The 57357-nt window shown below is 44.7% G+C and carries 61 protein-coding genes and 1 other RNA gene (2 of these 62 running past the window's edge); 26 read left to right on the top strand and 36 right to left on the bottom strand.

Annotation, left to right across the window (positions count from 1 at the left end; genetic code table 11):
* The 13 genes from MHN02_RS05725 to MHN02_RS05785 all read right to left on the bottom strand — a co-directional run.
* A protein-coding gene (locus tag MHN02_RS05725; RefSeq protein ID WP_239245018.1) for an SDR family oxidoreductase crosses the window boundary here: on the bottom strand, positions 1 to 236 show its start. Its footprint begins 610 nt before the window's first position; only the first 236 of its 846 coding nucleotides appear in the window; the start codon lies at positions 234 to 236; its stop codon lies off the left edge, out of view.
* Positions 237 to 291: 55 nt separating this feature from the next.
* The gene (locus tag MHN02_RS05730; protein ID WP_239245020.1) at positions 292 to 963 is read right to left on the bottom strand and encodes an iron-containing redox enzyme family protein; all 672 of its coding nucleotides are present in this window, start codon (positions 961 to 963) and stop codon (positions 292 to 294) included.
* A gap of 3 nt (positions 964 to 966) precedes the next feature.
* Positions 967 to 2481, bottom strand: a complete 1515-nt coding sequence (locus MHN02_RS05735; protein WP_239245022.1) for an AMP-binding protein — start codon at positions 2479 to 2481, stop codon at positions 967 to 969.
* On the bottom strand, positions 2471 to 3214 hold the full coding sequence (locus tag MHN02_RS05740; protein WP_239245024.1) for a thermostable hemolysin: 744 nt from the start codon (positions 3212 to 3214) through the stop codon (positions 2471 to 2473). Before MHN02_RS05740 ends, MHN02_RS05735 begins: the two co-directional genes overlap by 11 nt.
* A gap of 116 nt (positions 3215 to 3330) precedes the next feature.
* A complete protein-coding gene (locus MHN02_RS05745; RefSeq protein WP_239245026.1) occupies positions 3331 to 5133 on the bottom strand; it encodes a glycosyltransferase family 39 protein in 1803 nt (600 codons plus the stop codon).
* Between the two features lie 5 nt (positions 5134 to 5138).
* On the bottom strand, positions 5139 to 5816 hold the full coding sequence (locus tag MHN02_RS05750; RefSeq protein WP_239245029.1) for a VTT domain-containing protein: 678 nt from the start codon (positions 5814 to 5816) through the stop codon (positions 5139 to 5141).
* Positions 5806 to 6543 (bottom strand): glycosyltransferase family 2 protein, encoded by a 738-nt coding sequence (locus tag MHN02_RS05755; RefSeq protein ID WP_061094252.1) that lies wholly within the window; start codon positions 6541 to 6543, stop codon positions 5806 to 5808. Before MHN02_RS05755 ends, MHN02_RS05750 begins: the two co-directional genes overlap by 11 nt.
* Positions 6544 to 6633: 90 nt before the next feature.
* Positions 6634 to 7335, bottom strand: a complete 702-nt coding sequence (locus MHN02_RS05760; protein ID WP_061094253.1) for a hypothetical protein — start codon at positions 7333 to 7335, stop codon at positions 6634 to 6636.
* A complete protein-coding gene (locus tag MHN02_RS05765; protein ID WP_239245032.1) occupies positions 7332 to 8096 on the bottom strand; it encodes an FTR1 family iron permease in 765 nt (254 codons plus the stop codon). Before MHN02_RS05765 ends, MHN02_RS05760 begins: the two co-directional genes overlap by 4 nt.
* A complete protein-coding gene (locus MHN02_RS05770) occupies positions 8086 to 8451 on the bottom strand; it encodes a cupredoxin domain-containing protein (RefSeq protein ID WP_239245034.1) in 366 nt (121 codons plus the stop codon). The genes MHN02_RS05765 and MHN02_RS05770 overlap by 11 nt, the downstream gene beginning before the upstream one ends.
* Complete coding sequence (locus MHN02_RS05775) at positions 8435 to 9724, bottom strand: ATP-binding protein (RefSeq protein ID WP_239245036.1); 1290 nt, start codon at positions 9722 to 9724, stop codon at positions 8435 to 8437. Before MHN02_RS05775 ends, MHN02_RS05770 begins: the two co-directional genes overlap by 17 nt.
* 1 nt (position 9725) lies before the next feature.
* The gene (locus MHN02_RS05780; RefSeq protein WP_239245038.1) at positions 9726 to 10391 is read right to left on the bottom strand and encodes a response regulator transcription factor; all 666 of its coding nucleotides are present in this window, start codon (positions 10389 to 10391) and stop codon (positions 9726 to 9728) included.
* A 75-nt stretch (positions 10392 to 10466) separates the two neighbouring features.
* A complete protein-coding gene (locus MHN02_RS05785) occupies positions 10467 to 11363 on the bottom strand; it encodes a hypothetical protein (protein WP_336246501.1) in 897 nt (298 codons plus the stop codon).
* 272 nt (positions 11364 to 11635) lie between these two features.
* Here MHN02_RS05785 and rplM point away from each other — a divergent pair, with 272 nt between their 5' ends.
* From rplM to MHN02_RS05820, 7 genes are all read left to right on the top strand, one after another.
* Positions 11636 to 12064 (top strand): 50S ribosomal protein L13, encoded by a 429-nt coding sequence (rplM, locus tag MHN02_RS05790; protein WP_014948329.1) that lies wholly within the window; start codon positions 11636 to 11638, stop codon positions 12062 to 12064.
* Between the two features lie 12 nt (positions 12065 to 12076).
* On the top strand, positions 12077 to 12469 hold the full coding sequence (gene rpsI, locus MHN02_RS05795) for a 30S ribosomal protein S9 (RefSeq protein ID WP_014948330.1): 393 nt from the start codon (positions 12077 to 12079) through the stop codon (positions 12467 to 12469).
* A 437-nt stretch (positions 12470 to 12906) separates the two neighbouring features.
* The gene (gene petA, locus MHN02_RS05800) at positions 12907 to 13539 is read left to right on the top strand and encodes a ubiquinol-cytochrome c reductase iron-sulfur subunit (RefSeq protein WP_014948331.1); all 633 of its coding nucleotides are present in this window, start codon (positions 12907 to 12909) and stop codon (positions 13537 to 13539) included.
* A 1-nt stretch (position 13540) separates the two neighbouring features.
* Positions 13541 to 14806: a cytochrome bc complex cytochrome b subunit gene (locus MHN02_RS05805; protein ID WP_014948332.1), complete on the top strand. Its 1266-nt coding sequence runs from the start codon at positions 13541 to 13543 to the stop codon at positions 14804 to 14806.
* Positions 14803 to 15537 carry a cytochrome c1 gene (locus tag MHN02_RS05810; protein WP_014948333.1) on the top strand — a complete coding sequence of 245 codons (735 nt, stop codon included), beginning with the start codon at positions 14803 to 14805 and terminating at the stop codon, positions 15535 to 15537. The genes MHN02_RS05805 and MHN02_RS05810 overlap by 4 nt, the downstream gene beginning before the upstream one ends.
* Before the next feature lie 167 nt (positions 15538 to 15704).
* Positions 15705 to 16337 carry a stringent starvation protein SspA gene (gene sspA / locus MHN02_RS05815; protein WP_012517332.1) on the top strand — a complete coding sequence of 211 codons (633 nt, stop codon included), beginning with the start codon at positions 15705 to 15707 and terminating at the stop codon, positions 16335 to 16337.
* Positions 16334 to 16807: a ClpXP protease specificity-enhancing factor gene (locus tag MHN02_RS05820; RefSeq protein ID WP_014948334.1), complete on the top strand. Its 474-nt coding sequence runs from the start codon at positions 16334 to 16336 to the stop codon at positions 16805 to 16807. Before sspA ends, MHN02_RS05820 begins: the two co-directional genes overlap by 4 nt.
* Before the next feature lie 196 nt (positions 16808 to 17003).
* On the opposite strand, the gene MHN02_RS05825 is transcribed toward MHN02_RS05820, so the two are convergent.
* Positions 17004 to 17852 carry a spondin domain-containing protein gene (locus MHN02_RS05825; RefSeq protein WP_239245042.1) on the bottom strand — a complete coding sequence of 283 codons (849 nt, stop codon included), beginning with the start codon at positions 17850 to 17852 and terminating at the stop codon, positions 17004 to 17006.
* Positions 17853 to 17864: 12 nt separating this feature from the next.
* Positions 17865 to 18680: a spondin domain-containing protein gene (locus tag MHN02_RS05830; protein ID WP_014948336.1), complete on the bottom strand. Its 816-nt coding sequence runs from the start codon at positions 18678 to 18680 to the stop codon at positions 17865 to 17867.
* A 220-nt stretch (positions 18681 to 18900) separates the two neighbouring features.
* Here MHN02_RS05830 and MHN02_RS05835 point away from each other — a divergent pair, with 220 nt between their 5' ends.
* Complete coding sequence (locus tag MHN02_RS05835) at positions 18901 to 19653, top strand: response regulator transcription factor (protein WP_239245044.1); 753 nt, start codon at positions 18901 to 18903, stop codon at positions 19651 to 19653.
* Between the two features lie 51 nt (positions 19654 to 19704).
* Here MHN02_RS05835 and mgtE read toward each other — a convergent pair whose 3' ends face one another.
* The 12 genes from mgtE to MHN02_RS05895 all read right to left on the bottom strand — a co-directional run bounded on the left by mgtE (position 19705) and on the right by MHN02_RS05895 (position 29084).
* Positions 19705 to 21063, bottom strand: a complete 1359-nt coding sequence (gene mgtE, locus MHN02_RS05840; RefSeq protein ID WP_014948338.1) for a magnesium transporter — start codon at positions 21061 to 21063, stop codon at positions 19705 to 19707.
* A 174-nt stretch (positions 21064 to 21237) separates the two neighbouring features.
* Positions 21238 to 21510 carry an HPr family phosphocarrier protein gene (locus MHN02_RS05845; RefSeq protein ID WP_014948339.1) on the bottom strand — a complete coding sequence of 91 codons (273 nt, stop codon included), beginning with the start codon at positions 21508 to 21510 and terminating at the stop codon, positions 21238 to 21240.
* Positions 21510 to 22355, bottom strand: a complete 846-nt coding sequence (gene rapZ / locus MHN02_RS05850; RefSeq protein ID WP_014948340.1) for an RNase adapter RapZ — start codon at positions 22353 to 22355, stop codon at positions 21510 to 21512. The genes MHN02_RS05845 and rapZ overlap by 1 nt, the downstream gene beginning before the upstream one ends.
* An 84-nt stretch (positions 22356 to 22439) precedes the next feature.
* Positions 22440 to 22883, bottom strand: coding sequence for a PTS IIA-like nitrogen regulatory protein PtsN (gene ptsN, locus MHN02_RS05855; RefSeq protein WP_014975727.1), 444 nt, complete (start codon positions 22881 to 22883; stop codon positions 22440 to 22442).
* Positions 22884 to 22896: 13 nt separating this feature from the next.
* The gene (hpf, locus tag MHN02_RS05860) at positions 22897 to 23184 is read right to left on the bottom strand and encodes a ribosome hibernation promoting factor (RefSeq protein ID WP_012517338.1); all 288 of its coding nucleotides are present in this window, start codon (positions 23182 to 23184) and stop codon (positions 22897 to 22899) included.
* A gap of 30 nt (positions 23185 to 23214) precedes the next feature.
* Positions 23215 to 24696, bottom strand: coding sequence for an RNA polymerase factor sigma-54 (locus tag MHN02_RS05865; protein WP_014948342.1), 1482 nt, complete (start codon positions 24694 to 24696; stop codon positions 23215 to 23217).
* A gap of 73 nt (positions 24697 to 24769) precedes the next feature.
* Entirely contained in the window at positions 24770 to 25495 is a 726-nt protein-coding gene (gene lptB, locus MHN02_RS05870; RefSeq protein WP_014948343.1) for an LPS export ABC transporter ATP-binding protein, read from the bottom strand.
* Positions 25496 to 25497: 2 nt separating this feature from the next.
* Positions 25498 to 26052 (bottom strand): lipopolysaccharide transport periplasmic protein LptA, encoded by a 555-nt coding sequence (gene lptA / locus MHN02_RS05875; RefSeq protein ID WP_014948344.1) that lies wholly within the window; start codon positions 26050 to 26052, stop codon positions 25498 to 25500.
* Positions 26021 to 26599, bottom strand: a complete 579-nt coding sequence (lptC, locus tag MHN02_RS05880) for an LPS export ABC transporter periplasmic protein LptC (protein WP_014948345.1) — start codon at positions 26597 to 26599, stop codon at positions 26021 to 26023. The genes lptA and lptC overlap by 32 nt, the downstream gene beginning before the upstream one ends.
* Complete coding sequence (gene kdsC, locus MHN02_RS05885) at positions 26596 to 27144, bottom strand: 3-deoxy-manno-octulosonate-8-phosphatase KdsC (RefSeq protein WP_156077933.1); 549 nt, start codon at positions 27142 to 27144, stop codon at positions 26596 to 26598. Before kdsC ends, lptC begins: the two co-directional genes overlap by 4 nt.
* Positions 27145 to 28125 carry a KpsF/GutQ family sugar-phosphate isomerase gene (locus MHN02_RS05890; RefSeq protein ID WP_061094262.1) on the bottom strand — a complete coding sequence of 327 codons (981 nt, stop codon included), beginning with the start codon at positions 28123 to 28125 and terminating at the stop codon, positions 27145 to 27147.
* Positions 28126 to 28127: 2 nt separating this feature from the next.
* A complete protein-coding gene (locus tag MHN02_RS05895; protein ID WP_014948348.1) occupies positions 28128 to 29084 on the bottom strand; it encodes a calcium/sodium antiporter in 957 nt (318 codons plus the stop codon).
* Between the two features lie 791 nt (positions 29085 to 29875).
* On the opposite strand from MHN02_RS05895, the gene mlaF reads away from it, so the two are divergent.
* The 7 genes from mlaF (at position 29876) to murA (ending at position 34583) form a co-directional block, all read left to right on the top strand.
* Positions 29876 to 30676 carry a phospholipid ABC transporter ATP-binding protein MlaF gene (gene mlaF / locus MHN02_RS05900; RefSeq protein WP_239245046.1) on the top strand — a complete coding sequence of 267 codons (801 nt, stop codon included), beginning with the start codon at positions 29876 to 29878 and terminating at the stop codon, positions 30674 to 30676.
* Positions 30673 to 31449: a lipid asymmetry maintenance ABC transporter permease subunit MlaE gene (mlaE, locus tag MHN02_RS05905; protein WP_014948350.1), complete on the top strand. Its 777-nt coding sequence runs from the start codon at positions 30673 to 30675 to the stop codon at positions 31447 to 31449. Before mlaF ends, mlaE begins: the two co-directional genes overlap by 4 nt.
* Before the next feature lie 9 nt (positions 31450 to 31458).
* A complete protein-coding gene (gene mlaD / locus MHN02_RS05910) occupies positions 31459 to 31932 on the top strand; it encodes an outer membrane lipid asymmetry maintenance protein MlaD (RefSeq protein WP_014948351.1) in 474 nt (157 codons plus the stop codon).
* Positions 31933 to 32050: 118 nt separating this feature from the next.
* Entirely contained in the window at positions 32051 to 32716 is a 666-nt protein-coding gene (locus MHN02_RS05915; protein WP_014948352.1) for an ABC transporter substrate-binding protein, read from the top strand.
* On the top strand, positions 32713 to 33021 hold the full coding sequence (locus MHN02_RS05920; protein ID WP_239245048.1) for an STAS domain-containing protein: 309 nt from the start codon (positions 32713 to 32715) through the stop codon (positions 33019 to 33021). Before MHN02_RS05915 ends, MHN02_RS05920 begins: the two co-directional genes overlap by 4 nt.
* Before the next feature lie 29 nt (positions 33022 to 33050).
* Complete coding sequence (locus MHN02_RS05925) at positions 33051 to 33308, top strand: BolA family protein (protein ID WP_012517351.1); 258 nt, start codon at positions 33051 to 33053, stop codon at positions 33306 to 33308.
* Positions 33309 to 33320: 12 nt separating this feature from the next.
* A complete protein-coding gene (murA, locus tag MHN02_RS05930) occupies positions 33321 to 34583 on the top strand; it encodes a UDP-N-acetylglucosamine 1-carboxyvinyltransferase (protein WP_014948355.1) in 1263 nt (420 codons plus the stop codon).
* Positions 34584 to 34728: 145 nt separating this feature from the next.
* Here the strand turns inward: murA and MHN02_RS05935 are convergent, their stop codons facing one another.
* The 3 genes from MHN02_RS05935 to MHN02_RS05945 form a co-directional block, all read right to left on the bottom strand.
* The gene (locus tag MHN02_RS05935; protein WP_239245051.1) at positions 34729 to 35799 is read right to left on the bottom strand and encodes a trypsin-like peptidase domain-containing protein; all 1071 of its coding nucleotides are present in this window, start codon (positions 35797 to 35799) and stop codon (positions 34729 to 34731) included.
* A gap of 419 nt (positions 35800 to 36218) precedes the next feature.
* A complete protein-coding gene (locus MHN02_RS05940) occupies positions 36219 to 37580 on the bottom strand; it encodes a DegQ family serine endoprotease (protein WP_239245125.1) in 1362 nt (453 codons plus the stop codon).
* A gap of 88 nt (positions 37581 to 37668) precedes the next feature.
* A complete protein-coding gene (locus tag MHN02_RS05945) occupies positions 37669 to 38103 on the bottom strand; it encodes a DUF1043 family protein (protein WP_014948358.1) in 435 nt (144 codons plus the stop codon).
* A gap of 255 nt (positions 38104 to 38358) precedes the next feature.
* Here MHN02_RS05945 and zapE point away from each other — a divergent pair, with 255 nt between their 5' ends.
* From zapE to MHN02_RS05960, 3 genes are all read left to right on the top strand, one after another.
* Entirely contained in the window at positions 38359 to 39456 is a 1098-nt protein-coding gene (gene zapE / locus MHN02_RS05950; RefSeq protein ID WP_014948359.1) for a cell division protein ZapE, read from the top strand.
* Between the two features lie 330 nt (positions 39457 to 39786).
* Entirely contained in the window at positions 39787 to 40509 is a 723-nt protein-coding gene (locus MHN02_RS05955) for a YebC/PmpR family DNA-binding transcriptional regulator (RefSeq protein WP_014948360.1), read from the top strand.
* A gap of 1030 nt (positions 40510 to 41539) precedes the next feature.
* Positions 41540 to 42481 (top strand): hypothetical protein, encoded by a 942-nt coding sequence (locus MHN02_RS05960; protein ID WP_171338358.1) that lies wholly within the window; start codon positions 41540 to 41542, stop codon positions 42479 to 42481.
* A gap of 148 nt (positions 42482 to 42629) precedes the next feature.
* On the opposite strand, the gene MHN02_RS05965 is transcribed toward MHN02_RS05960, so the two are convergent.
* Both MHN02_RS05965 and MHN02_RS05970 read right to left on the bottom strand, forming a co-directional pair.
* Complete coding sequence (locus MHN02_RS05965) at positions 42630 to 43061, bottom strand: group 1 truncated hemoglobin (RefSeq protein ID WP_171338359.1); 432 nt, start codon at positions 43059 to 43061, stop codon at positions 42630 to 42632.
* Positions 43062 to 43073: 12 nt separating this feature from the next.
* Positions 43074 to 44021, bottom strand: coding sequence for a DUF3034 family protein (locus MHN02_RS05970; protein ID WP_171338360.1), 948 nt, complete (start codon positions 44019 to 44021; stop codon positions 43074 to 43076).
* Between the two features lie 273 nt (positions 44022 to 44294).
* Here MHN02_RS05970 and MHN02_RS05975 point away from each other — a divergent pair, with 273 nt between their 5' ends.
* Entirely contained in the window at positions 44295 to 44951 is a 657-nt protein-coding gene (locus MHN02_RS05975; RefSeq protein ID WP_171338361.1) for an NAD(P)H-dependent oxidoreductase, read from the top strand.
* A gap of 42 nt (positions 44952 to 44993) precedes the next feature.
* On the opposite strand, the gene MHN02_RS05980 is transcribed toward MHN02_RS05975, so the two are convergent.
* Positions 44994 to 45269 (bottom strand): alpha-E domain-containing protein, encoded by a 276-nt coding sequence (locus tag MHN02_RS05980; RefSeq protein ID WP_014978406.1) that lies wholly within the window; start codon positions 45267 to 45269, stop codon positions 44994 to 44996.
* Between the two features lie 251 nt (positions 45270 to 45520).
* Here MHN02_RS05980 and MHN02_RS05985 point away from each other — a divergent pair, with 251 nt between their 5' ends.
* The 6 genes from MHN02_RS05985 to rsgA all read left to right on the top strand — a co-directional run bounded on the left by MHN02_RS05985 (position 45521) and on the right by rsgA (position 52575).
* Complete coding sequence (locus MHN02_RS05985) at positions 45521 to 45835, top strand: hypothetical protein (RefSeq protein WP_239245054.1); 315 nt, start codon at positions 45521 to 45523, stop codon at positions 45833 to 45835.
* 84 nt (positions 45836 to 45919) lie between these two features.
* On the top strand, positions 45920 to 48487 hold the full coding sequence (secD, locus tag MHN02_RS05990; protein ID WP_239245057.1) for a protein translocase subunit SecD: 2568 nt from the start codon (positions 45920 to 45922) through the stop codon (positions 48485 to 48487).
* A 161-nt stretch (positions 48488 to 48648) separates the two neighbouring features.
* Positions 48649 to 50112, top strand: a complete 1464-nt coding sequence (locus tag MHN02_RS05995; RefSeq protein WP_039230861.1) for a potassium/proton antiporter — start codon at positions 48649 to 48651, stop codon at positions 50110 to 50112.
* A 37-nt stretch (positions 50113 to 50149) separates the two neighbouring features.
* Positions 50150 to 50500, top strand: an RNA gene (rnpB, locus tag MHN02_RS06000) — RNase P RNA component class A.
* A gap of 444 nt (positions 50501 to 50944) precedes the next feature.
* Positions 50945 to 51331 carry a VOC family protein gene (locus tag MHN02_RS06005; RefSeq protein WP_239245059.1) on the top strand — a complete coding sequence of 129 codons (387 nt, stop codon included), beginning with the start codon at positions 50945 to 50947 and terminating at the stop codon, positions 51329 to 51331.
* A gap of 215 nt (positions 51332 to 51546) precedes the next feature.
* Positions 51547 to 52575: a ribosome small subunit-dependent GTPase A gene (rsgA, locus tag MHN02_RS06010; protein WP_239245061.1), complete on the top strand. Its 1029-nt coding sequence runs from the start codon at positions 51547 to 51549 to the stop codon at positions 52573 to 52575.
* A gap of 151 nt (positions 52576 to 52726) precedes the next feature.
* Here rsgA and MHN02_RS06015 read toward each other — a convergent pair whose 3' ends face one another.
* Positions 52727 to 55123: a TonB-dependent receptor gene (locus MHN02_RS06015; protein ID WP_239245063.1), complete on the bottom strand. Its 2397-nt coding sequence runs from the start codon at positions 55121 to 55123 to the stop codon at positions 52727 to 52729.
* Between the two features lie 400 nt (positions 55124 to 55523).
* Between MHN02_RS06015 and MHN02_RS06020 the strand changes: the two genes are divergently transcribed.
* The gene (locus MHN02_RS06020; RefSeq protein ID WP_239245065.1) at positions 55524 to 56468 is read left to right on the top strand and encodes an EamA family transporter; all 945 of its coding nucleotides are present in this window, start codon (positions 55524 to 55526) and stop codon (positions 56466 to 56468) included.
* A 19-nt stretch (positions 56469 to 56487) separates the two neighbouring features.
* Here MHN02_RS06020 and MHN02_RS06025 read toward each other — a convergent pair whose 3' ends face one another.
* Entirely contained in the window at positions 56488 to 57252 is a 765-nt protein-coding gene (locus MHN02_RS06025; protein ID WP_239245067.1) for a transporter substrate-binding domain-containing protein, read from the bottom strand.
* Positions 57253 to 57275: 23 nt separating this feature from the next.
* A protein-coding gene (locus tag MHN02_RS06030; RefSeq protein WP_239245069.1) for an ATP-binding protein crosses the window boundary here: on the bottom strand, positions 57276 to 57357 show its end. Its footprint extends 2798 nt past the window's final position; only the last 82 of its 2880 coding nucleotides appear in the window; the start codon falls outside the window, past its right edge; its stop codon occupies positions 57276 to 57278.

Here is a 57357-nt window from a genome sequence, read left to right on the forward strand (position 1 = left end):
GGAAGTCGTTGGCAGGCACTTACTACTCTATCTCTGCCTTCATCTGACGTAATGTCAGCCACAATGGCAGTATGATGAAGGGTTAAATTTTGTTGCAGCTGTTCTAGCTTCGCCTTACTTCTGCCAGTTAGGATAATGTGCGCGCCTTTTTCATCAAGCGCCTTGGCTATTGCTTGACCAATACCGCCAGTTGCACCTGTAAGAAGTACCACTTGATTACGCCACTGAATATTCATTGTATTTACCTTAACGTGTTATCAATTTACCTCGGGGGATAAGCACCACTTGAATTCAAGCAACCTGTTCCAAGCCGTGTTCAGGTGTTAATTCGCGAAAGATATCTCCGTATAAGCGATAAAACATGTTCGCGCTGTGAATGATCATTTGCTGCTCTTTGGGGTCAGTAATTTTGTTCATAAGCCCTTCAAAGAAAACAATGTGCTCTTGGTCTAGCGCACCGTGAGAGGTAAGGTATTTAAACGCTGATTTAGGCAGAGATAACTTGTCTTTGATTTGTTTTGCAGCCGCGTCGGCAAGCGCAATACTTGTGCCCTCTAAAACGAATACCATGCCGAAGAAATACAGTGGGCTTTTGCGTGCTATTGCATCAAAAGCATAGGCAACCATTAATTCGGTGGCGGGTGCAGGGTGACTTATCCTCGCCTGTTCTTTATCAACGCCACAGGCTGCAAGGTCGTTAAGGATCCACTCTTGGTGACCCATTTCTTCTTCAATGTATTCACCAATTGCTTCTCTTAGCCATTCCTTATCTTCGTTGAGTTTGGCACCTGTAGCCATAAGCAGGGGAACAGTAAACTTAACGTGATGATAAGCCTGTTGAAGAAAGGCAATATAGTCGTTTAGGTTAAAATCACCGTTAAAGCAGCGTTGTATAATCGGCGCCTGTAAGAATGACTGTCTGGCATGTTCGGTGTTGCTTTGAAGTTGCTGATAGAAATTCATAAATTATTCCTTGATAACAAATTGAGAAGAAAATGCTGTTGTACTTTGAACGCTATACTGGTGTTGGTCTTGGCCCTGGTAGAGCGAGTCTAAGTCAGTCGCGTAGCGGGCAATTATTGCGTCACGTTTCAGTTTTCCCGTTGGGGTAAGCAGTTGGTTTTCTGGCGTACAAAGATCGATGGTGGCGAAATTAACAACTTGCGCATAGTCAGGTAACTGCTTATTGATAAGCGCCACGGTGCTTTGAATCTGTGTATTAGAAATAGTATTGGAAGCGGGTACGAGGAGCGCGACACAGTGGGGTTTAGCTTCGCAATACACCAAAGCCTGCCTAAACAGTCCTGTTCCCAGCAGTAAAGATTCAATCCACTCTGGCGATACATTTCTGCCAAAGCTGTTCACCATTATGTTTTTTATACGCCCATTCAGCGTAAGTGTGTTGTCAGAAAAAAAGCCTAAATCGCCGGTTCTGACCTGGGTCGGATAAAATGAGGAAGGTTGATTCAGATAGCCAAGAAAGTGGTTGCCTGTAACTACAATTTCACCTTCTTCGATGTGCAGTTGATTATGACCAAGCGTTTTTCCGGCACTGCCCATCGTATTGCAATTGGGCGTGTTCAATGTTGATACTGATACCGCTTCAGATAAGCCATAACCTTCAAATACTGGTAATCCCTTCGCTTGGGCTTGCGCCAGCAAAGTGGGCGCTACATGTGCACCGCCAACAGCAATGAACATTAGTGATGAAGGTGGTGTCCAGCCCTGATTACATGCCTGTACTAGCACCATTAGCAAGTCGGGCACCAAAATCACAGACGATGGTTGAACGCGGTCTATCAGTGACAGCAGTGCGTTTGGATTGACGAGTTTGCTTCCTTGAAATCCGCGCTCAGATGCCGTGGCTAAATAAACCGTGCCGCCGTGGTACAGAGGGGCGTAAACACCTGCAATATTTTCAAGTAGGGTGGACAATGGCAGTAAACACAGGTGGTTAACTATTTCTGGTTGAACAGCACGCTCAATAGAATGGGCAACTTTCCATTGCGATTCAGTTGACAGGCACACGCCTTTCGGTGAGCCCGTAGAGCCAGAAGTAAAGGTTATTTTGTTGGTACCTACAGGTGTGTATACACGAGAGTCATGTTTGAGTGGATGAGCGACAATGTCATTTTCGCTATCAATAATAGTCGGTGACTCACTCCATTCACTTAGTTCACCACCGCGTTTGGTTAATAAAAAGTGACACTGGCTCTCATTCAATACATGTACTTGTTGGGAAGCGCTAAAAAATAGCGGAACGGGGACGCAGCAGACGTTAGCCTGTTGGCAGGCTAAATCAGCAATCACCCATGCAAAGCTATTGTCAAAGGCAATGCCCACCCTCTCGGCATTGTGGTTTGTTATCCAGCTTGCGAGGTTCTCGACGGCGCTCAAAAGGGCGCGGTAAGTCATTGAACCGTCTTTGCATTTAAGCGCAACGTCATCATCGTGCCCATTTATATACTGATTAAGCAACATACGCTGTTTCCTTTTTTGTACAGATATTTTGCGTTAACGCATCCACATTTGCGGAAATAAGCTCAATTGCACGTTGGTAATGAGCATTAAGTTTAGGGCAGCCAATAATGTGTTGGGTTACGTGATGTAGCGACAGGGCAGTAACCTGAGGCGCGGTGTCATAATAGGTGCCCCAATCATCGCTATTCCCTTTAAGTTTTGACACATCGGCTTTAACAAGAGGGAGGAGTTGAATACCCGCGCCCCTGAGTAAAGAGGTGAGCTGTGAGGTCGCACTGAAAACCAGATATTTGCTACCACATCGTTTTAAAACGAAGAACAGGGCAAATAACAAGGGGAGGGTATAGCGTGATGCACTGCTAAAAAGGTTACCAACTTCAGCAATATGCGCTCTGTTTACGGTTATCCCTTGTAGGGTGAGGGCAGTTTCTACCGAAGTGTTAAGGTATTGCTCTATAAAAAGAGAATTATACTGACCATCATAGACGGCAAACCTTGCGCCTGCGGCGGCTTTAACTCCCTTAGCGTCAAGAGCAAACAGCATAGGCATAAAGGAAGTCACTCGTGCGTTGTAGCGAGCTTTAAAACCACTCGCTATAAACGCTTCAATACGGCGGCGGGCATTATGTCCATGTTTTGCCGCGATAAAGGTTATAGCGGGCTTTTCCTTTGAGACAATCGCAGATTGCTGACTAGCAACCTGGGTTGGAACAGAAGCTAAAACGTGACTCATAAACATGCTCATTGGTTTTGCGATGTTATGAGTATTTACGCGAGACCTTAAGAGAACCTTAAGTGGGAAAAACTTTTATAAATGTCAGCCCAAAACGTTAAGAACGCTCAAGCTAATTAATCGCTTGAGCCGTCATAGCTATTAAAAACTGGGCCGTTAGCCGGTAAATCACAGGTAGCGTTCGCAGCAGTGGCAGGAAGCAACAACCATTCGTCACGGTGGGCTACACCCAGTGAAGTGGCTTGTGATAAGTCTACACATTGAAATTTGTAGTCACTTGGAACCAACAAAAAGCGTTGACGTATTGGCGGTCTAACCCGCCGGCCTGAAACCTTTGTCTGCTCGCGGTAAGGCTCGGAAGTATCGGTCAACCAAGCCCACGCTGTACCGTTTTCTACTTCTTTAGGGGTATGGTAACCAAAATGAGCCATTTCAAAGGGTGAATAAAGCAAATACTGTTCTTTAAAGCTGACTATCCCTACATCGAAGGCAGTTGAATCCTTCGTCAACATATTACTTATTTGGCTTTCTGCATTTTGAAGGACTATACGGGGAGTACGGTAGTCATTTAGCAGCCATGCACCGAATGTGGAAGGAATTACAGTTAAAATAAAAAGCCATGCCAGTAATTGGCGGGCGAGTAATTCTCCATCCCCTGCGTTGCGCTTTTTATTGCAAACATAGTAGACAATATGAGTACAAAGCCCAGCGAATCCGAGTACAAGTAATACTATGCTTAAACGAACAAGGGTTTCGCTGTCGCTGTCAAAGCGCGTCATCAGCTTAGCAGCGGTGGGCTCGTGAAAAAGCAGTGCTAAGCCAGCAATCAATAAAACGGCAGATATTAACGAAGTAACTGCGCGCGCAAAAAGCACCAACCCTCTTGATACAGTCGAATTCGCAAGTACCAGACCTGCAACCATACTCAACGCAGGCAGTGCCGGTAGCACATAAACACCACGTTTACCTGGGCTGATACTAAAGAAAATGACAACCAATATTACCCATATCAACAAGGATGAGTAAGCGGGATTGTGAATAAGTACATCTTTTAACGACTTAGCTTTTGATACAAGTATGGCAATTGGAGTTATCCAAAATACAGGAATAACTTCAACAATATAGTAATACCAGGGCTCTATGTGGTGCCAGGCATTGGCATATCGCTCAGCCGTTTGTTTAAACAAAATGTTCGACAAGTATTGTTGTATTTGAGGCTCTTGTTTTATCAAACCAAGATAAAGCAGAGGTGCAAGCCACATCGCCACAACTGATAGCATGATTAAGGGGCCAAACAACATGCGCAATGACCACTTGCCGCGATGTAAGCCGTTGGTAAATGCGAAAAATGCAATGGGGATAAATAACAGAACAGGTAAAAAGCCAACGCCTTTGGTTATGATCCCAAGCCCCATAAAGAGCCATGCTGCAAAGTACCACCGCCAATTAACATGCACATAAAAGTGCTGAATGAGTCCGTAGACGCCAATCCAGATAAAGCAGGCGACAAGGGCATCTATTTGAGCGAATTTGGCTTGAATAAGAAACTGAGGGCTCAGTAGTAGTACGAGCGTACTCAACATTGCCGCTTTTTCATTGGCAAGTCTTAGCGATAGCTTGTAGGTTAACCCCAAAGTGACAAGGCTTGCGATAGCGTTAGGTAGGAGCATAGCCACCTTCAGGCTACCCGTTATAAGGTAAAAGAAGGCAATACACCACATAAACACAGGGGGCTTGTCTGGATAAATTTCGCCACCGCGCATGGGCACAAGCCACTGTCCGCTGTTCACCATCTCTTTTGCGACCAATGCGAATCGAGGCTCATCGGGGGGCCAAGCATCTCTGAAACCCAGGCCAACAAATATCAGAGCACAGGCAAAAAAGAACAGGGTAGATGCATGGCTATTTGAATTAAGCATAAGCCTCACGACGGCTCACTCCTACGAGAAATGCCTGATAGGGATAGAAGTAGAAGAAAGCTAATGATTAAGCCACCAATTTGTAAAGGCTGTTCGAGGGAGCTGACAAATCGAGAACCGCTTCCAAGCAAGGTAAACAAAAAAGTTTGAGGCGCAAAACCGATTGCACTTGCAACAATAAACGGGACAAACGGAACGCTTAGCACACCTGCGACGGCGTTTGTGATTAAGTTAGAGCCAACAGGGAATAAACGAATAATTAGCACATTGCGAAAACTTCGCTTGGCCAGTTTGTTTTCAACAGGCTTTAATTTTGTACCTAAAAGACGGACGGCAAGTGAGCGCAGAGGGCCATTTGCTAATGCATAGGCGATACATGCAGACAATACCGTTAGCAACAAAGCAATTAACCCTCCCTGCAATGCGCCAAAGCCCACTCCGCAAAAAAAACTGACAGCCTGACGGGGAAAGCCCATGGTTAAAAGTACAACACAACCACTCAGTATCATGCACAGCGATTGCCAATTTAAATTTGAAATATAGGCATTCAACCAATCTGTATCATCACCGTGCTTCCATACTTCACCAGTGACTTCAAGCGACACATAGCAGATAAGCGCGATGCTTGCTGCCCCGATGAAAAACTGTATGAAGCTCTTGAGGCGGCGAAGATTAGTCTTCATGACCAATTCCGCTGGCAATGTGATTAAGCTTATTTCTGTACATTAGCCATCTGACGCCAAGCATATCGATGATCCCTGCCCAGCCACGATTCCACGCTGTGTAATTTGATTTACCTTCTAAGCGCGCGCGATGATTAACCGATACACATACCACTTCTCCCCCAAGCCTTTTAGTTAAAGCGGGAATATATCGGTGCATATGGTCGAAGTAGGGCAAAAGTAAAAAGGTACTTCTTGGGAGGAGTTTCAAGCCACAGCCCGTGTCTGGTGTGTCGTCTTGTAGGATCCACTGGCGAACACGATTGGCAACTTTAGACTGAAATCGCTTCCACGGGGTATCTTTTCGCTTTTTACGATGTCCTATAACGCAGAAGTGCGCTGCATTAGTCTCTTTAGCTGCGCGAATCAGTCGCGGTATATCAGCAGGATCGTTTTGCCCATCAGCATCAAGGGTGATGATCCACTTGCCTTTTGCCTGTAAAACGCCGTGAAAAACCGAAGTGCTTTGACCGCAGCTTATAGGGTGGACGATGACACGACAACTTACCGGCAAGGTACTTGAAAGGTTATGCAGCAAGGATAGGGAGTCGTCGCTGCTACCGTCATTAACAACAATAATTTCTGTTGTTGTACTTGGAACCACCTCTGCAATTTCTCGTAACAAAGCAGAAAGGTTTTTGGCTTCATTTTTAGCAGGTAAAACAACACTGACGTCAAACTGGTGCATAAGAATATTTGGTAAATCATCGAATGACGTGCACTTTAAATGTTGAACCTTAAGGAAAGCTTAAGTTAGGCGCTAAATTGCAAACTTGCATTAAAATTCGTATTCCAACGACATGCGAAGTGTGTGATCTTTACTGTCACCATTTAGTCCGGCAATAAAGCCCAGTTCCCATTTTAACTGCTGCTGTCGGTCAAAGCGTTTTATACCCATGAATGCTGGACCAACCCCGATAAAATCCTCTGCTACATACACTTCCAATCCAGGTTGTACTTCAGGGATCCAGCGATACCTAAACTTGGCTTTAAATTCGCTTTCCCATTCATTCTCAACAGTTTGACCCCACTCGTACACCAAGCTAATGTTAGTTGTTAAACTGAATTGGCCAAACTCTTTTTCTGTTAATATCCCCGCTTTAACTGCCCAGTCATCGGTATTGTGCTGCTTTTCCAGCTCAAACAGCGTTGCCCAGTCAGCCCAGTATCGCCCTTGTTCAGTCATCATCCAGCGTAACTCTACTTCGTAGCTTTCTAAGCCAAAATCTTGATTTTCATCCCGCGCACCGACAAGGTATGTCTCTAGGATCATAAACTCTGAAAGTGCATGGCCGAATGAGAAGCGTTGCATTAAAACATTGCCATCGTCATTTTGTCTTGAGGTAAGTCGCCACTCAAATTCACGTTCAAAGGGTAATACATAAGGGTGATAAACCTTATCCACGGTAAAATTATCTGCATAACCGTTACTTGAAAACACGGCGCATAATGCGATAGCAGTAAGGAGAAAACGTCTCACTGTGCGACCTCCTGAATTTCATCAGAGAATCTCTTTTTTGAAGAAAAGAAAGCGATTAAATTAGGCATGATAAGTGCGAAGAAAAACACCAATAAATAGCTCGTCGAGGGCGTAGCCTCATAGCCAACGAGAGAATTCAGAAGATGACCATATTCGCTATTGTCGCTAATTATTGTGCTGCTATCCCATAGCTGCCTTGGCGATGGGAAGGTATCAGTTTGTTCCAATAATAATGCGATATTAGCGGTTTGAGCTGCCACAAATGTGGTTGCAAAAAAGTATGTTGCTCGCTTGCTAACAAAGTGGGTGAGCAAAATATTAAGTAGAATCGCGATGCTAATACTTATACCCAGACCAATGATAGTGCCCAAGAGCAATAACGTACTATCACTATTACGTGATAACTCGGAAACAAAATAAACTAAAAAGTGCAGCGAATTGGGTAAACCAATACCTATTACTAGCAGGGTGAGGCCTAGACTGAACCTATTCGACATACGTGACGGCAAAAGTACAACAAGGCACATACCCAACCAGGCAATAAAAAACAGTATTGATTTGAGATACTCAAATCCGGCACCTTCTGATAGCTGCGATACCAGTCCTAGCTGGGGGGAGGTAAATACAGCGAGCAATACTAGCAGCAACACCCGCCACGCAACGGCAAGCGTAGACACACGCGGCAGCGCCAGCAATACACTAATGAGCAGGAATATAGGCAAGGTGTCACGCAAGAAGAGGACAACCGTATTAATTAGCATTTAATATGTCCTCTTTGCTTTTAACTATTACCTTTCCTACTGCGCTGTTGGGATGAAACTCGCCGAAAAACGGATATTCACCGGCTTTTAATGGACCAATAAAGATGGTCCCTCGGCTTTTCGCAAATATCACTTTTTCTCTGTTCAAGGAAAAGCTATCTATTTCTTCGGGAGTATCATCGAAATTAACAAAGGTTAGCTTTACCTTTTGCCCTGCGGGCACAATCACTTCCTGAGGAAAAAATAAGTGCTCTTTAATTTCCACCACCACTTCAGGTAAAGCGAATGCAAGGGGCGTATAAAAAGCACAAAGGGCTGAAAAAAAGAATACAGAAATTTTAGAGTATGTAGTCATTGGAAAATGCCACCCTAACTTCTAATCCCCCGAGCGAACTTTCATCTAAAGAGAGCTCAGCCCCGTGTAATACAACGATTTGTTCTACAATGGCTAGCCCCAAGCCGCTTCCCGAATGAGGGGAGCTGTTAGATGCTCTTTTGAATCGGTTTAGCACGACAGCGCGCTGGTCAGCAGGGATACCTGGCCCAGAATCACAGACGCTTAAAATAAGCTCGTCTTTCCGTCGTTCAATCTTAATTATTATTTGTGCACCGCAAGGCGAGTATTTACTCGCATTGCTCACTAAGTTCTGAAGCAAGGTGTAAAGGACAAATTGAGAACTTAGCAACCAGGCCTCTTTTCCTTCCAGTGCTATTTCTTGGTTTTTATTTTCAATAGCGCCGTATAGGTCACTAATTACCTCTTGCGCGACCACGTGCACATTTACAGGTTCTCGCTGTTCTGCAAACGTTTCTGGACTGGTGCGAGTAAGCAAAAGGAATTGATTTACCGCGTGGATCATTCTGTCAGTGTCTGCTTTAAGGGGAGCTAACACGTGGCCTTTTTCACCTAACTCGTTCGCTATATTGTGAATGTTTATTTTCATCACGCTGAGCGGAGTTCTAAGCTCATGCGCTGCGTTTGATGCGAATTGCTGCTCTCGTTCGAACGCTGAATTTAGTCGCGTGAACATAGTGTTTAACGTACTAACAACAGGGCTAAGTTCACTGGGCTCACGGGATAACGCAATGGTAGAAAAATCATTACCCTGTCGGCTGGCAAGGAGTTTTGATAGGTGTTTTAACGGCGATAGTCCCCAAGTAATGCCAAAAAAGAGAATGAATGCAAGAATAGGCACACTAATTATAAAAGGGGTGATGGCGGCTACAGTTAGCGAGTCAGTTAAAGTGAAGCGACTACTTACGGGTTGAGCCACCATATACCAGCTATCATTATTCGGGTTAAACCGAGTATGTACCCGCCAGCGTGTACCCAGTGCGTTTACTTCAGAAAAGCCCTCGGAGAAGCTGGTTAATGGCGTGCTTAACGCATTAGTAGATGAGCTGGCCAGTGTACCTTGTTTCCATACCTGGAAGAAAAGTGTCTGTTGCTGTGTGCGGGTGCCGCTATCTACATATGAGATTGCGCGGGATAGCTCAACTAACTCGTTATCTAACAAGGTATTCGATATACCCAGCGTTGCGCGGTAGCCTTTAAGTGCTGCACTAAATATCACTAAAACAAGCGCGCTGATCAGTGTAAGAATTAGAAAGCGGCGAATTGAAGACAATTCACTCCCCCGATTTTGAAATGCAATAACCGACGCCTCGAATAGTCTTAATAAACTCAGGAGGCATTTTCTTACGCAAATTACTCACGTGTACTTCTATTGTGTTGCTTGCCACTTCCTCTCCCCACTCATAAAGTTTATTTTCCAGCTGATCTTTACTCAGTATGCGCCCTGCGTTTTCAATAAGCGCTTTTAGTAGCATGAGTTCACGTCGAGGTAAGTGAACGTTTTGATTGTCGATAGTAAGCGTATGATGGGCAGTATCAAGGCTGACATTCTTAACACTAACAATGGTGTGAGATGCTGTGCTCAGACGACGCTCAAGTACTCTAATCCTAGCTAACAGTTCTTCTATTTCAAACGGTTTAGGTAAGTAGTCGTCGGCGCCTGCGTCTAAGCCAGAGATTTTGTCTAGTGTTTTATCCCGTGCAGTTAATATCAACACAGGAAGCGTTGCGTTTTTCTTTCGAATAGATTTTAGTACGTCGAGGCCATCAGTGTCGGGTAAACCCAAGTCAAGAATGATAATGTCACTTTGGCCCGCTCTAAGTGTTGCAAGAGCATCTGCGCCTGAATAAACACAGTCTATCGTGAAGTTGGCATTCTTTAGTGAAAGGGCGAGGGCGTCAGACAACGGCCTATCGTCCTCTACAAGCAGTACACGCATAAAAAACTCATTGATAAAAAAACAAATCAAAACACTAAACGAGAGACCTTAAGAAAACCTTAAGTGCTTAGTGTTTTACTCTGACATCTCTTTTTCGAGCGCGCGTATTGCTAAATCTTTGTATTTGTCCCACCGCGCGTAATCTAGTTTATAAGGTATTGTTGGGTTGCCGAGCTCGTGAATTTTTCTAATTTCAGCATCGGCAAGCATTTCTGCTTTTCTGTGCCCTTCGAAGCTATCGAAGATACATTCGAGTTCTCCATCATCTAGAATCCGGACAAGACCTAATCTCAATCTATTCGCGAGGGCAGGGTTATCTGGGCTAACAAAAAAGTACTCATAGTTGGGGTATTTTAATAGGTGGAACTGCTCTAAAGAGACATGCTTATCTTTGTGGCGTTCTAAATCGCGGTGTACTTCAATGATATTTCTCGGGAAAGCGTCAACTAGTCCCTTATCTACCATAGAGTACATAGAATGGAACCAAAGGCTCCAATCTTCACCGCTTACGTTATAGCCATTTGCTTTAAGTACATTTAAATCTGGCCAATCTGCGCCTTGAACCATGGTTGATTGCTTTAATGCTTCGCCGGTTTGTTGGGCAAAACTGGCCTGCTCAGAAGGGTTAATCACCAATACGCGATAACCTGAATAACCTTTCAGCAGTGGTAACTTAATGGGCAGAAGACGCTGCTCTCGGTTACTGTTGGTGACACTCCACATTACATCCGCATCGCCCTTTAGCAAAGTAACAAGCTGACGACTCTGACTCATAGGATGGGGGTGAGGGATTAAAGCAACATCACCGTATTCAGGTGTTGCTGCGAAAACTGCATTGAGTACAGCTACGTGATAACTTCCATAATCATCATCGGCAAACGCACGTGTATATACTAACTCCTCAGCATTTACACTGGCCATAAGTAGCGTGTGTAGCATCATCATTGAAGCTACGAAGCGAGACATTTTCATTTTGTTTTTATAACGGTTCCAAATACAACGTTTTGACGTTACCTCAAATCGGTTTCTATGTCATCGGCAGATGATGGAATTTTATCCATATTTTTTGTTCTTAGGGGTTCGCATTTCCTTCAATTCCTGTATAATTCGCGCCCTGCCCAGTTACGCCCACCTTTGGGAAGGTGGAAGAATCAGCCGGCTCGAAGGGGTCATTGTGTTGATTTTAAGGTGATTTCTGGTGTTCAGAAATCAGTAACGACGATATTATTCGGGTGAATTTGAAAATGAAAACTTTTGTTGCTAAGCCAGAAACGGTACAACGTGACTGGTATGTGGTAGACGCCACAGACAAAACTCTAGGCCGTTTGGCTTCTGAAATCGCACTACGCCTTCGTGGTAAGCACAAGCCAGAGTACACACCTCACGTGGACACTGGTGATTACATCGTAGTAATCAATGCTGAGAAAGTTGCGGTAACAGGCCGTAAAGCGCAAGACAAAATGTACTATGCGCACTCTGGTTACCCAGGTGGTCTTAAAGAGACAAACTTTGAAAAACTAATTGCTCACAAGCCAGAAATGGTTATTGAAAAAGCAGTTAAAGGCATGTTGCCAAAAGGCCCTCTAGGTCGCGCAATGTTCCGTAAAATGAAAGTTTACGCAGGTGCAGAGCACAAGCACACCGCACAGCAACCACAAGTTTTGGACATTTAAGGAGCTATTAACATGGCAGATACTCAATACTACGGCACAGGCCGCCGCAAAAGTTCTACTGCTCGTGTGTTCCTACGTCCAGGCACAGGTAGCATTAAAGTAAACCAACGCGCTCTTGACGAGTACTTTGGTCGTGAAACAGAGTGCATGGTTGTTCGTCAGCCACTTGAACTTGTTGAAATGACTGAAAAGTTTGACGTATACATCACTGTTAAAGGTGGTGGTTCTAACGGTCAAGCGGGTGCAATCCGTCACGGTCTTACTCGTGCTCTTATGGAGTATGATGAAGCACTACGTCCAGCACTTCGTAAAGCTGGCTTCGTTACTCGTGACGCACGTCGCGTTGAACGTAAGAAAGTTGGTCTACACAAAGCGCGTAAGCGTCCACAATTCTCAAAGCGTTAATTTTTACGTTTTTTGTATTTGCAAAAACCCGGCTTATGCCGGGTTTTTTATTGCCTGTGTTTTACTGAGAGCCTTTGTGCCTTGCTACAAAGCAAAGCTTGCGTGGTTCTATTTTTCATAACAAAGGTTTAATTTGTAGCCGCTATCTTACCTAATATTGTCCAAAACCTTGATTTTAGGCCTTTCCCTCACTAAACCTAAACACACCTTTTGAATTAAATTATCGCTTAAATATCAGTAAAACCTTGTGTTTATAAGGGCTTTTCTTTTATCATTTGCGGTCGAAAATTTTGAAAACTTTCGTGACTTCGTAAATCAGTAAATTTTTGCTGTTACGTCGCTGTCATGACAAGCCATATGATGCATGACGCAAGCGTGATAAAACCAGTATAAGCTTGGGTTACACATCATAATTATCCAAACCTGGAGAAATGTGGATGAGCAATGTATCTGTAGATGCAACAGAGTCTGCACACAATGAAAACCAGCCAGAAAACAACACTCGTCGTCGGTTCTTGACCGTTGCCACGTCGGTAGTTGGTGGTGTAGGTGTCGTTGGTGCTGCTGTGCCTTTTATTGCGTCCTGGAATCCAAGCGCCAAAGCGAAAGCCGCCGGTGCTGACGTTGAAGTAGATATCAGCGGGATTGAGCCTGGACAGTTAGTACGTGTGATGTGGCGAAGCAAGCCTGTGTGGATTGTACGTCGTACGCCTGAAATTCTTGAAGAACTAGGCGCGCACGAAGATAAGCTGAAAGATCCTAACTCTGAAGCTGAGCAGCAGCCTGCCTTTGCTCAAAACCGTTTCCGTTCAATGAAGGAAGAGTACCTTATCCTTGTTGGTATCTGTACTCACCTGGGTTGTTCTCCACAGCATCTTAAAGACGGTGCATTTGAAGAAGTGGTTGAAGGCGTTCCAGATGGATTCTTCTGCCCGTGCCACGGTTCGAAATTCGACATGGCTGGACGTGTATTCCAAAACGTTCCTGCACCGTTGAACCTGGTTGTACCGCCATATCAATTCGTTGATGACAATAACATCATCATCGGTTCAGAAGCGGAGGCCGTGTAATATGAATGCTTTCCTAGGTTGGATTGAAGAACGCATCCCAATGATGCGCGTTGCGAATATGCACGCTCTTCAATATCCTGCTCCAAAGAACATGAACTTCTGGTATGTGTTCGGTTTTCTAGCAACTATCGTTTTGGTCAACCAGATTGTTACTGGTATTTGGTTGACCATGAACTTCGTTCCATCTTCAGAAGGCGCATTTGCTTCTGTTGAATACATCATGCGTGAGATCGACTACGGTTGGATCATTCGTTACATGCACAGTACTGGCGCATCAGCGTTCTTTATTGTGGTATATCTACACATGTTCCGTGGCATGATTTACGGCTCTTACCAGAAGCCTCGTGAGCTTCTATGGGTGTTTGGTATGTTTATTTACCTAGCGCTTATGGCAGAAGCTTTCATGGGTTACGTTCTACCTTGGGGACAAATGTCTTACTGGGGTGCGCAGGTAATTGTATCACTATTTGGTGCTATTCCTGTTGTTGGTCCTGACCTTGTTATTTGGCTACAAGGTGACTACGTTATCTCTGGCGCAACACTAAACCGCTTCTTCGCATTACACGTTATTGCGTTGCCGTTGGTTATCGTTATTCTTGTGTTTCTTCACATTATTGCACTTCACGAAGTGGGTTCTAACAACCCTGATGGTATCGCTATCAAGCACAAGAAAGGTTCACTACCTGAGTCTGAAAAGACGAAGTATGAAATTCATGAATACTACACAAGCAAGTACGATATTGCTGACGATGTACTACCGTTCTTCCCACACATCGTACTTAAAGACCTTGTGGCGTTCTGTGTATTCTTAGCATTGTTCACTTACGTGCTGTTCTTTGCCCCTGAAATGGGCGGTAAATTCCTAGAGCACCCTAACTTTGAAATTGCTAACCCACTTAAAACACCTGAGCATATCTTCCCTGTTTGGTACTTCACACCGTTCTACGCAGTACTAAAAGCGGTTCCTGATAAGCTATTCGGTGTATTAGCGATGTTCGGTGCAATTGCTGCGCTATTTGCTCTACCTTGGTTAGACCGTGGTCGTGTTAAGTCATGGCGCTATCGTTGTGGCCTACACAAAGTGAACCTTATCGTGTTTGCAATTGTGTTTATCTTCCTAGGTTACCTAGGTGGTACGCCACAAGAAAACTGGAAAATCATTGCGTCGCAAGTTGCAACGGTAATGTACTTCGGTTTCTTCGTAGCACTGTTCTTGTACAGCAAAAACGAAAACACTAAACCTGTGCCAGAGAGGATTTCTAAATGAAAAAAATGATGTGCTTTTTAGCCTTCTTCCTACCTGGCGTAGCGCTTGCGGCAGGCGGGAACGTACACCTAGATAAAGCCCCTATCGATTTAACCGATAAGGCGTCTTTACAACGCGGTGCACAATTGTTCATGAACTACTGCTTAGGCTGTCACTCAATGAAGTATCAGCGCTATCAGCGTTCATTCCAAGACTTGGGTATTCCTGACGAACTAGGTCAAGAATACCTGCAGTTCACGGGTGAAAAAGTGTCTGACTACATCACTCGTGCAATGCCAGAAGAAGCCGCTGCTGGCTGGTTCGGTGCTGCTCCACCAGACCTAACGCTAGTGGCTCGTGTTCGTGGCGAAGACTGGATTTACACTTACCTGCGCTCTTTCTATGTTGACGAAAGCCGCCCATTTGGTGTGAACAACACAGTATTCCCAGAAGTAGGTATGCCACACGTACTTCAACCACTTCAAGGTACACCAACACGTACTTATGAAGAGCAAATGGTTGATGGAGAGATGGTTAAGCGTTATGTAGGCATTAAGTCAGATGGTACTGGTGCAATGTCTCCTGACGAGTACGACCAAGCTGTTGCCGATATCGTGAACTTCCTAGAGTACACAGGTGAGCCTTCTAAACTTGAATCTCACAAAATCGGTAAGTGGGTACTTATCTTTATCGCAGTATTGTTTGTATTTGTTTACTTACTGAAGAAAGAATACTGGCGAGAAGTGCACTAATCGCACAGATTTATGTATAATATGAAAAGGGGGCTTCTCGCCCCCTTTTTTGGTATTTACTCGTGCTATCTGAAAATCCTAGTAAATAGGGTCTTCAGGTAGCACGAGTTAACGTAATAAGCTTACCGTTTGTAAGCGTAAACTTGTTTCTCGACGGAGGAAATTGAATGGCCGTAGCCGCGAATAAACGTTCTATTATGACGTTGTTCTCTGACACAATTGATATTTATAGCCACCAGGTGCGTATTGTGTTGGCAGAAAAAGGTGTGGGTGTTGAAATCAGCTACACAGATCCTAGCAACTTGTCTGAAGATCTGTTGGAGCTTAACCCTTACGGTACTGTTCCAACTCTAGTTGATCGCGAGCTTGTACTTTACAAGTCGCACATCATCATGGAATACCTTGATGAGCGTTTCCCTCATCCACCACTTATGCCGGTTTACCCAGTATCACGTGGTCAGAGCCGCCTTATGATGCACCGCATCGAGCAAGACTGGTACTCGCTTGCTGCCCGTATTTTCCGTGGCGAAGGTGATGTAGAAGCAGCACGTAATGAGCTGCGTGAAGCTTTGCTATCTCTTGCGCCTGTATTTGGTGAAATGCCTTACTTTATGAGCGAAGAGTTCAGCTTAGTTGATTGCTACCTTGCTCCGCTATTATGGCGTTTACCTGCACTAGGTATTGAACTAAACGGTGCTGGCAGCAAAGAAATTAACGCTTACATGAACCGTATTTTCTCTCGTAGTTCATTTAAAGCGTCTTTGACTGACCAAGAGCGTGAGATCCACAACCCGCTATGACATCTATGACGTCAAACCAGCCCTATTTGCTTAGGGCTTTTTATGAGTGGATTGTTGATAACGACTTAACGCCGTACATTGTGGTAGATGCAACCAACGAGTTGGTTGAAGTGCCGCAGGAATTCGTTAAAGACGGTCAGATCGTTTTAAACGTATCACCTAGTGCGTGTGTTAACTTTTCTCTTGATTTAGATGGCTTATCGTTTCAAGCGCGCTTCTCTGGGCAACCTAGAAGATTAAGTATGCCTTGTGAAGCGGTAATGGCTATTTACGCAAGAGAAAATGGTGCAGGTACGGTATTCGCCACTGAAGAAGATGTGGCTCGTGCGCAGCAAGAGCGTCCAGAAACATCTGAAGATGTTTCTCAACCTAGCGGCCCGACGTCGCTGGAAGATGCTGATGCAAGCGACGTGAAAGACGCACCTGTTCCACCTAAAAAGGGTAAACCTACCCTTAAAGTTATTAAGTAGCTTATTAAGTAACTTATTAAATAGCTTATCAAATAATGTAATAGCCTGGTTTTGTGAAGTTTATCTACTCAGCAAAGCCAGCGCTTATCTTTCTTATTCCCGTTAAGTTTTATCTCCGTTTCCCCTTCGCACAAAAGTAAAAACACCCCATTACCTGAGTAATAGGGCGCTTTCAGGTGGTACTGCGTTTGACCATTTAACGGGTTCGGGTTATCACCACGCGGCTCGTTGGGAAATCAAAGCGATGGGCCTCGGTTAGTACCGATGTGGATAGACCCTCACGGCTTGGATCGTCAGCGTTTGCACTAGTGACTACACCTTGGTGAAGTCTTACTGCATCGGCAAGATCATCCCTCACCACATCATAGCCCGCAGCTTCTCCGCCGCCACCCGCTGCACTAGCGGCAGGGCCTGGCATAGTAGCTGCGGTTTCTGTGTTTGCTTCTGTACCCGCATCCCAAGTCACTGTCATGAACGTTTTTATATCACCAACCGCCATGTTGCTTACATTCGCAGCGTTTAAGCCGGTGAATGCGTCGTTGGTGTTGACCAGCATGGTCGTTACCGTAAGGCGCAGGTCGTCAGCATCGAGTTCTGGAACCACTAGAGTTAGTTCTGCGCCCATTGAGCGAGGACCCAATATGCCCCCAGAGTTTTGCGCATCCAAAAAGTCCGTGGAGTCCATGGCTTCAGTAATGACCATAGACGGGTCACCGCCTTCAGCCATTATTTCAATGCCCATGCTGGCTGGCTCGCCTTCATTAAATGAATGGAAGCCTAACTCATGCAATATGACGGCGGCAGGTGCAAAGGGCTGAGAGTAGGTTAAATTGGTAATTTGTACGGTATAAACCGCTGAATTACCATTAATACCGTCTTGTCCGTCCGAACCGTCCTGGCCATCCGTACCATCTTGTCCGTCAGTACCTGCTTCCCCCTGCGGACCCGCTGGTCCTTGAGGGCCTGTATCACCATCGTCGCCGCAGGCAGCAAGAAGCGCTGAAAGCATCAATAATGTACTGAGTTTAATTATTGGATTATTCATCGTATTGGCTCCTTAAGATGCAGGAACAGTAATAACTACACGTGCTACTGGGTTCAACCAACGGTGTACGGTAGAGTCCAGATCACTGGCACCAGCGGCGCTATCAGTATCACCAAGCGCATTGCGGTGGATGTGTACTGGGCCATCTTCACCATCTTCAATTTCGCCATTAACGATTTGTGCACCCACACCCGTGCCACCTGTACCCAAATCAACAATACGAGTGGGAGCGCCGCCACCGGCAACACCCGGTACGCCATATCCACCCAGCGCGTTTCCGGTCCCAGCTTCAACAACATCTGTACGGGCACTATTTAATTCATCATTAAGCTCAGTACCGGCGTCGTATGCATTAAGGTAATAAGTGTAGGTACCCGGCTCGGTTGGAATTTCAATACTGTCCATACCAACAAAAGCGTCGTTAGTAGGTATTAGCATGGAAAGTAGCGAAAGATATGGCTTGTCCATAGTATCGAAGGGATAGCTTAACGTAGCTTTCGGCGCGAGAAGTCCGCCAAAACGGTGCCACGTATTTGAACCATTGTCGGTATCAACAGGGCCGAGTAACGCTTCAAAGTTTGCGCCGCTTGAATCAGCATTTTGTTCGTCGTCAATAACACCAGCTTCAGCTAACCACGCTAAAGCTGACGACGCAGGTTGCCCAACTTCAAAGGCATCGACGGTGTCATCGTGAGCTATGACTAAGCGCGGCGTAAAACTCTGCGCCTGAGTCAGGTTGGTAATTTCAACGTCTAAAGTGACAGCTTGGCTTACTGATACTGCTGCTAGCGACAAAAGCGTTGCGCTAGCAAGTTTAGTGAATTTCATTTTATTGTCCTTATTTATGGCTTAAATCGCATAAAAATTTAGGGCAGTAAAATGTCCAATTCATCACAGAACTTTCACAAAACGCACACAGATTCGTCTCAATAAATAACAGTGCTGTTATAAATTCTGAATTTATATTTTTTAAAAAAATTGTAATCACTGTGAAAGAAAACCACGATCACACTGGTCTTGTTTTTTATTGGCGAATTAGGAGCGAGATATGATCCTTATCATCTACAGTGGAAATAAGTTTCAACAGAACATATCGCAATGCTTAAGTAAGCATAGCTTTCTTTACGACGCAGTCTCTAATTTTCAATCCGCAGAGTCGCTGCTTAAGGCGCAGCATTATTCGCTCGTTATTGTTGAGTCGCATGGAAATATTATCTGTCTTAATCGTATAAAAGGCCTTGTTGATACGAACCCCGAAAGTTGGGTGATGGCAGTGGAAAGTGACGCGATGACAGACGATGTGGCCGACGAAGAGGTAGATGAAGCAAACTACTATGAAGTAGGCGTAGATGATTATCTATCAGGGCCATTTGATGCACGCATGTTTACTGCCCGTATTCGCTCCCATATGCGTAGGAGTATGCCTAGCCAAGCACATTTAAGACCATCTCAAGGTAGTGAAGAGCGCATCGAAATAGGACCCCTTAAAATCGACCAGCGTTTTCATAGCGTAACCCTAAATGGCCAAGTGCTAACGTTAACGGCTAGGGAGTTTGCGCTACTGGATTATTTTTGTCGTCATCCAAACCAAGTTTTTTCTCGCAATCAATTGCTCAGTGAGGTGTGGGGCTATAACCACGAAGGCTACGAGCACACGGTGAATACCCATATAAATCGGTTACGCACTAAGCTTGATAAAATCAACAGTATTGAAAATGGCGGACAGCTAGTAGAAACCGTCTGGGGTGTGGGTTACAAGCTGAACGTCAATGGATATATAGAGAAAGCGCTTATTGCATGAGTGTTGTTTAGCTCACCCATGCCCTATCAGGCATGAGAGTTCAAAATTAACTTAAATTAGAAACAGCGTCGCAGTACCTAAGAAAGCAAAAATACCCACTACATCGGTTATCGTAGTTAAGATAACACTGCCAGCTAGGGCAGGGTCTATCTTAAGACGCTTCATGATCATAGGTAAGGTTGCGCCCGCTAAAGCAGCTGCAATCATGTTTACCATCATGGCAAAGGCAATAATTACGCCCAGCATGTAATCTTGTTTCCATAACGCGATGACAGAGGCAATAAGCACCGCCCAAATGGCACCGTTTAAAAAGCCGATGGATATTTCTTTACTGATAAGCCATCGTGAGTTACTCGCGTTAACATGGCCTAGTGCCATACCGCGAATAACTAGCGTTAGCGTCTGATTACCCGCTACACCGCCCATACTGGGGACAATGGTATTTAATATAGCTAACACAGCCAGTTGGCTGAGCGTTGCTTCAAATAGATCACTCACCATCGCAGCCATTAGCGCCGTCACTAAGTTTACCGCCAGCCACACCGAGCGTCGTTTGGTACTTTGCATAACGGGTGCAAAGGTATCTTCGTCGTCATCAAGACCCGCCATACTCATCATCGAGTGCTCGGCGTCCTCACGAATAATATCAACCACGTCATCAATGGTAATTCGGCCCACTAAGCGATGGTTTTCATCTACAACAGGTGCTGAAAGCCAATTGTATCGCTCGAACAGGCTTGCGACTTCATCGTCTGGCATATTCACAGGAATCGCTTCAGATTCCTCGTCCATAACGTCAGACACTTTATCGTCGGTATCTGCGGTGAGTAAACGGGTAACCGGAACAATACCAACAAGGTTGTCAGTTCGGTTTACCACGTAAAACGTATCCGTATTCTCAGGTAGCTCACCTTTTAAGCGGATATAGCGCAGAACCACGTCAATGGTCACATCTGGACGTAATGTGATGGTGTCGGTGTTCATGATGAAACCAGCGGTTTCCTCACCGTAAGACAGCGCTTGCTCTGCGCGCACGCGATCTTGTGCATCCATCGAATCTAGAATATCGGCCAATACTGGCTCGGGAAGGCTGCTTAGCGTCTCTGCTAAGTCATCGGTATCCATCTCTTCAAGTGCGTCAACCACATTAGCGGGAAGCATTTTTGTAATGATACCGTTTCGAACATCGTCAGACAGTTCTTCTAAAATGTCGCCGTGAAAGTCACCATCAATGAGCTCCCATAATTCGTCACGGGTTCTGCTTGGGCTAGATTCAAGAATGTGGGCGACGTCTGAAGGCGGTAATTCAAGCAGAAGCTTACGTACAGATACGAATTGACCGTTGGTCAACGCAGCGTTGAGTGCGCGTAACTGAGTTTGTACGTATTTAGAAACAAGCGCTTCTGCCATAAGGCGTTATTCCTACAAGCTAAAAGATGAACAATGCAGGCCATAGAGCCTAAGTGGGCGTAGAATATCGCAATTATGATGAGTCTGTCATGATAATTGCGTAGGTTTTGCGCAGGATTTTAAGATAACTGCGCTAAGTGTTGATTAATTGGTCAATGGATTGGGCAAGTAAGACTATTCGTCTTCGTTAAATCTGCCCTCAATAAGCTCTTCAATAGCAGCAAGTGCATCAACAGCATCACTGCCGTCCACAATCACATCTACCTGTTCACCTTGATGGCTTTCAAGCATCATTAATCCCAATACACTGCTTGCGTCTGCTTCTTTATCGCCTTTTTTTAAGATGATTTTAGCGTCGAATTGATTAGCCAGTTTAACCAGTTGGGTCGCCGCTCTTGCATGCAACCCTAACTTATTGACGATAGTTAGCGTTTTTTGAATAGTCATTACTGATTCAGCTCTCTATGGCGAATTTGTACATCAGGGTGTATTTCACTGAAGGTTTTCGACAGGGTCTGTGCGATATAAACCGAACGGTGTTGGCCACCAGTACAGCCAATGGCTACGGTTACGTAACTTCTGTTATTGCGCTCTAAATGAGGCAGCCATGTCGTTATTAAATTCTGAATTTGCCAAATGAACTTGGTCACTACAGGCTGCGACCCCAAAAATACTTCTACTGGTGCGTCTAATCCGGTCAGATGTTTAAGGTCGGGCTCCCAGTGGGGGTTAGGTAAAAAGCGGGCATCAAAAACGTAATCCGCATCTTTAGGAATACCGTGCTTAAAGCCAAACGACTCAAACACAAGCACAAGGCGTGAGCTTTTCTTACCCAGGATACGCTCTCGAATTAACTCAGCCAGTTGGTGAATGGTAAGCTTATCTGTGTCTAAATATAAATCTGCGCGTTCAGCAATAGGAGCAAGTAGGGCAGACTCGGCTTTAATGGCTTCTGAAAGCGATTTATTAAGCTTGGCGAGAGGGTGAAGACGACGTGTTTCGCTAAAACGCTTAACCAGTACATCATCGCTCGCGTCAATGTAAACAATGGTCATCGACCACGAAGAAGGCAGGTAGTCTAGAATTTCTACCAAATCGTCAGGATTTTTAGGTAAGTTTCTCACATCGATACTTACCGCAACCTGATCGTACTCGTCAACAACTGTATGGGTTAAGGTGGGAAGTAAGTTTACCGGGATATTATCAACACAGTAATAACCTAAATCTTCCAATGCGCGAAGTGCGACAGACTTACCAGACCCCGAACGACCACTGATTATTATCAGCTTCACCTACTTTCTCCCTAATACTCTGGTTTTATCACATACGCCTTGTTGAATTAGGCGCCCACTAAACGGTTAATAGGCGCTTAATGTTTAACTTAATGCAGATAGAATATCGTCGCTTGTCGTTGCGCGACGTATTGCTTTAATCGTTTCTTTGTCGCTTAGTTTACCAGCCACGGTGGCCAGCGTTTGAAGGTGTCCTTCGGTCTGTTCCTCGGGAACGAGTAGCGCAAAAAAGATGTCTACGGGTTTCTCGTCAAGGGCGTCGAAGTCAATTGCTGGCGTGCTGGTTACAACAATGGCAATCACTTTCTCGAGGCCCGGCAGGCGCCCGTGGGGCAGGGCGATACCATTGCCAATGCCTGTACTACCCATACGCTCTCGAGCCATCAAACTGTTGAGTACCGTTGCCTGATCAATGTTCTCGTTTTGCTTGGCAGCGATATCAGCGATGATCTCAAGAATTCGCTTTTTACTATTACACTGAACCGCACACTCGGTGCGGTCCAGACTTACGATGGCTTGTATATCCATGCTTAATTAACTACTAATGTTTTTTCAGTTTTTCCTTATGCTTGATTACCTGCCGGTCGAGTTTATCAACCATGCTGTCAATCGCCGCATACATGTCGGTATTTTCTGAGGATGCGAATACTTCAGCGCCACTTAAATGAACGGTCGCTTCGGCTTTTTGATTTAATTTTTCAACGTTCAGGATGACATGCACATTAGAAATGTGATCAAAGTGACGTTCAAGTTTGCTGAACTTCGTATCGACATAATTACGCAAAGAGTCGGTGATTTCGACATGATGACCAGTAAGGTTGATTTGCATATTTCGTCTTCCTTATATTATTAAGCCCGATTAAATAAGGCTTTTGCGTTGGTTCGACGGCGGGATCGACAACGATTCCCGGTACTTTGCTATTGTTCGCCGGGCAACTTTAATGCCTTGTTCGGCCAACAATGAAGCAATCTTGCTATCACTTAGCGGCTTGCTAGGCTTTTCAGCGGCCACTAATTTCTTGATCAATGCACGAATCGCTGTAGATGAACATTCACCACCAGACTCTGTTGCAACGTGGCTTGAGAAGAAATACTTCAATTCGAAGATTCCACGTGGCGTATGCATGTACTTTTGCGTTGTCACTCGCGAAATAGTGGATTCGTGCATATCTACCATTTCTGCGACATCATTTAGCACCATTGGTTTCATCATTTCCGGGCCGTGCTCAAAAAAGCCCATTTGCTGCTGCACAATGCAGTTTGCAACCTTCATTAAGGTTTCGTTACGAGATTCAAGGCTCTTTATGAACCACTTAGCCTCTTGCATGTGTGAGCGGATGAATTGTGAATCGCTACTATTCTTGGCACGGCGACTCATTGCAGCGTATTGTTGATTTACGCTTAATTTAGGCAGACTGTCGGGGTTCAGCTCAACCACCCAACGGCCATTTTTCTTGGTTACTGAGACATCAGGAATAACGTACTCAGGCTCTTTAGTAACTAAAGCACTACCTGGGCGAGGATTCAAGGTTTGCAGTAAACGCATTGCCTCGCGTAGCTGATCTTCTTTCAATCGGCTTTTACGCATAAGCGTACGATAGTCTTTGCTGCTCAGTAAGTCAGAGTACTCTTCAATTAGTTGCTTTGCTTCAGCAAGCCACGGTGTGTCTTCTGAAAATTGGCGCAATTGCACCATCAAACATTCTTGTGGAGAGCGTGAGCCAGAACCAATAGGGTCGAACATCTGAATGCGCTTTAGCACACATTCTATTTCGTCCATTTCAATCGGCTCTTCCATATCATCATCGTTAACCGCTTCTAAAATATCATCAAGGGTAACGGTTAAATAACCTGACTCGTCAATAGAGTCGATGATTGCTGTAGCGATTGCGCGATCGGTATCCGAGAAATGGGTAAGGCGCATTTGCCAAAGAAGGTGCTCTTGAATATCTTCAGTAGTCTCACCTTGGAAGATTTGCTCGTCGTCATTGGATGGACCCGGAGCAGGCGAAGATGAAGCAGAATAGTATTCGTCCCATGTGCTGTCGATTGGCAGCTCATCGGGAAGATCGTTTTTCTCAAGTGCATCGCCGGCTTCTAGTGTGTCACTAGATGCAGAAGCAGTGGCCTCAGAGCCGCTGTCATCGTTGTCGATATTGTTCTTTTCTAGTTGCGGCTCGTCGTTACCTTCTTCAACTTCTAATAGCGGATTAGAATCGAGCGCTTCTTGGATCTCTTGTTGAAGATCAAGTGTAGAAAGCTGCAGCAGTTTAATGGCCTGCTGAAGCTGTGGTGTCATGGTAAGTTGTTGGCTAAATTTTAGCTGTAAAGATGGTTTCATCTACGTCTTATTTAAATGCTCTAAATTGAATATACCAGAGCGAAACTGAAAAATGACAATTCGGTTACATTAACTATAGCCTGAATTGTTCGCCTAGGTATACATCCCTTACTTTTTGATTACTTAAAACCTGTTCCGCCGTTCCTTGCGCAATAAGCTCGCCATGACTCACAATGTACGCCTTTTCACAAACATCCAATGTCTCTCGTACGTTATGGTCTGTGATAAGGATTCCAATACCCCTATCGCGAAGATGTTGTATTATCTTCTTTATATCATTAACTGATATTGGATCAACACCAGCAAATGGTTCGTCTAACAAAATAAATTGCGGTTTTGCTGCCAGAGCGCGGGCAATCTCAACGCGTCGGCGTTCGCCCCCTGACAAACTCATCCCCGTACTATTACGTATATGGTTAATATTAAATTCATCAAGTAGCGCATCAGCTTCTTCTTCTTGCTGTTGTGAATTTAAATCTTTACGGGTTTGCAAAATGGCCATGATATTTTCATGCACTGTGAGCTTTCTGAAAATAGAGGCTTCCTGCGGTAGGTAGCCAATTCCGCGGCGTGCGCGCTCGTGCATGGGCTGATGAGTTAGCTCATTGTCGTCGATTTCAATCTTGCCTTTATCCAGATTCACTAAACCAACAATCATGTAGAATGTGGTGGTCTTACCAGCGCCATTTGGGCCAAGAAGACCAACAATTTGACCCGTTGAGACAGACAGACTTACATCTCGAACAACCTGTCTTGACTTGTAAGCCTTAGCAAGATTTTTAGCGCTCAAAGTTGCCATTGCTATTCATTGCCCTCGTTGTCTTTTTTGTCTTTCTTAGACGAAGTTTTGCGAATGGTCTCAGGTGTGAATACTGTGGTCACTCGACCCTCACCATCCTTACCTGCGCCGCCAGTCGCTAGCAATTGCTCGGTAATCATATCGAACGTGATGTTGTCACCCTGTACTTTACTGGTGTCTTGTTTCAACTCTGCGTTTCCGGCAAGAGAAATCGTTCGGTTCACCACTTCATAGCGTATTTCATTAGCTTTTGCCGAAACTGGCGTGCCGTCTTCCAATTGCTGGGAATAGCTTGCAGGCTTTCCTCTAGCAATAAATATTTCACGACCACCACCGTCAGTGGCAATTACTTCCACTTCGTCAGCTTCAATAACCAAAGAGCCTTGAGTTATGAGTACGTCGTCTTTGTACAACGCGGTTTTATTTTTACCGTCGATAAACTGGGTGTTCGAGCCTATTTTTATGGGCTGCGAAAAATCATCTTCACTGGCGTGTACCGCACCGCTAGCGATGGCAAGCAATAAACTAGTTGCTAGGGGAATAAGTGGTTTGTACATGATCTAAAAGCTCGTATTCTTGTGTGCGTAAATTCGCGTTAAACCCATTACTTAAAATGACATATTGGGTGCCCAGTATTTCAACGGGTTGGTCAGATGTCATTTGCTTGGTTTCTAAATTAATTTGAATGTACTCGGTCGATATACTTCTGACAAAGTCATCGCCAGTTTGGTTCTCAATATTAACTTGGTTTTCCAGCTGGATTAGCTCGTTATTGTATAGTGTACCTTCATCAGCGGTTACCACCCATGGTGATGACGCGTTTTCTGTATAAAGGGTGTATTTAGGTTGCTGAAACAATACAAAGCCAAGCTGGTCGTAATGCTCCATCGACTCTGCAAATACTTTGTGATTTAACTCACCGTCTTGATTGTACAGCGTAGTGGTTAGATTTTTTGCTTTGTAGGCGGGCTTTAGCGCATCGTTTTCACGATTTCCCTGCGTTTCAGGCTGCTCTTCCATCCACGTAGGGATGTACATCAGCATCGCCAGAATAAATAGCGCTGATATACTTAATCCTAAGCGATTAAAGCCAAACAGGCTCATACACTAGCTCCAAAAATCTCATTTGCTACCCCTTTGGCCTGCAAAATGGTATCCGATATTTCTCGGACCGCGCCAAACCCACCGGGAAGGGTCGTAATCCAGTTTGCTTGTTTTGCTACGTAAGGATGGGCATCGGCAACCGCAATTTTAACTGAAACGTGCTTGTACATACCCGTATCTGGCATGTCATCACCTACCGCAGCCACTTCGTCAGTGTTTAACTCAAGGTGTTTCATCAGGTCGCTAAGCGCGTCTGCTTTATTCTCTTCGCCTTGAATTATATGTGCAACATTCAGTGCCTTCATTCTATTTTCAACAATGGCAGAGCGACGTCCAGTAATTACCGCGACATTCACTCCATTGCTCACTAGCGCTTTTACACCATATCCATCACGGGTATGGAATGCTTTAAGTTCTTCACCGTCGTTACCTAAGTAAATTCGACCATCTGAGAACACACCATCAACGTCGCATACCAGCAACTTTATCTTGGCTAGTTTTGCGAAAAGCGAGTCATTTATTTCCGTGTACAAGGTGGTTGTCATTTAAAGCACTCCTGCTTTTAATAGCATATGCATGTTAAAGGCCCCAACAGGTTTGCGCTTATCGTCAGTAACCATTAACGCACTAATTTTATGGGTTTCCATCAAATTCAGGGCTTCTACAGCCAGCTGACCTGCGGTGGTAGTCTTGCCGCCTTTAGTCATTACTTCTTCTACTGTCGCACTGTGTACGTCTACGCGGGCATCGAGAATTCGTCGTAGGTCGCCATCCGTAAAGACGCCTGTCAGCGTACCGTCTGCCGCTATCACGCCTGTCATACCCAGTCCCTTTTTAGATATTTCCAGCAGTGCGTCAGCAACAGAAGCACTGGCATGGACAAGGGGGATATCACTGCCGCTTTGCATGATATCGCTAACTTTAAGCAGAAGTTTTCTGCCTAAACTACCGCCTGGGTGCGAAAGCGCAAAGTCATCTGAGGTGAAACCTTTTTGGTCGAGCAGTGCTACCGCAAGCGCATCACCCATAACCAGTGTGGCAGTTGTGCTTGACGTAGGAGCAAGACCTAGCGAACACGCTTCTTTTTCAACGCTGATATCAAGTACGACATCTGCGTGTTGCCCTAATGAACTGGAAGCACTGTTGGTCATGGCGACCACCTGTATGCCTAAGCGCTTAACTACGGGCAATAAGTTAACGAGCTCGTTAGTCTCGCCAGAATTAGAGATGGCGAGTAAGACATCGCCTTTGCTTAGCATGCCCAAGTCGCCATGGTTGGCTTCACCAGGGTGCATGAAAAATGCAGGAGTACCTGTACTGGCAAGCGTAGCGGCAATTTTATTTCCGATATGCCCAGACTTTCCCATACCACTCACGACAACTTTACCCTTGCAGGCAAAGAGAATATTACAGGCAGCGATAAATTCATTGTTTAAACGCTCTGCCAGATTAGCAATAGCTTGAGTTTCAATTTCAATAACGCGCTTTGCTGAGTCGATATAGTTCATCTGAGTTTGTGTATTCATGATTATCCGAATAGCCAGAATTGATAGCCGATAAAGCAAGCCAGAAGTATGAATCCATTTGTTCTTGATATTGTACGTTTGCCGATTAAATCGAAGCTGAACAAGAACAATAATAATGTTAAACCAAGCATTACGTACATATCTCGGTTGTAAACGTCAGGGTCCAGGATACCAGGCGCGATTAACCCAGGCATGCCAAGTACGGCAAGTAGGTTGAAGATATTTGAGCCGATGATATTACCCAGTGCTAAATCGTCTTCACCTTTCAGTACACCCGCAACACTTGCTGCTAGTTCAGGTAGACTTGTACCAAACGCAATAATCGTTAGTCCGATAACCAAATCCGAAATGCCCATGTATCTGGCAATTTCTACTGCTGAGTTCACCAAAAAGTGAGCACTTAATGGCAGTATTACAAGGCCTACACCAATCCAAATGAGGGCTGACGTATTTGAAACGCCTTTGGGGATTTCATCTGCGGTTTCCGCAACCAGAGGATCTTCTTTATCTACCTGTAGCGACAACCACGCCATCATTGCCAGTACGAAAATGAACAGGCCTAGTAGGATAATGCCTTCATAAGACTTAAGTTCACCGTCAAACATAAAGCCAATGGCAATCAATGAGATGATAAGGAGTGCTGGAAGCTCGCGCTTTAATGTTGTAGATGAAACAAGCAATGGTTTCACTAGCGCGGTTATACCTAAAACTAGCGCGATGTTCGTGATGTTAGAACCTAGCGCGTTACCCACGGCGGTGTTCATATTGCCATTTGCGGAGGCTATGGCGGAAACCACAATTTCAGGTGCCGAAGATCCCATAGCGACAATCGTTAGTCCGATCATCATTGGAGAAATGCCGATGTTTTTTGCTAATGCTGAGGCGCCATATACAAACCGGTCAGCGCTCCAACTCAGTACAATCAGCCCAACAAGAAAAATGACAATGTTTAAAAGCACAACAACCTGTAATAGAAAGTATTTCGCTAGATTGTCGCAAAAAGAGTGCCATTTGCCTATGCTCGCAGCGTTTTATTTTCGCCAAATACTGTCAATTGACGTAAATTTCCGCTGAATACGCAAATTAGGTCGCACTTACACACACAAGACTTCATATTCAGTTTCAGTTAAGAAACAACAAAATAGGATGGAGTCAATGTTAAGCGTAAAGATTGCTAGGGAAGGTTAGGCACTTAAACGTGAGATACCGAATACCAGTCCGCATAGATAATTGCCCACTCAGAAGGCGCTGGCAAGTTTCCTAGCGAAGCGTGGGAATACAGGAATGGCTGTTCCCTTTCAAATTCCCAGAATGAAGCTAGGAAGCTTGCCAGACCTTCCCGAAGGGCGAGTTTAAAATGTCCGTACTCTTTGTTGTGTTAACTCTCGCTGCGTGGGTAATAATCTATACGGACTGGTATATATTCGTCTTAATCGAACATAACTTGTAACTTTTTGACTTTGGCGAGGGGCTTGAAAAAGCGTACAATGCCCTTAAATTACACCGCCCAGACAAGGTGTTCTATACCGTGTCTGGCGATAGAAATTCAAAAAAGTACACTGGAGAGTAAACTTTTTTGATTTTATGCGCTCATAAAGTAAACTGTGCAGTAAACCTTAAGAGTAGATCAAGTGAAGGCACAGAAATTGAATACTCACTTACTCTTATAATTTTAAAATTTTCTAAGTGGATTGAACGCGTTATTTTATAAGCTCTCAATCCAACGTCAGGGGTCGACATTTAAGTAACTATGGATCATTTAGTTGAAGTAGATAACCTTACCTTTAAGCGCGCTGATCGCATCATTTATGATGGGATATCGCTAAAGGTACCCAAAGGCAAAATTACTGCGGTAATGGGGCCAAGTGGTATAGGTAAAACCACGCTGCTGCGCCTTATTGGCGGGCAGTTAACGCCAGATGAAGGTGACGTTAGATTCGACGGCGATTCGATTGTTTCTATGTCGAGAAAAACGCTATATGAGACACGTCGTAGAATGAGCATGCTTTTTCAAAGTGGTGCGCTTTTTACCGATATGAGTGTGTTCGATAACGTGGCGTTTCCACTTCGCGAACATACAAAACTTTCTGAAGACGTTATTGCGACAATTGTCGCTTTAAAGCTACAGGCAATAGGATTGCGCGGTGCAGCTCAATTAATGCCTAGTGAATTGTCTGGTGGTATGGCGCGCAGGGCTGCTTTGGCAAGGGCAATTGCACTAGATCCAGATTTAATCATGTACGACGAACCCTTTGCCGGACAAGATCCTATATCAATGGGTGTGCTGGTTAAGCTTATTCGTGAATTAAACGACGCACTTAATCTAACCAGTATTGTGGTGACTCATGATGTCACTGAAGTACTGACCATTGCCGATTATATTTATATCTTAGCTGACAAGCGGGTTATCGGTGAAGGAACGGCGCAGCAAATCAAAGAAAGTGACTCTGAATTAGTCCAACAGTTCTTGAAAGGAAAAGCAGATGGTCCGGTACCATTTCATTATCCTGCACCTGATTTGAAAGCAAGCTTCTTGGGGGCAGATAAATGAAGTTCTTCCAATCAATAGGCGCTAAAACGATAGGGAAGGTCACTGCGGTTGGTCGAGCAGCTCTTATGTTATTCGGTGCGTTAATCGCTGTTCCTCGGCTTAAAAATGTACCGCTGGTGATTAAGCAATTGTATGTAGTGGGCGTTCAGTCGCTACTCATTATTATGGTGTCGGGGTTATTCATCGGCATGGTAATGGCGCTACAAGGCTACACCATTTTGGTTGATTATGGCGCAGAAGGTAGCTTAGGCCCCATGGTCGCACTTTCATTGTTAAGAGAGCTTGGTCCGGTAGTTACCGCATTGCTTTTTGCTGGGCGAGCTGGCTCAGCCTTAACAGCTGAAATAGGCTTAATGAAAGCCACTGAGCAGCTGAGTAGTTTAGAGATGATGGCAGTAGACCCGCTACGACGTATTGTCGCACCGCGTTTTTGGGCGGGAATGTTAGCGATGCCTATGCTTGCCATTATTTTCAGTGCCATTGGTATTTTAGGCGGCCACTTAGTGGGTGTTGATTGGTTAGGCGTTGATGCAGGCAGCTACTGGTCAATTATGCAATCGACAGTAGATTGGAACCAGGATGTCATAAACGGCGTAATAAAAAGCCTCGTGTTTGCCTTGGTTGTGACGTGGATTGCCATATTTAAAGGTTACGATTCTATTCCAACATCGGAAGGGATCAGCAAAGCGACTACCGAAACGGTGGTCTATTCATCATTAGCAGTATTAGGGCTGGACTTCGTGCTAACCGCCCTTATGTTTGGTATCGAGTAGGGGATTGGAATGAGTAAGTATAAAACGGAAGTAATGGTTGGTGTGTTTGTCATGCTTACAATCGGTGCGTTGTTGTTATTGGCACTGAAAGTAGCAAACCAAACGGTAGCCACCGAAGGCGATACCTACACGTTATACGCAAAATTCGACAATATTGGCGGCTTAAAGCCGAGATCGGCAGTAAAGGTTGGTGGGGTAACGGTTGGCCGTGTGTCATCGATTACGCTAGACCAAGAAGATTTTACGCCAGTGGTTGAGCTGTCAATTTTAAATGAATACAACGGCTTTCCAGAAACTAGCTCTGTGTCTATTTTGACCTCTGGTTTGCTAGGCGAACAGTATGTTGGCTTCCAACCTGGCTTCTCTTTCGACGGTGTCGCTAATTTACAGAATGGCGATTACCTTCAGGATACTAAGTCAGCTTTGGTTCTTGAAGATCTCATTGGTCAGTTCTTATTTAATCGCGGAAGCGACGAAGACTAATCGCAGTATTACGGCCAGACGTATATTACCAGGTCGTTAAATTATTCCAGCGGCGTGATGAAACTTATTGGATTGCCATCAGGTCTGCTAAATAGAGTTTTAAGTTAGGAGAGTAATTTTGAAAAAGTTTATGGTAGCACTTGGCATCTTCATGATGTCTGTAGCGGGCATAGCGAATGCACAAGAAGTTAATGAACAAAACCCGTATGAATTGGTTCAAGACGTAGCAAACCGTACGTTTGAGCGCATCAAAGCGAACCAAGCAGCGATTAAAGCTGATCCTGAAATGCTACGCACTATTATGGAAGAAGAATTAGTACCTCATATCGACTACAAATTCGCTGCTTTTATGGTACTAGGTAAACACTTTAAGTCAGTACCTCAAGAGAAGATGGGCGAGTACATCAGCGTATTTCGTCAATATTTGGTAACAACCTACGCTGTGGCAATGGGCTACTACGACAACCAAGAAGTCATCTTTGAGCCTGAATCATCTTTTGATGATAAAAAATCAGTAACAGTGCGTGCAGTGGTTCAAGATCCAAACCGCCCTGAAATCAAAATTGCTTTTAAAGTTCGTAAAGACAGTAAAACGAACGAGTGGAAAGCCTACGATATGGTTGCTGAAGGCATCAGCATGCTAAACAGCAAGCGTAGCGAATTTGAATCAATCCTTCGTCAAGACGGTATCGATGCAGTTATCGCACTAATGCGCGACAAAATTGGTAAGCCAGTTGAGCTCAAGCAAGGCGAGCCAATCGAAATCGAAGGAGAGGCTGAGTGAGCCTATTCGAGGTAAACGACAAAGGCAATGTAGTGGTTCACGGTCATCTTGACCGTGAAACGCTGTCGAAGAATTTCTGGGATAGTTTGGACGGAAATGAGCGTAGTACCTTGATTAACAATAAAAGATGTCTTGTTGATCTAAGTGATGTTGAGCGCGCAGACAGTGCAGGTTTGGCTTGGCTTATTAATGCCGTTAGGGATGCAAAGCAAAATGGTGTTAGCATGCGCCTATATAAAATGCCTGAGAAGCTACGTAAGCTTGCTAAAATAAGCGACGCAGATAGCTTTTTACCCGTAGAATAAACACCCGTTAGCGAATTAAGAAGTAAGTTATGGAATTGTCTGAAATTGAAAAAATCTTGAAAGATGCGTTAGACCTTCACGAAGTCCATGTAAAGGGCGAAGGTTCGCATTTTAATATTATTGCGGTAAGTGATGCTTTTAATGAAATGAGCCGTGTGAAGCGCCAGCAAGCGGTATATGCGCCTTTGGCTGATAAAATTGCAGACGGCAGCATGCATGCAATTACCATCAAGACGTTTTCAGTAAAAGACTGGGAGCGTGAGCGCCAGTTTAATATTCCTCAATAATAGGCGTAGCACGTGGATAAACTCGTAATTAAAAAGGGCCCTGCGCTCAACGGTACCGTGCGCATCTCTGGCGCTAAAAACGCGGCCTTGCCATTGTTGATGACAAGCTTGCTGACCGACTCTCCTTGTCGTTACACCAACGTTCCTCGTCTTCGTGACATCAATACAACGACGGCACTTTTGCGTGAATTAGGGGTTGAAGTCGCACTACCCGCACCTAACGATATCGTTATCGATGCGAGTACGCTACAAAGCGTTACAGCGTCCTATGAGTTAGTACGTACTATGCGTGCGTCTATCTTGGTACTTGGCCCACTGTTAGCTAAGCAAGGTAAAGCGAATGTCTCTTTGCCCGGTGGCTGTGCTATAGGTGCGCGCCCGGTAAATCTTCATTTAACTGGCCTTGAAAAGATGGGCGCGAAGATTGAAGTAGACGAAGGCTATATTCGAGCCGAAGTCGATGGGCGTCTGAAAGGTGCGCGTATTTTCATGGATATGGTAAGCGTGGGTGCCACTGAAAACCTACTGATGGCAGCGGCGCTGGCTGACGGAACAACCATTCTTGAAAACGCGGCACGCGAGCCCGAAATCGTTGATTTAGCAAACTGTCTTATTCAGATGGGCGCGAAAATTAGCGGTGCAGGAAGCGATAAAATAACCATTGAGGGCGTGGAAACCTTAAACGGTTGCGATTATGCAGTACTGCCTGACCGTATAGAAACCGGTACTTTCTTGGTAGCGGCCGCTGTGACAGGTGGGAAAATACGCTGTACTCATGCGGCGCCAGATACATTAGATGCGGTGCTAGATAAGCTAGAGCAGGCCGGAGCTAAAATCACCACTGGTGATGACTGGATAGAGCTAGACATGGAAGGGCGCAAACCACAGGCTGTGCGAGTTAAAACCGCACCACACCCAGCATTCCCTACGGATATGCAGGCGCAGTTTGTTACCTTGAACTGTGTTGCCGAAGGCACGGGCGTAATTACAGAAACCATTTTTGAAAACCGCTTCATGCACGTGCCAGAGTTACAACGTATGGGCGCAGAAATCGCGTTAGAAGCGAACTCAGCAGTGTCTAAAGGCAGCTCAAGCCTTAAAGGAGCTCCGGTAATGGCTACTGACCTGCGCGCGTCGGCAAGCTTGGTGATAGCTGGGCTCATCGCAGAAGGTGAGACTCACGTGAATCGCATTTATCACTTAGACCGTGGTTATGAAGCCATTGAAGAGAAGCTGGGTGGCTTGGGTGCCATCATTGAAAGAGTGAAAGAATAACTCAAGGTTTCGCACTTCTACGAAAAAGCGCCAGATAGCATATCTATCTGGCGCTTTTTTTGTGTCTATTATTTATGCGGGCTGGTATTAAATCTTCACGTTTAAAACTCGGGAAGCCGAACTAATCTGCCAGCTCCAACAATACTTATTGACCAGCGCGAAGCTCTGCGACCGTTGCCGTAAGAGTAATTGAACGCCCGTCGCGGCTGAGCTCAATTTCAAGTTCAGTACCGGGCTCGGTTTCGGCAATCATATCCAACGTTTTTGATGCGCTTTCTAAACGTACGCCGTCTATGGCTACAATGATGTCGCCAGGGCGGATACCCGCGATGTCGGCAGGGCTGCCTTTAGCTACTGCTGAAACGTCTATGCCTGGTCGGTTGCGGTTTTCACCGCCAACAAAACCAAGCTGCCCGCGAACAACACGTCCATTGCTGATAATTTCATCCATGACTCGCTTAGCTAATTCGTAAGGCACGGCAAAGTTAATGCCGTCTACATTGCGAGCGCGATTATTTGAATCTAGCACTTGGAAGTTGGCGTTAGTGATACCCAGCAAAATACCATTGCTATCTACCAGCGCGCCACCAGAGTTACCTTGGTTCAAAACTGCGTCGGTTTGAATGAAATCAACATAATTAGATAGACCATTTCGTCCGGCTCTGCTTACTATGCCTTGAGTAATGGTTTGTCCCAAATCGAAAGGATTACCAATCGCCATCACCACATCACCCACATGGGTGTCAGGTTCTGACACCTGAGGAATAATGTGCAGGTTATCAGCGGTGACTTTTAACACGGCAAGGTCGGTCAGTGGGTCGGTGCCCACAATTTGCGCTTCCAAAATACGTCCATCTTGAACCGCTACGTAAATGCTATCTGCATCTGCAACTACGTGGTGACAGGTAAGCAAATAGCCATTTTCTGTCATGATAACGCCAGAACCCAAATTGGTGCGCCCACGAGATTGATTTCTGAATAGGCCTGAACCGTTCTCAATACTGACGCTGTAGATATTGACTACTGCAGGCGCAGAGCGACTTAGGGCAGTAAAATAGCTTTCGCGACTAGCGCTTACTGAGGGGGAGTTAAAGAACCCTTGAGCAAGGCTTTTGCCTTGACGTAGATCAGGTAGGAAAACTAACAGTAATGCAGCAACAGCTACGCCAAGAAATACAGATTTTAGTAAGAAGTTAAAAATTGAGCGGCCAGTCACAAATCACACTTTTTGTTATCTGTCGCACTTAATTAATACGTGCCGTTAACTCAGCACTACTTCACAATCTTAAAGCGCAACATTCTTAAATTATCATCTTACGGCAAAGGATATCACTTTATTTAATAAACTACCGTAATGAAACGCAAATTTTGTGCAACTCAATTTGCACTAGCATGTACTTCAAAACCTTTCATGCTGTTCATACAGCCTTATTTACGTGGACATAGGTGTAGCTCGAGAATGCGGCTTATCAGAGGAGTCCGTAAAGAAGCCCCGTTAGGAAGCTAGGATCACAATGTTTTCAACGGTTATCATCTGAAAACAAAAACGGCGCTTATAAAGCGCCGTTTTTATGCCAACCCTCAGCTTGGACACCGACGCGTCTGAGCTGAGGATGTAATTGAAGAGCTAAATTGCTACTGTCTGATTACCAAATAAAGCGTAGAGTTTCCACGTTTTACATTGAGTGCGATAACGCCTTTGGCTTCGTCTAGTGCATTTCTGAACTCTGCAACCGTAGACGTACGTAAGCGGTTAACGCCAATTATCACATCATCAGATTGAAGGCCAATTCGCGCCGCAGGCGCACCACGCTCAATATCAGAAACCACTACACCAGCATTACCAGCATCGTCAGTGCCGTTAGACAGGGTTGCACCTTCTAGGGCTGGGTGAATTTGAGCAGCCGTCACTGTCGTGTCTGTAGCGTCATCTAATACAACGTCTACATTCATTTTCTTACCTTTGCGCATAACGGTGAGCTCAACTTCAGCGCCCGCGCCCATACTCGCAATTTTTGCGCGCAGTTCTTGGAAGCTATGAAGTTTACGACCATTAATGGCAGTAATAATATCACCGGCTTGCAGACCACCTTTTTCAGCGGCAGAGTCTGGCTGCACTTCGCTCACGAACGCACCAATGTTCACTTCCGCATTCATGGCTTCGGCAAGGCCCGCGTCAATATCGCTACCTAAAATGCCTAACAGGCCACGGCGTACTTCACCAAACTCAGCAATTTGATCAATTAGGCTTTTCATCATATTGGCAGGAATAGCAAACCCAATACCGACGTTGCCGCCGTTAGGACCAAAAATAGCGGTGTTGATACCAACCAGTTCACCGTGAAGGTTGACCAATGCGCCACCTGAGTTACCTCGGTTAATTGCTGCGTCGGTCTGAATAAAGTCTTCATAACCGCCAATGTTCAGGCCAGAGCGACCCAGAGCGCTTACAATACCAGAGGTAACCGTTTGAGAAAGACCAAACGGATTACCAATAGCTACTACAAAGTCGCCTACGCGCAGCGCGTCAGAATCGGCAAGCGGTAACGCTTTTAAATCATCAGGTTCTATTTTAAGTAGCGCGATATCGCTTTGCTCGTCAGAGCCTAGCTTTTTCGCTTTAAACTCGCGACCGTCAGTTAACTTAACAGTGATTTCATCAGCATTATCAACAACGTGGTTGTTGGTAACAACATAACCTTTATCGGCATCAATGATGACACCAGAACCAAGACCTCGGAAAGGGCGTTCTTGAACCTGCTCTTGCGGGGCGCCGAAGAAGTAGCGAAACATCTCGGGTACACGCTGCGTAGAGGTTTGTGTTCCTTCTACCGCAATGCTTACTACCGCTGGGGTAGCTTCTTCTAGCATAGGGGCTAAAGAGGGAACTTCATCTTTCTTATCAGAAAAAAACGGTAACGCCGCCTGTGTGCTAGCAGTAAAGCCCAATGAACTTACAACAACGGCAGACGCCAATAGACAATGGCGGAAAGACATTTTCATGTTCGCTTACACTCCTTCATGTTATATGCGACATAGCATGGTTTCACTAAAAGAGTCCGAGGTCGTGATAAAGTTCCCGATGTTACTGTTTTTCTGCGGTATTCTTATCAGATCCGCCGACGAACAGCCCAGAACCCGAGTTAGCGAAGTCTCTTGGCTGTGTGTCAGACACACGCTGAACTCTCGATTTGTCAGACCCTTTTAGGTTGTTACGTAAATACGTAGTTGCTTGTTCCCCATAAAAAGGAACTTTGCTGTCATCATCGCTGCCTTGCTCAAGCAGCAATTCATACTCTTCAATTTGTTGCTTTAAGGTTTCGCACTGGCTTTCAATGCTCTCTAAGCTTTGACGAGTTTGATGAATGTGGTGTTGCGCCTGCTGTGCGAGGATCTCTTTAACTTGCTTCTCAGTCTGTGCAGTATTGCCTGCGCCCTGCTTTTGTTGAAAAAAGCGACCTGCGAAAAAGCCAATAATTAACCCAACTACTAACAAAGCAAGAGATACTAACAATTCCATTATATTCTCCGAATCAATCTACATCTTGCAGCCGACCTTTACTTCTACGATCTAAAAGCTGCTTTCGACCATACGCTGAATATAGCAAGGTCGAACCCGAAAAGCGCATACATCGTGACATTTATTCGGTGTATGTCGAATTTCAATGTGAGATTCTACCGTGATTTCCATTAAAATTAAGGTCATAATTGAGAAATTCAAGCAGGTCGGTGCAGCAAGCGCCGCTATTGACTTTTGTACGGAGTGGTTTCGGCGATGACGCCATGGGAAAAATATCAGCTAGATCTTCAGTCGTCTGACTTTCATTACGACGCGGCGCAAGAAAATGCAGTAAAAGAACTTCAACGTTTGTTTGATGAACTTACCCAACCTGAAAAGAAAACGACGTGGCGGGTAAAGTTAAAAGCAGCGTTTGGGAAAGGCCATGCGAAGCCTGGTATCCAGGGCATTTACTTTTACGGTGGTGTTGGGCGAGGCAAAACCTATTTAGTAGATACATTCTACGACTGTTTGCCTTTCGAAAAGAAAATGCGCGTGCATTTTCACCGCTTTATGTACCGTGTGCACGATGAACTAAAGCAGCTTAAAAACGCACAAGACCCGCTAAAGCTGGTAGCGGCTAAGTTAGCAAAAGAAGCGCGGGTAATATGCTTTGACGAGTTTTTCGTGTCTGATATAACCGATGCCATGATCTTAGGCACGTTAATGGAAGAGTTGTTTGGTCACGGTATTGTGCTGGTGGCGACGTCAAACATAGTCCCTGACGATTTGTATAAAAACGGATTACAGCGTGCGCGGTTCTTACCTGCTATCGATCTACTCAATCAGAATACCCGCGTGGTAAACGTTGATAGCGGTATTGATTATCGTCTTAGGACGTTAGAGCAAGCCGAAATTTATCACTACCCACTTGATGGCGAAGCCACCGAAAACTTGCATAGCTACTTTTCTCAATTAGCTCCGGAAGAAGGCTCTAAAGGCGAAGATATTGAGGTGAACAACCGAAAAATACCGACGCTTAGAAACGCTGACGGGGTATTGATGATTGATTTTAAAGCCTTGTGTGGCGGGCCCAGAAGCCAGAGCGACTACATTGAGTTAAGCCGTTGTTATCACTCCGTGCTTTTAGCCAATGTTAGGGAAATGGGCCAGCATAATGACGATGTGGCGCGTCGTTTTATTGCGATGGTGGACGAATTTTACGAGCGAAATGTAAAGCTGATCATATCTGCAGAAGTCGCGCTGGAAAGCTTGTACACCGAGGGGCTACTTAATTTTGAGTTCAGGCGCTGTCTTAGCCGCTTAAAGGAAATGCAGTCACACGACTACCTAGCAACCGAGCATTTGCCGTAAACATAAATATGGGGTCAGAGTACATTTTGACCTCATTAAAAATGTGAAAGCTACCAACCTACACCCTTTCTAGGGGCGTTCACATTGGTATTACACGAAAATTAAGGTAGAATTTCGCCCAAATTTTTTGTGTCGCTTAGCCTACCGTTATTTTGGGCAGTGTTTCGCTTGGCAATTTCTAGCACCGTCGCGTTCGAACATTTATTGAAACGTCGAGTTCGGCAATGCTACCAAGTAAGGCAGAGCGATGCGCCTGATGAACGGTCAGGCAACAGGTAGCCCGATAAAACCCAACGCAGCATTTCAAATTGCGAGAAAGAGAATTTTAAGATGGGAAGAGCATTCGAAGTTCGTAAAAACGCCATGGCAAAAACTGCCGGCCAAAAAACTAAAGTTTATTCTAAATACGGTAAAGAAATTTACGTATGTGCGAAAAATGGTGGTGCCGATCCAGACACCAACCTTTCACTTCGCCGCCTAATGGAAAAGGCGAAGAAAGACCAAGTACCAAGCCACGTTATTGAAAAAGCGATTGATAAAGCCGCTGGTGGCGCTGGCGAAGATTTCCAGCCTATGCGTTATGAAGGTTTTGGCCCAGGTAACTGCATGGTCATTGTTGACTGCTTGTCTGACAATGCAAACCGCACCATCACTGAAGTACGTAACTGCTTTACTAAAACCAACGCGAAACTTGGTGCACAGGGTGCGGTATCGCATATGTTCGATCACCAAGCGGTATTCCAGTTTGAAGGTGACGACGAAGACGCTATCCTAGAAGTGCTAATGGAAGCCGACGTAGACGTAACTGATGTTGAAGTTGAAGACGGTAAAGTTACAGTTTACGCGCCACACACTGAATTCTATCAAGTAAAAACAGCGCTAACTGAAGCCTACCCAGACATTAGCTTTATTGCAGAAGAAATGAGCTGGATGCCTCAGACCGAAACTGAGATAAGCGAAGAAGACATGCCGATGTTTGAAAAATTCATGGACATGCTTAACGACTGTGATGACGTGCAAGACGTTTACCACAACGCGATTACGCCTAACTAATTATTCGTAGAAAGTAGTTGAAACTGTGCCTAGTGGCAATTGTTGAATTGAGAGGCACAGTTAGCTTTTTCAATATAAGAAAAGCCTTATTGATAATCACAATTTTTAATGTTTCATGCGCATTCGCTCAAAAAACTGAAATTCACTTGACCCTTGCTCTTAATTTGAGGTTCGTAAACTGAATGTGGGCGCTTTTGCCTTTTGCTCACAAAATGGTGATGTTGACACTGAGTTAGCTGTAGGTAAGCCTCTAATTTCTTTTAACATCACCTTGCACTTAATCACATAACTGAAACCAATAATTTAATTTTTCAATTTAAATCAATTTATTGATAAAATGTTGGTTTATGAGCTGTTGAAGCAGCGTTGATAGAGTCATGTTGTTAAGCAAAATTCCTATTTTTAATCACGCGAACAACATTTTTGCCGCGCGAAACGTTATTAATTTAAGCTTCGTTTAGCATTAGCGGGTGGTTTTGTACCAGGCCCCTATCTTACAGGTTCGCTGGTCTATATCTTTGGGGTTTTATCCTCCCGTTTTATTATTACCGACCAATGGCTTTTTCGTAGAAAGCGAACACGTTTTTCGCACAATTTACCGCGAAATCACTTAAAAAGAGTGATTTGATTAAATTAATAGTTTTAAATAAAAAAGTTGTCCGAGGAACTTGCTAAATCTTGTAAAAGGTAAACAGCCAAAATTTCTCTTTTGTCGTTTACGACTGCCGCAATTTATCCGTATCAATAAGAGCAATCGATATACACTTTAATTATTAATGGAATTTTTGTGTAGCAGATATGCCGCGCTTTATCAGCTCATCTGTAACGCTGCTAATTGGCAAGGAAAGGTGCTAAGTAGAAATGCTAGGTAAGTAAAATTCATTGTGTCGAATAATTTTACATTTACAACATCTATCTTTTAGTTTAATCGATATTATCAACAACTTATTCATTGGCACCAATTATGCTGCATTCAACCTGACATATTAAGCGGTAATGTCGAATTTGACTACACATAAAGGATTTGTTTATGAAGAACATAAAGACATTTTCGCTTTTACTATTTATTTTTGGTTCGCTACAGACTCATGCAAGTGTTATCACTAGTGCGGGTACATTTTTTGATACAGATATTGCTTATGCTGGAGTTGGTGGATTAAGAGGAAATGGAAGTGGAGACATAACGCTTTCAGGTACCTCAGGGTCCATCGAGCAGGCTTATCTCTATTGGCACGGACCTACTAATTCGAGCGACCCATCGTTCAACGCTAGTGCATTATTTAATGGTACGAGCATAGTTGGTACTAATATAGGCTTTTCCGATGACAACTTCTGGGGTCAAGATAATAGCCAAGCCTACAGAGCCGATGTTACGAATATTATCACCGGAGACGGTATCTACAGCCTATCTGGCCTAAGCCCGAATAACAGCAATGGCGCATCACTAGTTGTTTATTATGATGATGGGGATGATAGCAACAATACTGATGTTGTTACTTTCGAAGGCAATGACGCAAATTTCGATAATATTTATGATCCCTTAGGATGGGACACTTCATTGTCAGGAATAAATTATAATTCAGGGTCTGCAAGACTGTTACTAGGAGTCTCCGATGGTCAGAGTTTTGCGGATGGCCTTTTTAGCATTAACGGCTCGGTTGTCAACGTTGACTTTGATGGTTTGAGCGTCCCCGCAACGGCTGGCTCATCGGTCACGAATGGTGCTTTATGGGATCTATTCGAGTTTGATGTTACCTCTTACCTAACAGTTGGGCTCAATTCGCTCAATATAAGTTACTCTGGCGGAAGTGACGCTTTGAGTGCTATTCACTATCAGGTAATATTACCCGCTGGCGCTGCACCAGATCAGCCTGGTGATGTAGTTGCAGTCTCAGCACCTTCTATATCGGCTTATTTTATTTTAGTTCTTGCTGGGTTGATTTTTTGTACACGATGCAATCAACTTTCTTGAATAAATTTTGCGATAGCAATCAATTATCGAGTGTTTCTAGGCATCAATTGCCAAAAGAAACACTCAATAATTTAGTTGTTTAAAAGTACGGATTCCAAAATTTATTATTTTAAAATTTAGTAGTATTTACTCAAGGCACTAAAGAGTTTTACAAGCCAACCGTCTCGTACTTAATGGGCGCTAGCAGCTTAAGAATGCGGTTTTCTTGTTGATAGGTTAGCCCCACATCGCGCATCGCACCTTGGACATACTCCACCAATATGTAAAATTCACGCTCCTTAATATTGAGACCCGTGTGAGACTCCAACATTGTTTTTCCATCATATTCGCAAGGCCCGCCAATAAGCTCGCATGTTTGCAATACAAGTTGATCTCTTAAATGTTTTTTGGGAACACCTTTGAAATAATGACCAATTACGGGGTCAGTGTAAATTCGTGTAATCGCTACGCCGTATATGGTATTGAGCGTTTTATGGCCGCCAATTTCTTCATAAAGGCTTTGTTCAGGAGCGCTGGCGCATGCGGTTATCAATAAGCTTAACGCAGCAATTACCATTAACCGGAAGCAGTGTCTGATCATTTCGTTCCCCTATCAAAAAGTGCTGTTTACCGTTAGATAAAATCCTGAAGAACTTTCTTGCAAAGGTAAATTGCCCAAATCCACATAGGCAGCGGTAATTGAAATAGATTTATTTGGGAAGTAGGCAATAAACGCATCAACAACGGTGTCTTCTTCAGCTAAGCCTCCTAATCGATTGGTTTGCGTTCTAAACTCTGTGCCAATTGCTGTGGTAGGGCTAATTAATACCGCTACAGAGCCCTCCCATTCGAGCTTAGCGCTATCGTTGTTTTCAGAACCAAATCCAAGTAAGCCAAACACATTCGCCTTCGTATATCGCGCGGTAAGATTGGTGAGTAAATTATAACCTGATGGGGTGCCCAACCACAGTTTCGTGGCTGAAAGGTAAACGTCGGTACCACTGTCGTCTGTCGCTCCTAGCAGCATTGGTACGCCTACGCCGGGCAAGGGGGTCGTACCGTCGGGTAGCGAAAGAGAGCTGTCGTAGTCTCTGTTTTTCTTGTATTGTGCGCCGATGGATATTTGGGGTATCCATGAGTTTTGAGTAAAGACGCCATCGCCAAGAACCTTAACTTTTGCACCGATTATATCTTGCTCAATGGTGGTGCTGTTGGCGTTTGTAATAGCACCTTCTGTGAGTAACGCGAAAACGTTGCTTGTTAACCCTGAAGCAATATCGAGGCGCTGTCGCTGCACGCTAAGCTCTATACGGTCAAACAAACTAACACTTGCCCCTGCTGTTGTAAGGGAATAATCGCTTAGGCTTAAGTACTGAATATTTGCCGAATAACTGACCTCTTCTTTACTCGCGTATCCGCCAATAAATGCCCAAGGCGTAATGCCGCCACCCGCAGTGCCCTCGAAACCTGTAATACCACCAGATGCAATTAAGCGAGATCCACTGTCTGCGAGTACGGGAGACGATGCGAGAAAAAGAGGGAGGAGTAAATGCCTAATCATAAGGTAAACCTAATGTTTTTAAATGGTTTTTTGTAATTCTATTGATCAGCATAGCGCTTAACCCATGAATTGTGAAATGCACGCTGCTGGCGGTATTAACTATTATCGAATTTTTATTATCAAAAAATATTTGAAACTGATTCGTTTTTTATGGGGCTTATCATTGAAAAGCTGAATCTATACCATACACGCCATATTCATTGAGTACTTTAATTTTCTGTTCGCTGCATTCATGCGTGAACAACAAATAGCAGACGTATTGAGGAGTTAGTTGTGTCTCATCCAATTATTGAAGATTTAAATAAGCGTTACACGGTTAAACAGTACGATGCGGGTAAACGCATTTCAGCTGATGATCTGGCGACAATTCTTGAGGCGTTGAGACTTTCAGCGTCTTCAATCAACTCTCAGCCATGGAGATTTGTGGTTGTTGAAAGTGATGAAGCCAAGCAGCGTTTACACGATAGCTTTGCCAACAAGCATCAGTTCAATCAGCATCACGCTAAAGAAGCATCGCATACTATTCTGTTTGCCTATGACCCTAAATTTACAAAAGAGAAATTTGTAAAGCGTGTCGATGCAGAAGTATCGTCTGGTCATCTACCCGAAGATATGCGTGAAAACTTCATGGGCGCTTACGCATTTGCTGAAGCGAACACCGATGAGAACGGTAACAACGCGGCTTGGACCAAAGCGCAAGTTTATCTAGCGCTAGGCAATGTTCTTCACACGCTGGCGCGTTTAGGCATAGCGTCTACGCCGATGGAAGGTGTTGACGCCGAACTGCTTGGCGAACAGTTTAAAGATGAGCTAGACGGGCACGTTTGCGAAGTGGCACTTGCCATGGGCTATCCAGATACAGAGCAAGATTGGAACCATGGTCTACCTAAAGCACGCCTTGCAAAAGAAGATGTGATCGCGGTTGTGTAATACCTGACTACACAAGGTTGCTATGTATATAACAAAGCCCGCTTAGCGCGGGCTTTGTTTTGTCTTCTTACTTTTGTGTTCTGGCTTCCATTTCCAGCGTTTACTTATAACTTCTGTTGGAATAACGTCTGTGATTGTGCGCGCATTATCTCTTGCGTATTGAAGGGAATTCAATATGGAAGACGGATTGCGTGTGTCTACCGTAAGGAACTTAACGACATTCTCCTGGCTGTATTCATTATAAATGGCCTCAAATGGCTCGCGATTTCCTGTTATGTCTAGCAATGGCTTCATTGCCAATTGATATACAAAAAGCAAATAAAATCACCTTGTATCCAAGTGAGTAAACTTACAAGAAGAAGCGATGGGCAGAAATGTAAAACCCAAAAATTATGTGCTTCAACGGTAATCTCGTTACTCACGATATTGAATAATGTATACTCATCCCAATATATGCGCTATAAAACAGCGCGTGTTTTAAGCACGACTTTTCCTTCACAGATAGACAATTCACTACTTTGAGAGCACTAAACTTTCGCCACGGGTTTTCGTCCTACATGCCGCTTTTCATGGCATGGGTACTCTCGTGTCTCATCCTTAGTGCAAGCTTCCAAAGTGGTCAAATTAATAATGAAGTTGAAGTAAGTCAGCAGTCACCACTTGCCCAATTTAACTACGCGGGCAAGAGCTATTCGTTACGGTTTACCGGCACTAAGCTAGAAAACAGTGACGATCAAGGCGATGGGCCCGAGGCAATTGTTGAATTGACCTTGGGGTTTATTGCTCTGGCTATTGTGCTGTGTTTGGGTATGGCATATGTTGTACCCCGTGCTCGCCAACACTACCGCCAACCTTCTCGCGGACCACCTTTATCCCTGAGCTAATTCTCTTTTTGCCTTATTGCGCTAGCACGTTCGCTTAGCTGCATATTAAGGCGCTTTAAAAATTTAATTATTCAGGATTCTAAAATGGCACGATTTTCATTTCGTGGCTTTGTGTATGTGCTCATCGTTATGCTCGGTTTACTGAGCGCTGCGCCCAACATATTGCCACAATCAATTAAACAGCAACTACCTACGTGGTACACCACTTCCACACTATCTTTAGGCTTAGATTTGCAAGGTGGTTCGCATCTGCTATTAGCCGCAGACACCAACGCCTTGTTTGAAAAGCAACTAAATAGCTTTTCGAGTGACTTACTTAGCGAATTGCGCAGTCAAAACGTGCGCTATACAAAGACGTCTCATTCACTCACTCATAAAGATAGTCGTTCTGGAAGTGTCGTCTTTACATTGCGTAATGCAGATGATGCTAGAAAAGTTAACGATATTGCCTATCAAATTTCCGCTCAGCCAAATGGTTCAAGTGCACTTGATGTAGAGATAAAGCAAAGCACCGTTACCCTTACGCTTAACGAGCTATATACCGAACAACTGGTTAAAGACACGTTAAGCCGAAGTGTTGAAGTAGTTCGAAAGCGTTTGAACGAAACGGGGCTTACTGAGCCTAGCGTTACTCTACAAGGCAAAGACGCCATTTTAGTTCAGATGCCGGGTATGTCTGACCCCACCCAAGTTAAAAAATTATTGGGCACTACCGCACAAATGACTTTTCACTGGGCCGCGAATAGCCAGTCTGAGCAGGTTATGAATAAGCAAGATGCGGCGGGTAATACCTATCGCTTAGAGCAAAAAGTGGCGCTAGAAGGTGAGCATATTACTGATGCGGCAGGTGTCTTAAGTAGTGAAAATGGCCAGCCAGTAGTGACGTTCCGATTAGACAGCGCAGGTGCCAAGCAGTTTGCCACTATGACACGTGACAACATCGGCCGTGTGCTTGCTATCGTCCTTGACGACAAAGTGGTTACAGCCCCCGTCATAAATAGCGTGATTCCGGGTGGTCGTGGTGAAATAACCGGTAACTTTACATTGCCCGAGGCGGGCAACACTGCACTAATGCTTCGCACTGGTGCGCTACCTGTGCCACTTACCATTATTGAAGAGCGTACGGTGGGGCCAGATTTAGGCAGCGATGCAATTCAAACCGGAGTGGAAAGCGGCGTGGCAGGTGCGTTACTGGTATTGGCATTTATGGTGGCGATTTATGGCAGGTGGGGCGCTATCGCAAGTTTTGCTCTTTGTATCAATATGGCGTTGGTGTTTGGCGCATTAACCCTGTTTGGCGCAACCCTGACGTTACCGGGCATAGCAGGTTTGATCCTAACCATGGGCATGGCGGTCGATGCGAACATTTTGATTAATGAACGTATTCGTGAAGAAAGTAAAAAAGGTCGTCCGGCAGCCAGTGCAATAGAAGTGGGTTTTGATAAAGCGTTCGCGACTATTGTGGATTCAAACTTCACCACACTAATAGCGGTAAGTTTGTTGTTTATGTTTGGAAGCGGCCCTATTAAAGGGTTTGCAATTACAATTGCCCTTGGTCTGGTGTCTTCGGTATTTACTGCTGTAGCCCTAACTAAAATGTTAATGCTAAGAGTGGTTAAGTCGAAGCACAAGAATACGCAAGATCGCGCGCAGCAGCGCGTTCCTTTGCGTTTTTCATCACCGCTTTTGCGGTTAAGCGATAAGCTAAGCGGTATTAATTTTCTGGCAAAGCGTAAAATTGCACTCGCTGTTTCTGTCGTGCTTACGGTGCTTTCAATCGGGCTATTTGCTAAGCCAGGCTTACATTATGGCGTCGACTTTACCGGTGGCACCATGATTGAGTTGACCGCACCAACCCTTACTACCGATGAGCTAAGGAATGTGATTGAAAGCAATGGCTTTGATCAAATAGCAATTCAAGAATATGGCAGTGAACATCACTATTTATTGCGAGCCCCTGTTCTAGATAGCAGTGGCGAGCTTGAAAATAGCAACGCAAAGCAGACTGACGCACTAAAGCGTGCGATTTCGCAAGCCGACAGTGAGGTAAGTTTTGATAAAATTGATATGGTTGGACCCAAAGTCAGCGGAGGCTTTGCCGAGCTATCCATTCTAGCATTGCTTATCGCAGGTGGCGGCATGTTGGTGTATCTGTGGGCACGCTTTGAAGCGCATTTTGCGAGCGCAGCGCTGCTAACCGTGATACTCGATTTAACCAAAACCATAGGCTTTTTCGCGCTTACGGGCATCGAATTTAACTTAACGGCTGTCGCAGCACTGTTGGCGCTCATTGGTTACTCTATAAACGATAAGGTGGTGGTGCTTGATCGCATCCGTGAATTATTGCGTTTAGACCCAAACAAGCCATTGGCAGATACTATTAATGAGGCCGTGAACAGCACGTTAAGCCGCACGGTATTCACTTCCGTTACCACGCTGTTGGCATTGTTACCGATGGCTATTTTTGGCGGTGATGCAGTAGAAAGTTTTGCAGTCCCTATGGTTTTTGCTGTCGTGATTGGCACGTCATCGACCTTGTTTATCACCTCTACGCTGCTGTATTTGTTGGGCAGCAGAAGAGAGAAACAAGGTAAAGCGCAGTTAAAGCCTACTGCAGAAGAGATTAAGGCTTCGTTGTCGCACATCCCTTAGGCGGCACAAGTTCCTTAACCCCAATACCTCAGCGGGCTCTTGTACCTCAATACATTGGTGCAAAAACGCGGTAAGGTAGCAGTATTAACAGGAACCCTTGATGCTCTCACGCATACCCGAATAATTTGCGTGAGAGCATCAAGGGCAATAAGGAACGTATAATGTTTGCAGTTGATCACATTATTTTACTCAGTGCAGTGCTTGCCATTTTGGGCGTACTGGCCAGTAAATTGTCCCCGCGCTTTGGCGTACCTGTTTTAGTTTTATTCCTTGGTGTAGGTATGTTGGCTGGAGAAGATGGTATCGGCCGAATTTTCTTTGATAATGCTGATGCTGCGCATGCCATTGGTACATTTGCGCTTATTCTCATCCTATTTGATGGCGGTCTACAAACGTCAAAAAAGTCCATAGCGCAGGCGTGGAAACCCGCCGCGTTGCTCGCCACTTTTGGCGTAATTGGTACGGCAGTGGTCACCGGTATCGCCGCTATGGTTATTCTCGATTTACCGCTTTATAAGGGCTTATTGCTTGGTGCTATTGTAGGGTCGACAGACGCCGCAGCAGTATTTTCTGTTCTGCGCAACGCTGGTATACGCATTCCTTCAAAAATAAAATCCACACTAGAGCTGGAAAGTGCGTCGAATGATCCAATGGCCATATTCCTCACAATCGGCCTTATTACGCTCATTCAAGACAGCACCACTAAGCCAGTTGACTTACTTTCGCTGTTTGCCAGTCAAATGGGAGTGGGAGCGATAGTGGGCCTTGCCATCGGCGGTATTGCAGTATGGCTTTTCAGACGCGTCACCTTAATGGCCATCGGTTTGTACCCGGTATTTGTGATGTTGTTTGGTGTATTGTCTTTTGGCCTTGCTGCGAACTTAAATGGCAGCGGCTTTCTCGCTACCTTTATTACGGGTGTTATCGTGGGTAACAGCCGCTTTGCTTATCAGCGTAATACGTTTGTGTTTCTGGATGGGCTGGCGTGGCTTGGGCAAATTGCCATGTTCGTTATCTTAGGTTTGTTGGTAACGCCCACCGAGCTGTTTGTTAATTGGAAAGAAGGCCTTTTAATTGCGTTTGTGCTTATTTTTATTGCACGTCCGCTGGTGGTTATGCCTATTTTGTTGCTTTCGAAATTTTCGTTCAAAGCATCAATGCTAATCTCATGGGTAGGCTTACGTGGTTCGGTGCCAATTATACTCGCTATATTTCCGCTAATATTCGGCATGCCATACGCCGAGCTCATTTTTAATGTGGTGTTCTTTATCGTGCTTATTTCTGCCTTGTTGCAAGGTTCCACCTTACCTTATGCGGCGCGTAAGTTAGGCTTAGTATTGGACGATGAAGTAAAGGAATCGAGCACGCTGGAGATTGTAAAAGTCGCTAAGAGCAAGCGCGAGCTTATAGAAATAGAGGTTTCGAAGTTATCGCCAGCACTACATAAAACCATTAGCGAATTAGCTCTTCCCGATAATACGGTAGTGGCGATGATTGCCCGTGGTGAAGAAACCCTTATACCTAAAGGAAGTACCAAAATAGAAATGGGCGATCAAATTTTCATTATCACCAAACTGCTCGATAAAAGTGCCGTTGAGCACTGCTTTTACAGCGAGCAGGAATAGGGTGCTATTGTAGGGTACTTCATGTAGAATGCGCCGCGGAGTTGGCCAGGCAATCGCCGCTTTCGTAAGAAAGGGGAGGAAAGTCCGGGCTCCAAAGGGCAGGGTGCCAGATAACGTCTGGGCGGCGTGAGCCGACGACAAGTGCAGCAGAGAGAAGACCGCCTAAGCATGTTGACATGCCGGTAAGGGTGAAAGGGTGCGGTAAGAGCGCACCGCACCTCTGGTAACAGAGTGTGGCAAGGTAAACTCCACCCGGAGCAAGACCAAATAGGATCCCTCAACGTGTGGCCCGCATGGGGATCGGGTAGGTTGCTTGAATCAGTGAGCGATTGCTGATCTAGAGGAATGGTTGCCCACGACAGAACCCGGCTTACGGCCAACTCCACTCTTTTCCCTCACACCTACGTGAGCCAACAGCGACCTACCAGCTATTCACTAGTCGAGATTTCCTTATCCTCAGGATTGTTTCTCTTCTGTAGCTGGCTATTTTGTTGTGCCGATACACTGAGATTACTTTCCGATTGATGTGGGCGTTTTCAGCGCTTGAGCCTACCCGTTTACAAGTTGTACTTTGGCTAATATTTTGAAATCAAATGTATGAGCCTTTGAAAAAAGGTTAACTTAAGTCAACGAAAATAAAGAAAAAGCAAATTAAAATGTGACTAAGCAAGTCGAGTGAATCACAATGATTATAAATGCTTTAAGGTTAGTGAAAGGCTAGTTCAAGAAGCGCTCCGCCATAATACTTACAAGTTACATTGGCATAATTTAGGCACAACAATACTGATATGTTTCTAACTTAATCGACATGACCAGAATTGAGGGAGAGATAGTGAGCAAACACGGTGAGTTAAATTGGGTCGAGCTTCAGACATGTAATGTTGAAGGTGCCATGAAGCTATATGGTGAGTTGTACGGGTGGACTTTTCAAGCTGAGGAAAATGAAAATGGTGATGTCTATTGGTTAATCTCTAACGATGAAAATTTTCCTTTTGGTGGTATTCTCACAGTACCCGAAGACTCACCTGAGGCTCCTAGGTGGATTCATTATTTTCATATCGAAGATGTTGATAGCGCTATACAAACTACCCTTAATAATAGCGGAAAGGTAATGAAAGGTCCTCGCGAAGTAAAAGGCGTAGGCCGTGTGGTCTGGTTGCAGGATGCAAATGGTGCAGAGTTCGGGCTTATCACTCCGAGTTCTGAAGCGCCGGGCTAAAACAGCGAGTGCAAATAATTTGTTTATTCTAGAATGGTCCTAGACTATACTGGACATAGAAAAATAATTAAGGACTTTGATGATTGTAACAAAACCTATGCAATAGCAAGCCAACAGGCCTGCTTTCAAATTGCATAAATCAAATAGTTAGCATTTCTATTAATGTTGACCGTATTTTGTTTTATTGAAGCAGTACTCTGCTCATAGGTAATGTTATGAAATATATTTCTGAGTTAAACCGACTTGGTTGGCAACCTTTTTTCCTTCAGCAACTTTCTTTAGAAGATTATGAATACTATCAACCTGCACGGGTGATAGGTCACGATCGTAGCCGTTATGTAATCTTTGACGGGAACTTTTCTACCTCACTTCCGATTTTAACGTCTTTTCCTAGAATGACGGTAGGCGACTGGATATTAATTGATAGTGACTATCAATATGTTCGTCTTCTTGATAGAAAATCGCTGTTTTCAAGACGCGCAGCTGGTACAAAATTAGACCGACAGCTTATCGCAGCCAATGTTGACACACTCTTTATAGTTTCTTCGCTCAATCATGATTTTAATTTAAGTCGTATTGAAAGGTACTTGGTGCTTGCTAGAGAAGCCGAAGTTGAACCAGTAGTTGTTTTGACAAAAGCTGACTTGACGACAAGCATTGAAGACTATTTATGCAGACTTAGAGAGTTAGATCCGCATTTACGAGTAGTGAGTGTGAATGCGCTAAGTGAAGAAAGTTGTTTAACGCTTAAGAGTGATTGTTGCAAAGGATCTACGGTAGCTCTACTTGGCTCTTCCGGGGTTGGTAAATCAACAATTATCAATACGCTATTACAGTCGGATAAGCAATCTACAGAGTCTATTCGCGAAGATGACAGCAAAGGAAGGCATACGACGACTTCGCGCTCAGTTCATTTTATTCCTGATGGTGGTGTGATCATTGATACACCTGGAATGCGTGAATTGAAGATTATTGATTGCTCAAATGGAATTGAGTCGACGTTTACTGATATTGAAACGCTTTCAATAGGGTGCAGGTTTTCAGATTGCACTCATACAAGTGAGCTAGGTTGCGAGGTTTTGAAAGCAATAGATAAAGGAATATTAGATGTTAGGCGGTTGGCGAACTATCAAAAGTTGAAACAAGAGGAGAAAAGAAATTCAATGGCATTGCACGAATTAAGAGCAAAGGAAAAGAACTTTAAAAAAATGGTTAATGCGGTAACTCGCAAATCAAGAAGATAGATTTACTCAAAAGCCTAGGTTTGTCCTAGGCTTGTTGTTTTTTCTGAGAGCATCAAATTCCCGGCTTACGGCCAACTCCACTCTTTTCCCAAAAGAAAGTGAAGCCTCTACCTGAAGGGATATTTCCTCAGGCAGAGACATTTATCGCTCGTTACTGAAAGAAGTAACGGAAAGTTGCGCCTACTGTACGTGGCTGGTTCACCGTAAATCCAAGTCGAGCTCGTCCACCACGTTCTCTATCAAAGGATAGCTGCGCGTTTTCGTCGAACAGGTTGTTTGCATACAGTAATATTTCATAGTCATCGTAGGTAAGACCGAAGCTCATATTAAGCGTGCCGTAGTCGTCTAACAACAAGTCTAATTCCGTTGTTTCTGCGCCAGTGGCACCGCCAAAGGCAAGGCCTGAAGTGAATATACCTGCGCCTGCAACTTGGTCACTAGGCTGGGTTATACGGTCTCCCACGTACTGGTAAGAGCCTTGGAAATAGGTGCTGTTTGAAGAGAATAAAGGCTGCGCTAAATCGTAGGTAAATGCGATGGAAAAGCTCTCTTCAGGTACTGAAGCTAGGCGGTTACCGTCTTCTACGCCACCTAGTACCGCACCATCACCATCAACAACGGTTGAATCGAACTCGGCTTCAATGATGCTACCCGTTAATGAGAAAAAGAGCTGGTCAGTAAACTGACGCGTAAGCTCAAATTCAATACCTTGGGTGTGGGCGTCAGGCACGTTAAATGATACACGTGACGAGCAAGAACCAGCATCCAATGTAACCTGAAGATCTTCAATATCGTTATAGAAAGCCGAGATGTTAGCTGACCATCCACGACCTGATGATTTCATACCGATCTCATAGTTGGTGAGCTTTTCATCGTCATAGTCTTGGAACGAACCAAAGATGGCTTCATCTTGGTCGGTACACAGGCTTCTATTTAGCGGGTCATTTACACCGCCAAGTCTAAATCCTTGAGACACCTGAGCATTTAAGTTCACGTTTTCGCTTACGCTATACTGGCCGATAACGCGAGAAGTAAAGCCATCTGATTCTGTAGAATCGGTCTGGTTGTCGCCGTTGGCAAATAAGCCCCCAGAGATAAACTGACGCTCTTCTTCATAATCGTAAAAACGAGAGCCCACGGTCATTTTAAAGTCATCGTTCACTTGATAGTTCACTTCACCAAACACAGCAAGCTGCTTCAAGTCGTACGGTAAATAGGCGTTGTAGGGAGAATCAGCTTCAAAACCATTGGCAACCGCTGCTGACGTGCCTTCACCTAAGGTGGCGTCGGTAAATGCGTCGTACCCAGGGGTAGGGAGTGATTGGTCGTAAACACGCTCTGTAGAAGAGTAGAAAGCGCCAACTAGCCAGTCTAGCGCGCCATCGCCATTGGATGCGGCGCGAAGCTCAAAGGTATCTTGCTCTACTTCCGTTCTGTCTAATAAGTTCGACGGTAATAGTACGGCTTCATCAGGAAAACCTAAGTCGATACTTACTGAGCCCGAAAGCGCGCTGGCATCACGACTTACAAGAATATCGCGGTCGGTATAGCTATAAACAAAGGTAAAATCAGCAACGTCGGCTTGATATTCAGTAGTTACGTCAGCAATCAAGGTATCGTCAGAGAAGCCTTCTTCAAGCAGCAGGTACTGTTCTCGTTCACCCAATTGAATAGCTGGGCGGGTCGTTGTGTAAGGGTTAGCAAACACGTTATACACTTCCTGTCTGTTAAACCCGTTCATTTCTAATTCTTGGAAGATAAGTCGTGGTGTAATCGTGAGCTTATCGTTGGGTGCGATAATGAAAGCTACGCGTCCGCCAGTTCTATCGCCGTCGTTAACGTCTTCGCTAAACGCGCCGTTTTCACCTAACGCATCTATAAAGCCTGCGTAATCAGTGCGGTATACCACCGCGCGCATGGCAATGGTGTCGGAAATAGGTACATTTACCATGCCCTTAACGTGACCGCCCACGCCACCGTCTGTCACACTATTAAGATTAGCTTCAAACTTACCTTCAAAGGTATCTAACTCGGGCTGATTGGTGATGTAGCGAAGGGTTCCGCCGATAGAGCCAGATCCAAAAAGCGTACCTTGCGGACCGCGCAGGGTTTCAATGCGGTTAAGGTCGAAAAGGTCGAGATCTGGAGTAAATAAAGACAGCGAGATCACGCTTTCATCGAGGTATACGCCGACCTGCTCCTTAACGCCTGGTTGGTCTCGTACAATTTGACCCGCTGAAACGCCACGCATAGATACTTGGCTTTGGCCTGGTCCTAAGTTTTGAATTGATACGCTCGCCACGTTTCTAGCGACGTCTTCTAAGTTTCCTGCACCGCTGCGTTCAAAGTCTCGCTGCGTTTGTGCGTTGATTGAAAAAGGAATGTCTTCAATGGATTCTGCACGCTTTGTTGCAGTTACTATGATCTGCTCAAAGTCATCGTCATCCTTTTGTTGTGTGTCCTGCGCCATTGCACCGGAGCTAAGCAGCCCCATTACCGCAACGCTAAGTGTGCTTCGTCTAAACGACGATTTTTCTATTTTAAACATAAGTCCATCCAGGTTTATTGTTTCTATTTTGTTATCAGGCAAGGGCGTAATGTGGCAAAAAAGTTGGGTTATTTCCATAAATTGCGAAACAAATATTTCATTTTTTGTTGTATCTAAAGCTGTATGTTTTTCTTGTTGATTTAGTGTTAATTGTAAGTATGTGGGGAATGTGCGTCTAAAAGGTCAAAAGAAGCGTCTATCTAGCTAATTACAAAAGCAAAAATCTAAGTATCATCTTTATGAGAGAGGTGTTGACCCTATGAGCAAAAATCACTGGGTGATAAAAGCAAGCGGCAGCAATCGGTTTATATCAGCGTCACAGTAAAAGCTGATGGGTTAAGTCGAAAGTACAACACGAAAGCACTGTTCAACAGTTAAAGCTAAGAAGGTAAGTAATAGAGTGGAGAAAGCAGTGAATACAAGCGATGTAGTAAAAGGGGTCTTAGCAATTGTTATCGCAAGTTTTCTGTGGGGGACAACAGGCACTGCCGCTCAGTTCGCCCCAGAAATCAGTCCTCTGGCAATCGGTGCCTTTGCAATGGGTATAGGCGGTGTATTGCTTTGTGTTAGTGCCCGAAAATCACTAGTAAAGGATGCACCTATTCTTTTTTCTACACCACTGACCTTTCTGTTTGGCAGTGCATGTGTTGCAATTTATCCGCTGGCCTTTTACAGCTCAATGCGTTTGTCAGGCGTTGCCATAGGCACCGTGGTTTCTATCGCCAGTGCACCACTATTCGCTGCGCTTTTAGAGTACTTTTTAAGTAAAAAGCCCGTGTCTTTAAAATGGTTTATTAGTTTTGTGTTTGGTGCGTTTGGGATTGGCATGTTAGCCATGGGGAAGGCACACGACTCAATGGCGTTGTCAGCATCTAAAGATGATCAGGTGTTCGGCGTTATATTGGGTTTAATTGCAGGTTTAACTTACGCTGGATACTCATGGGCCGCGAAGCAACACATTGACGCTGGCGCAAATTCAAAATCTGCCATGGCCGGACTTTTCGGTTGCGCTGCCGTTGCTCTGTTGCCTTCCCTCTGGTTTACCGGTCAAAACTTGTTTGCTAACACTATCCACATTAGCGTTTCACTCTATATGGCTGTGGTGCCGATGTTTCTTGGTTATTTGCTATTTGGCTATGGTCTTCGCACTACCGAAGCGAGTAAAGCTACGCTTATTACGTTAATTGAGCCACTGGTTGCGACACTTTTTGCTATTTTTCTAATTGGCGAAGTATTCAAGCCGGTGGGGTGGGTTGGCATGACGCTGGTGTGTCTTTGCCTTTTAATCCAATCGATAAAATTTCCCTTTGCTTTAAAGCGCTATGGCAAAAAAGCAACGGCGTAATGTTGAAACCGCGTGTGGCTTATAATGAAAAGTCAGAATACTTGTTGAGTATTCTATCAATTTGACCCGTTTGTTTTAATTCAGCAATGGCGCGGTTAATGGCGGGGAGCCTATCTTTATGTCGATTGTGAACACGCAACGCCATTTTGCCTGCGGTATGGATGGGGCCCAGCGCTATTTTTATGTTGTGCATTGAAGACCAGTAACGCGCCGCTGCTTCCTCCATTATGATGACATCTATCCGTTTCATGCCAAGGGCTAAGATAAGGTTACTCTCGGCTTGAAAGTCCATTCTAACGAACTTATCAGAATCAAAATAGACATAGCCGGAGATCATCCCTACGGTTTCACCGTAGATAGAGGCGACGGTTTGGTATCGGCTATGGTTTTCAGGCAGAGTAATAAAGTATTCTGTGATGTCTATAATGGGATCTGAGAAAGTGAAGTCGCCCGCGGGCTCATCTTTAGACAGCCAGCTTGGACTGAAGAAGTCGAAATTAAGAGCGCCTGTTTTAAATGCTAGCATGGCACGTTTGGTAGAGAGCATGACTTTTTCTGTCTTAATATCTGCTCTATTCATAATAAGGGGAAGGATTTCAACTAAAATACCGGCCCTATCTTCGTCGACAGCATTTTCGTACGGGATAGAGCTGCCTGACGTTCCAAGATTATATCGCAGTACTTCATCTGCAGTCGCGCCACCGCCAAAAAGCGAAACGTTAATCAATAAGATAAACGAAACAACTTTTTTGATGTGTTGGGCTAGTCTCGCTAAGGCGTTCACTCAAGATGTTCCACTTCAATAGATTAATGAACGGCGCTTTCTTCACTATTTCTTTCAATGCTTGCCCAATGCTCAACTTTGTCGATGAGGTCAATAGCATCAAAA

Source organism: Alteromonas sp. CNT1-28 (assembly GCF_022348345.1).
Lineage (GTDB): Bacteria > Pseudomonadota > Gammaproteobacteria > Enterobacterales > Alteromonadaceae > Alteromonas > Alteromonas macleodii.

Bases quoted from the DNA above. Each gene is read 5' to 3' on its own strand.
- MHN02_RS05730 (WP_239245020.1), bottom strand. From the start codon at position 963: ATGAATTTCTATCAGCAACTTCAAAGCAACACCGAACATGCCAGACAG.
- MHN02_RS05735 (WP_239245022.1), bottom strand. From the start codon at position 2,481: ATGTTGCTTAATCAGTATATAAATGGGCACGATGATGACGTTGCGCTT.
- MHN02_RS05740 (WP_239245024.1), bottom strand. From the start codon at position 3,214: ATGAGTCACGTTTTAGCTTCTGTTCCAACCCAGGTTGCTAGTCAGCAA.
- MHN02_RS05745 (WP_239245026.1), bottom strand. From the start codon at position 5,133: ATGCTTAATTCAAATAGCCATGCATCTACCCTGTTCTTTTTTGCCTGT.
- MHN02_RS05750 (WP_239245029.1), bottom strand. From the start codon at position 5,816: ATGAAGACTAATCTTCGCCGCCTCAAGAGCTTCATACAGTTTTTCATC.
- MHN02_RS05755 (WP_061094252.1), bottom strand. From the start codon at position 6,543: ATGCACCAGTTTGACGTCAGTGTTGTTTTACCTGCTAAAAATGAAGCC.
- MHN02_RS05765 (WP_239245032.1), bottom strand. From the start codon at position 8,096: ATGCTAATTAATACGGTTGTCCTCTTCTTGCGTGACACCTTGCCTATA.
- MHN02_RS05770 (WP_239245034.1), bottom strand. From the start codon at position 8,451: ATGACTACATACTCTAAAATTTCTGTATTCTTTTTTTCAGCCCTTTGT.
- MHN02_RS05780 (WP_239245038.1), bottom strand. From the start codon at position 10,391: ATGCGTGTACTGCTTGTAGAGGACGATAGGCCGTTGTCTGACGCCCTC.
- MHN02_RS05785 (WP_336246501.1), bottom strand. From the start codon at position 11,363: ATGAAAATGTCTCGCTTCGTAGCTTCAATGATGATGCTACACACGCTA.
- rplM (WP_014948329.1), top strand. From the start codon at position 11,636: ATGAAAACTTTTGTTGCTAAGCCAGAAACGGTACAACGTGACTGGTAT.
- rpsI (WP_014948330.1), top strand. From the start codon at position 12,077: ATGGCAGATACTCAATACTACGGCACAGGCCGCCGCAAAAGTTCTACT.
- petA (WP_014948331.1), top strand. From the start codon at position 12,907: ATGAGCAATGTATCTGTAGATGCAACAGAGTCTGCACACAATGAAAAC.
- MHN02_RS05805 (WP_014948332.1), top strand. From the start codon at position 13,541: ATGAATGCTTTCCTAGGTTGGATTGAAGAACGCATCCCAATGATGCGC.
- MHN02_RS05810 (WP_014948333.1), top strand. From the start codon at position 14,803: ATGAAAAAAATGATGTGCTTTTTAGCCTTCTTCCTACCTGGCGTAGCG.
- sspA (WP_012517332.1), top strand. From the start codon at position 15,705: ATGGCCGTAGCCGCGAATAAACGTTCTATTATGACGTTGTTCTCTGAC.
- MHN02_RS05820 (WP_014948334.1), top strand. From the start codon at position 16,334: ATGACATCTATGACGTCAAACCAGCCCTATTTGCTTAGGGCTTTTTAT.
- MHN02_RS05825 (WP_239245042.1), bottom strand. From the start codon at position 17,852: ATGAATAATCCAATAATTAAACTCAGTACATTATTGATGCTTTCAGCG.
- MHN02_RS05830 (WP_014948336.1), bottom strand. From the start codon at position 18,680: ATGAAATTCACTAAACTTGCTAGCGCAACGCTTTTGTCGCTAGCAGCA.
- MHN02_RS05835 (WP_239245044.1), top strand. From the start codon at position 18,901: ATGATCCTTATCATCTACAGTGGAAATAAGTTTCAACAGAACATATCG.
- mgtE (WP_014948338.1), bottom strand. From the start codon at position 21,063: ATGGCAGAAGCGCTTGTTTCTAAATACGTACAAACTCAGTTACGCGCA.
- MHN02_RS05845 (WP_014948339.1), bottom strand. From the start codon at position 21,510: ATGACTATTCAAAAAACGCTAACTATCGTCAATAAGTTAGGGTTGCAT.
- ptsN (WP_014975727.1), bottom strand. From the start codon at position 22,883: ATGGATATACAAGCCATCGTAAGTCTGGACCGCACCGAGTGTGCGGTT.
- hpf (WP_012517338.1), bottom strand. From the start codon at position 23,184: ATGCAAATCAACCTTACTGGTCATCATGTCGAAATCACCGACTCTTTG.
- MHN02_RS05865 (WP_014948342.1), bottom strand. From the start codon at position 24,696: ATGAAACCATCTTTACAGCTAAAATTTAGCCAACAACTTACCATGACA.
- lptB (WP_014948343.1), bottom strand. From the start codon at position 25,495: ATGGCAACTTTGAGCGCTAAAAATCTTGCTAAGGCTTACAAGTCAAGA.
- lptA (WP_014948344.1), bottom strand. From the start codon at position 26,052: ATGTACAAACCACTTATTCCCCTAGCAACTAGTTTATTGCTTGCCATC.
- lptC (WP_014948345.1), bottom strand. From the start codon at position 26,599: ATGAGCCTGTTTGGCTTTAATCGCTTAGGATTAAGTATATCAGCGCTA.
- kdsC (WP_156077933.1), bottom strand. From the start codon at position 27,144: ATGACAACCACCTTGTACACGGAAATAAATGACTCGCTTTTCGCAAAA.
- MHN02_RS05890 (WP_061094262.1), bottom strand. From the start codon at position 28,125: ATGAATACACAAACTCAGATGAACTATATCGACTCAGCAAAGCGCGTT.
- mlaF (WP_239245046.1), top strand. From the start codon at position 29,876: ATGGATCATTTAGTTGAAGTAGATAACCTTACCTTTAAGCGCGCTGAT.
- mlaE (WP_014948350.1), top strand. From the start codon at position 30,673: ATGAAGTTCTTCCAATCAATAGGCGCTAAAACGATAGGGAAGGTCACT.
- mlaD (WP_014948351.1), top strand. From the start codon at position 31,459: ATGAGTAAGTATAAAACGGAAGTAATGGTTGGTGTGTTTGTCATGCTT.
- MHN02_RS05925 (WP_012517351.1), top strand. From the start codon at position 33,051: ATGGAATTGTCTGAAATTGAAAAAATCTTGAAAGATGCGTTAGACCTT.
- MHN02_RS05940 (WP_239245125.1), bottom strand. From the start codon at position 37,580: ATGTCTTTCCGCCATTGTCTATTGGCGTCTGCCGTTGTTGTAAGTTCA.
- MHN02_RS05945 (WP_014948358.1), bottom strand. From the start codon at position 38,103: ATGGAATTGTTAGTATCTCTTGCTTTGTTAGTAGTTGGGTTAATTATT.
- zapE (WP_014948359.1), top strand. From the start codon at position 38,359: ATGACGCCATGGGAAAAATATCAGCTAGATCTTCAGTCGTCTGACTTT.
- MHN02_RS05955 (WP_014948360.1), top strand. From the start codon at position 39,787: ATGGGAAGAGCATTCGAAGTTCGTAAAAACGCCATGGCAAAAACTGCC.
- MHN02_RS05960 (WP_171338358.1), top strand. From the start codon at position 41,540: ATGAAGAACATAAAGACATTTTCGCTTTTACTATTTATTTTTGGTTCG.
- MHN02_RS05965 (WP_171338359.1), bottom strand. From the start codon at position 43,061: ATGATCAGACACTGCTTCCGGTTAATGGTAATTGCTGCGTTAAGCTTA.
- MHN02_RS05970 (WP_171338360.1), bottom strand. From the start codon at position 44,021: ATGATTAGGCATTTACTCCTCCCTCTTTTTCTCGCATCGTCTCCCGTA.
- MHN02_RS05985 (WP_239245054.1), top strand. From the start codon at position 45,521: ATGGCATGGGTACTCTCGTGTCTCATCCTTAGTGCAAGCTTCCAAAGT.
- secD (WP_239245057.1), top strand. From the start codon at position 45,920: ATGGCACGATTTTCATTTCGTGGCTTTGTGTATGTGCTCATCGTTATG.
- MHN02_RS05995 (WP_039230861.1), top strand. From the start codon at position 48,649: ATGTTTGCAGTTGATCACATTATTTTACTCAGTGCAGTGCTTGCCATT.
- rsgA (WP_239245061.1), top strand. From the start codon at position 51,547: ATGAAATATATTTCTGAGTTAAACCGACTTGGTTGGCAACCTTTTTTC.
- MHN02_RS06015 (WP_239245063.1), bottom strand. From the start codon at position 55,123: ATGTTTAAAATAGAAAAATCGTCGTTTAGACGAAGCACACTTAGCGTT.